At 64.2% G+C, this 56702-nt stretch carries 53 protein-coding genes (2 of these 53 only partly in view); 27 read left to right on the top strand and 26 right to left on the bottom strand.

The window, feature by feature from the left end; translation table 11 throughout:
- From FJ443_RS18670 to FJ443_RS18640, 7 genes are all read left to right on the top strand, one after another.
- Positions 1-1740, top strand: partial view of a phospholipase D-like domain-containing protein gene (locus FJ443_RS18670; RefSeq protein ID WP_140665301.1) — the 3' portion only. Its footprint begins 150 nt before the window's first position; 1740 of the gene's 1890 nt are visible here — the last part of the coding sequence; the start codon falls outside the window, past its left edge; the stop codon is at positions 1738-1740.
- A gap of 165 nt (positions 1741-1905) precedes the next feature.
- Positions 1906-3081, top strand: coding sequence for an MFS transporter (locus tag FJ443_RS18665; RefSeq protein ID WP_140665298.1), 1176 nt, complete (start codon positions 1906-1908; stop codon positions 3079-3081).
- Positions 3082-3175: 94 nt separating this feature from the next.
- Positions 3176-4336, top strand: a complete 1161-nt coding sequence (locus tag FJ443_RS18660) for an MFS transporter (RefSeq protein ID WP_140665295.1) — start codon at positions 3176-3178, stop codon at positions 4334-4336.
- A gap of 104 nt (positions 4337-4440) precedes the next feature.
- Positions 4441-6501, top strand: a complete 2061-nt coding sequence (locus FJ443_RS18655) for a prolyl oligopeptidase family protein (RefSeq protein ID WP_140665292.1) — start codon at positions 4441-4443, stop codon at positions 6499-6501.
- Between the two features lie 67 nt (positions 6502-6568).
- Complete coding sequence (locus tag FJ443_RS31420; protein WP_140495676.1) at positions 6569-6709, top strand: capsid protein; 141 nt, start codon at positions 6569-6571, stop codon at positions 6707-6709.
- A gap of 49 nt (positions 6710-6758) precedes the next feature.
- A complete protein-coding gene (locus tag FJ443_RS18645; protein WP_140665289.1) occupies positions 6759-8138 on the top strand; it encodes an aspartate aminotransferase family protein in 1380 nt (459 codons plus the stop codon).
- Positions 8139-8274: 136 nt separating this feature from the next.
- Positions 8275-8919, top strand: a complete 645-nt coding sequence (locus FJ443_RS18640) for a cytochrome c oxidase assembly factor Coa1 family protein (protein ID WP_140665286.1) — start codon at positions 8275-8277, stop codon at positions 8917-8919.
- A gap of 271 nt (positions 8920-9190) precedes the next feature.
- Here FJ443_RS18640 and mmsB read toward each other — a convergent pair whose 3' ends face one another.
- Positions 9191-10075 (bottom strand): 3-hydroxyisobutyrate dehydrogenase, encoded by an 885-nt coding sequence (mmsB, locus tag FJ443_RS18635; RefSeq protein WP_140665284.1) that lies wholly within the window; start codon positions 10073-10075, stop codon positions 9191-9193.
- A 26-nt stretch (positions 10076-10101) separates the two neighbouring features.
- The gene (locus FJ443_RS18630) at positions 10102-11268 is read right to left on the bottom strand and encodes an isobutyryl-CoA dehydrogenase (protein ID WP_140564135.1); all 1167 of its coding nucleotides are present in this window, start codon (positions 11266-11268) and stop codon (positions 10102-10104) included.
- 144 nt (positions 11269-11412) lie between these two features.
- On the opposite strand from FJ443_RS18630, the gene FJ443_RS18625 reads away from it, so the two are divergent.
- Together FJ443_RS18625 and FJ443_RS18620 are read left to right on the top strand one after the other, a co-directional pair.
- Positions 11413-12027, top strand: a complete 615-nt coding sequence (locus FJ443_RS18625; RefSeq protein ID WP_140495681.1) for a dimethylsulfonioproprionate lyase family protein — start codon at positions 11413-11415, stop codon at positions 12025-12027.
- A gap of 3 nt (positions 12028-12030) precedes the next feature.
- Positions 12031-13506: a cobyric acid synthase gene (locus FJ443_RS18620; RefSeq protein ID WP_140665281.1), complete on the top strand. Its 1476-nt coding sequence runs from the start codon at positions 12031-12033 to the stop codon at positions 13504-13506.
- Here FJ443_RS18620 and FJ443_RS18615 read toward each other — a convergent pair whose 3' ends face one another.
- From FJ443_RS18615 to FJ443_RS18605, 4 genes are all read right to left on the bottom strand, one after another.
- The gene (locus FJ443_RS18615; protein ID WP_140665279.1) at positions 13507-13923 is read right to left on the bottom strand and encodes a VOC family protein; all 417 of its coding nucleotides are present in this window, start codon (positions 13921-13923) and stop codon (positions 13507-13509) included. It abuts the gene before it with no gap.
- 85 nt (positions 13924-14008) lie between these two features.
- Positions 14009-14848 (bottom strand): AraC family transcriptional regulator, encoded by an 840-nt coding sequence (locus tag FJ443_RS18610; RefSeq protein WP_140559635.1) that lies wholly within the window; start codon positions 14846-14848, stop codon positions 14009-14011.
- Between the two features lie 84 nt (positions 14849-14932).
- A complete protein-coding gene (locus FJ443_RS31195) occupies positions 14933-15100 on the bottom strand; it encodes a hypothetical protein (RefSeq protein WP_181169595.1) in 168 nt (55 codons plus the stop codon).
- Between the two features lie 56 nt (positions 15101-15156).
- Entirely contained in the window at positions 15157-15942 is a 786-nt protein-coding gene (locus FJ443_RS18605; protein WP_140555067.1) for a TSUP family transporter, read from the bottom strand.
- 185 nt (positions 15943-16127) lie between these two features.
- Between FJ443_RS18605 and FJ443_RS18600 the strand changes: the two genes are divergently transcribed.
- On the top strand, positions 16128-16559 hold the full coding sequence (locus FJ443_RS18600) for a TerB family tellurite resistance protein (protein WP_140495687.1): 432 nt from the start codon (positions 16128-16130) through the stop codon (positions 16557-16559).
- 95 nt (positions 16560-16654) lie between these two features.
- Here the strand turns inward: FJ443_RS18600 and FJ443_RS18595 are convergent, their stop codons facing one another.
- The 5 genes from FJ443_RS18595 to FJ443_RS18570 all read right to left on the bottom strand — a co-directional run bounded on the left by FJ443_RS18595 (position 16655) and on the right by FJ443_RS18570 (position 23300).
- Complete coding sequence (locus FJ443_RS18595) at positions 16655-18277, bottom strand: ABC transporter ATP-binding protein (RefSeq protein WP_140665276.1); 1623 nt, start codon at positions 18275-18277, stop codon at positions 16655-16657.
- Positions 18274-19143, bottom strand: a complete 870-nt coding sequence (locus FJ443_RS18590; protein WP_140631120.1) for an ABC transporter permease — start codon at positions 19141-19143, stop codon at positions 18274-18276. Before FJ443_RS18590 ends, FJ443_RS18595 begins: the two co-directional genes overlap by 4 nt.
- On the bottom strand, positions 19140-20087 hold the full coding sequence (locus tag FJ443_RS18585) for an ABC transporter permease (RefSeq protein WP_140555073.1): 948 nt from the start codon (positions 20085-20087) through the stop codon (positions 19140-19142). Before FJ443_RS18585 ends, FJ443_RS18590 begins: the two co-directional genes overlap by 4 nt.
- 301 nt (positions 20088-20388) lie before the next feature.
- Positions 20389-21867: an ABC transporter substrate-binding protein gene (locus FJ443_RS18575; protein WP_140665273.1), complete on the bottom strand. Its 1479-nt coding sequence runs from the start codon at positions 21865-21867 to the stop codon at positions 20389-20391.
- Between the two features lie 158 nt (positions 21868-22025).
- A complete protein-coding gene (locus FJ443_RS18570) occupies positions 22026-23300 on the bottom strand; it encodes an acetylornithine deacetylase/succinyl-diaminopimelate desuccinylase family protein (RefSeq protein ID WP_140665270.1) in 1275 nt (424 codons plus the stop codon).
- A 217-nt stretch (positions 23301-23517) separates the two neighbouring features.
- Between FJ443_RS18570 and FJ443_RS18565 the strand changes: the two genes are divergently transcribed.
- Entirely contained in the window at positions 23518-23946 is a 429-nt protein-coding gene (locus FJ443_RS18565) for a L,D-transpeptidase (protein ID WP_140665267.1), read from the top strand.
- 46 nt (positions 23947-23992) lie between these two features.
- Here the strand turns inward: FJ443_RS18565 and FJ443_RS18560 are convergent, their stop codons facing one another.
- The 6 genes from FJ443_RS18560 to FJ443_RS18535 all read right to left on the bottom strand — a co-directional run bounded on the left by FJ443_RS18560 (position 23993) and on the right by FJ443_RS18535 (position 29691).
- Positions 23993-24961: a lipid A biosynthesis lauroyl acyltransferase gene (locus FJ443_RS18560; RefSeq protein WP_224705185.1), complete on the bottom strand. Its 969-nt coding sequence runs from the start codon at positions 24959-24961 to the stop codon at positions 23993-23995.
- A gap of 12 nt (positions 24962-24973) precedes the next feature.
- The gene (locus tag FJ443_RS18555) at positions 24974-26002 is read right to left on the bottom strand and encodes a zinc-binding dehydrogenase (protein ID WP_140521074.1); all 1029 of its coding nucleotides are present in this window, start codon (positions 26000-26002) and stop codon (positions 24974-24976) included.
- Positions 26003-26039: 37 nt separating this feature from the next.
- Positions 26040-27311 (bottom strand): beta-ketoacyl-ACP synthase, encoded by a 1272-nt coding sequence (locus FJ443_RS18550; protein ID WP_140495696.1) that lies wholly within the window; start codon positions 27309-27311, stop codon positions 26040-26042.
- A gap of 41 nt (positions 27312-27352) precedes the next feature.
- Positions 27353-28540: a beta-ketoacyl-ACP synthase gene (locus FJ443_RS18545; protein WP_140623294.1), complete on the bottom strand. Its 1188-nt coding sequence runs from the start codon at positions 28538-28540 to the stop codon at positions 27353-27355.
- Between the two features lie 17 nt (positions 28541-28557).
- On the bottom strand, positions 28558-28839 hold the full coding sequence (locus FJ443_RS18540) for an acyl carrier protein (RefSeq protein ID WP_010909964.1): 282 nt from the start codon (positions 28837-28839) through the stop codon (positions 28558-28560).
- 303 nt (positions 28840-29142) lie between these two features.
- Positions 29143-29691, bottom strand: coding sequence for a histidine phosphatase family protein (locus tag FJ443_RS18535; RefSeq protein WP_140517227.1), 549 nt, complete (start codon positions 29689-29691; stop codon positions 29143-29145).
- Between the two features lie 263 nt (positions 29692-29954).
- Between FJ443_RS18535 and FJ443_RS18530 the strand changes: the two genes are divergently transcribed.
- The 3 genes from FJ443_RS18530 (at position 29955) to FJ443_RS18520 (ending at position 33699) form a co-directional block, all read left to right on the top strand.
- Positions 29955-30905, top strand: coding sequence for an AEC family transporter (locus FJ443_RS18530; RefSeq protein ID WP_140521072.1), 951 nt, complete (start codon positions 29955-29957; stop codon positions 30903-30905).
- A 228-nt stretch (positions 30906-31133) separates the two neighbouring features.
- On the top strand, positions 31134-32591 hold the full coding sequence (locus FJ443_RS18525; protein ID WP_140517224.1) for an NAD-dependent succinate-semialdehyde dehydrogenase: 1458 nt from the start codon (positions 31134-31136) through the stop codon (positions 32589-32591).
- Positions 32592-32676: 85 nt separating this feature from the next.
- Complete coding sequence (locus tag FJ443_RS18520) at positions 32677-33699, top strand: aldose epimerase family protein (RefSeq protein ID WP_140665262.1); 1023 nt, start codon at positions 32677-32679, stop codon at positions 33697-33699.
- A 3-nt stretch (positions 33700-33702) separates the two neighbouring features.
- Here the strand turns inward: FJ443_RS18520 and FJ443_RS18515 are convergent, their stop codons facing one another.
- Positions 33703-34623, bottom strand: a complete 921-nt coding sequence (locus FJ443_RS18515; RefSeq protein ID WP_140495702.1) for a sugar kinase — start codon at positions 34621-34623, stop codon at positions 33703-33705.
- Positions 34624-34775: 152 nt separating this feature from the next.
- Here FJ443_RS18515 and FJ443_RS18510 point away from each other — a divergent pair, with 152 nt between their 5' ends.
- Entirely contained in the window at positions 34776-35225 is a 450-nt protein-coding gene (locus FJ443_RS18510; RefSeq protein WP_140665260.1) for a FixH family protein, read from the top strand.
- Between the two features lie 7 nt (positions 35226-35232).
- On the top strand, positions 35233-36432 hold the full coding sequence (locus FJ443_RS18505) for a cytochrome c peroxidase (RefSeq protein WP_140665257.1): 1200 nt from the start codon (positions 35233-35235) through the stop codon (positions 36430-36432).
- Between the two features lies 1 nt (position 36433).
- On the opposite strand, the gene FJ443_RS18500 is transcribed toward FJ443_RS18505, so the two are convergent.
- Positions 36434-36886, bottom strand: a complete 453-nt coding sequence (locus FJ443_RS18500) for an Lrp/AsnC ligand binding domain-containing protein (protein WP_140517216.1) — start codon at positions 36884-36886, stop codon at positions 36434-36436.
- 164 nt (positions 36887-37050) lie between these two features.
- On the opposite strand from FJ443_RS18500, the gene putA reads away from it, so the two are divergent.
- Complete coding sequence (gene putA, locus FJ443_RS18495) at positions 37051-40662, top strand: bifunctional proline dehydrogenase/L-glutamate gamma-semialdehyde dehydrogenase PutA (RefSeq protein WP_140665254.1); 3612 nt, start codon at positions 37051-37053, stop codon at positions 40660-40662.
- Between the two features lie 28 nt (positions 40663-40690).
- On the opposite strand, the gene FJ443_RS18490 is transcribed toward putA, so the two are convergent.
- The 3 genes from FJ443_RS18490 to FJ443_RS18480 all read right to left on the bottom strand — a co-directional run bounded on the left by FJ443_RS18490 (position 40691) and on the right by FJ443_RS18480 (position 43712).
- Complete coding sequence (locus FJ443_RS18490; protein ID WP_023763446.1) at positions 40691-41005, bottom strand: antibiotic biosynthesis monooxygenase; 315 nt, start codon at positions 41003-41005, stop codon at positions 40691-40693.
- A 71-nt stretch (positions 41006-41076) separates the two neighbouring features.
- Entirely contained in the window at positions 41077-41520 is a 444-nt protein-coding gene (locus FJ443_RS18485; protein ID WP_140495707.1) for a hypothetical protein, read from the bottom strand.
- Positions 41521-41522: 2 nt separating this feature from the next.
- Entirely contained in the window at positions 41523-43712 is a 2190-nt protein-coding gene (locus FJ443_RS18480; protein WP_140665252.1) for a TonB-dependent hemoglobin/transferrin/lactoferrin family receptor, read from the bottom strand.
- Positions 43713-43914: 202 nt separating this feature from the next.
- Here FJ443_RS18480 and hemP point away from each other — a divergent pair, with 202 nt between their 5' ends.
- Genes hemP through FJ443_RS18455 form a run of 5 tightly spaced genes read left to right on the top strand, consistent with a single transcriptional unit; the run spans position 43915 to position 48011 of the window.
- On the top strand, positions 43915-44121 hold the full coding sequence (gene hemP / locus FJ443_RS18475; RefSeq protein ID WP_140521065.1) for a hemin uptake protein HemP: 207 nt from the start codon (positions 43915-43917) through the stop codon (positions 44119-44121).
- Between the two features lie 18 nt (positions 44122-44139).
- A complete protein-coding gene (locus FJ443_RS18470; protein WP_140665249.1) occupies positions 44140-45201 on the top strand; it encodes a hemin-degrading factor in 1062 nt (353 codons plus the stop codon).
- 9 nt (positions 45202-45210) lie between these two features.
- Positions 45211-46107 carry a hemin ABC transporter substrate-binding protein gene (locus tag FJ443_RS18465; protein ID WP_140665322.1) on the top strand — a complete coding sequence of 299 codons (897 nt, stop codon included), beginning with the start codon at positions 45211-45213 and terminating at the stop codon, positions 46105-46107.
- A gap of 5 nt (positions 46108-46112) precedes the next feature.
- Positions 46113-47213 carry an iron ABC transporter permease gene (locus FJ443_RS18460; protein WP_140665247.1) on the top strand — a complete coding sequence of 367 codons (1101 nt, stop codon included), beginning with the start codon at positions 46113-46115 and terminating at the stop codon, positions 47211-47213.
- Between the two features lie 9 nt (positions 47214-47222).
- Positions 47223-48011 carry a heme ABC transporter ATP-binding protein gene (locus FJ443_RS18455; protein ID WP_140665244.1) on the top strand — a complete coding sequence of 263 codons (789 nt, stop codon included), beginning with the start codon at positions 47223-47225 and terminating at the stop codon, positions 48009-48011.
- Positions 48012-48107: 96 nt separating this feature from the next.
- On the opposite strand, the gene rirA is transcribed toward FJ443_RS18455, so the two are convergent.
- On the bottom strand, positions 48108-48569 hold the full coding sequence (rirA, locus tag FJ443_RS18450; RefSeq protein WP_140495713.1) for an iron-responsive transcriptional regulator RirA: 462 nt from the start codon (positions 48567-48569) through the stop codon (positions 48108-48110).
- A gap of 398 nt (positions 48570-48967) precedes the next feature.
- Here rirA and FJ443_RS18445 point away from each other — a divergent pair, with 398 nt between their 5' ends.
- The 3 genes from FJ443_RS18445 (at position 48968) to FJ443_RS18435 (ending at position 51506) form a co-directional block, all read left to right on the top strand.
- A complete protein-coding gene (locus tag FJ443_RS18445) occupies positions 48968-50263 on the top strand; it encodes a DUF445 domain-containing protein (protein WP_140631140.1) in 1296 nt (431 codons plus the stop codon).
- Positions 50264-50332: 69 nt separating this feature from the next.
- Positions 50333-50761 (top strand): phasin family protein, encoded by a 429-nt coding sequence (locus FJ443_RS18440; RefSeq protein ID WP_140495715.1) that lies wholly within the window; start codon positions 50333-50335, stop codon positions 50759-50761.
- Positions 50762-51008: 247 nt separating this feature from the next.
- Complete coding sequence (locus FJ443_RS18435; RefSeq protein WP_140495716.1) at positions 51009-51506, top strand: MaoC family dehydratase; 498 nt, start codon at positions 51009-51011, stop codon at positions 51504-51506.
- 35 nt (positions 51507-51541) lie between these two features.
- Here the strand turns inward: FJ443_RS18435 and FJ443_RS18430 are convergent, their stop codons facing one another.
- Positions 51542-52987, bottom strand: coding sequence for an MFS transporter (locus FJ443_RS18430; protein WP_140631145.1), 1446 nt, complete (start codon positions 52985-52987; stop codon positions 51542-51544).
- A gap of 136 nt (positions 52988-53123) precedes the next feature.
- Between FJ443_RS18430 and FJ443_RS18425 the strand changes: the two genes are divergently transcribed.
- Positions 53124-54014 (top strand): LysR family transcriptional regulator, encoded by an 891-nt coding sequence (locus tag FJ443_RS18425; protein ID WP_140495718.1) that lies wholly within the window; start codon positions 53124-53126, stop codon positions 54012-54014.
- A 23-nt stretch (positions 54015-54037) separates the two neighbouring features.
- On the opposite strand, the gene FJ443_RS18420 is transcribed toward FJ443_RS18425, so the two are convergent.
- Positions 54038-55438, bottom strand: a complete 1401-nt coding sequence (locus FJ443_RS18420) for a PLP-dependent aminotransferase family protein (protein ID WP_140665242.1) — start codon at positions 55436-55438, stop codon at positions 54038-54040.
- A gap of 108 nt (positions 55439-55546) precedes the next feature.
- On the opposite strand from FJ443_RS18420, the gene FJ443_RS18415 reads away from it, so the two are divergent.
- On the top strand, positions 55547-56446 hold the full coding sequence (locus FJ443_RS18415; protein ID WP_140555108.1) for a DMT family transporter: 900 nt from the start codon (positions 55547-55549) through the stop codon (positions 56444-56446).
- Here the strand turns inward: FJ443_RS18415 and FJ443_RS18410 are convergent.
- A protein-coding gene (locus tag FJ443_RS18410) for a zinc-dependent alcohol dehydrogenase family protein (protein ID WP_140517186.1) crosses the window boundary here: on the bottom strand, positions 56443-56702 show its end. The gene runs 781 nt beyond the window's last position; the window shows 260 of its 1041 coding nt (coding positions 782-1041); its start codon lies off the right edge, out of view; its stop codon occupies positions 56443-56445. The two genes, FJ443_RS18415 and FJ443_RS18410, sit on opposite strands and share 4 nt — an antisense overlap.

The raw sequence follows: 56702 nt of genomic DNA, 5'->3' as shown, positions 1-56702 counted from the left end.
GTGCCCTTCAAGGGACAGCGCAACAAGGATTGGATCCCCCAGGATACCGGCGTCTGGCCGGTGCAGAAGACATTCTGGCGCGATCTCACTGTCCGGCGGCGCCGCGACAGCCTGGATGTCAGGCCAGACGGCGAAATGATCGCCTACCGGGTGCGTCCGGTCGGCGATATGAAGGCCGGGCTCGATCCCGTGCCGGTGCGCCCGGAAAAGACCTATACCGGCCCAGCGCGGCCGCTGGGCTATCTCGGCCGGGGCGCGGTCAGTCCGCCGATCTTCCTCGGCCAGATGTTCGGCAAGGCGCGCGTCGCCTTCACGAATGGCGTGCTGTCGACGCAATGGATGTCGCGCGCGCTGGCCGAGGCCGGCATCAAGCTCGGGCAGCGCGACAAGATCAGGGCTGTGCTGCAGGACCCGACCAGCAAGATACGCGCCTACCTGCATGGCGACGTGCCTGATGTGCTGACCAGCCTGCTGAAGCGGGCCAAGGCCGAGGGCGGCACGGTCAGTCTTGCGCTCTACGAGCTTGGCGACGACGAACTGTGCGACGCAATCATTGCCGCCAAGGATGTCGTGGAGGTCATTCTTTCCAACTCGGGCAGGGATGACCAGACGAAGGCCTGGGACGCTGGCAACGCGCCTTACAGGAAGCGGCTGCACGACGCAGGCGTCGCGGTGACGGATCGCCTGTTCAACAACAACCATATCGGCCACAACAAGTTCGCCGTCTATCGCGATGCCCAGGGCAAGCCGCAATCGGTGATGACGGGCAGCACCAACTGGACCTCGACGGGCATTTGCGGGCAATCCAACAACGCCTTCATCCGCGACGACCCGGCGATGGCCGAGATATTCGACGCCTACTGGCAGCGCATGAAGGCCGACCTGTTCCCGCCGCCGGCCACGGAAAGCGCCGCCGGCCATGTCGCGCAGACGCAAGGCGTGCCGTTTCGCAGGGAAAACCACAGGCCAAACCCGCTCAACGGCGCCACGGCGGCGCTGGACGGCATGACGGTGTGGTTCTCGCCCAATGATCCCGAGCGCAACAAGAAGGACATCTCGGTGCGGCCGGTCGATCTCGAGGACCTCTTCGTCCGCATCAAGGCAGCCAAGCGCGCCGTGCTGTTCCTGGTGTTCAATCCTTCGCGGCTCGGCGACAATTCGATCGTCGACCAGGCGGTGGCGGCGGCAAGGGCCGATCCGAAGCTGATCGTGCAAGGGGCAATCAGCGATGAGACCGCCATGCCCAATTATGTCGCGCCGACCAAGGATCCGGTCACCCATAAATCAAACAGGGACGGCAAGTCGCCCTTCGTCTATCCGGAGAAGGTCTGGGAGGCGCCGAACGTTTCCATCGTGCGGGCGGCGAACCTGACCGGCGCCACGATCGCCCGCGATTTCCAGGCGGAGGTGCTGACCGTCGGCCATGCCATCGTGCACGACAAGATCGTCATCATCGATCCGATGGAGGACAACGCGACGGTCGTCACCGGCAGCCACAACCTCGGCTACAAGGCTTCCTACGAGAATGACGAGAACATGGTGATCGTCGAAGGCGACAAGACCTTCGCCGCGGCCTATGCCGTGCATATGCTCGACGTGTTCGACCACTACAAGTTCCGCGCCTGGCGCAGGACCATCGGCAAAGGCCCTTCGGATGACGATGGGCTGTCCATCGACGACAAGTGGCTGAAGCCTTACGCGCAAGGCAGGAAAGGCGCGATCGCACGGTATTTTCCATAGTGCTGCCGGCAGGTGCTGACGGCTTTTGACGCGAGCCTTCCGGTGCACGGCGCCGGCCGTTGGCGCAAGCGGATTTCGCTGTCCGGCCCTTCCTTTCCCGGGATCGAACCGGTAGCTGATGGCTTGCCGATCCGCAGGTCGGCGATTCACTCATGGAACGGCAGCATGGTCGCGACCGGCTCGAGCCAAGGCGAAGCGGCAACGCAGTGGGCAGCGCTCGCCGGCGTCACCGCGGCGCTGGCGATGTTCGGCGCCGCGCAAGGGCTGAGCTCGCCGCTGTTCACGCTGCTGATGCAGAAGCAAGGCATGTCGCCGGGCCTGATCGGCCTGTCGGCGGCGATGATGCCGGTTGGCTTGATCCTGTCTGCCTCGTTCGTGCCCGCCGCCGTGCGGCTGGTCGGCGCCCGCACGCTCGCCGTCGGCTGCTCGCTGATCGGTGCGCTGTGCTTCCTGGGCATCGGCTATCTGCAGGATTGGGTGGCGTGGTTCGTCCTCCGTTTCCTCATCGGCGTGGTCATCAACCCGCTCTATATCCTCGGGGAGGTGTGGGCGCTGTCGCTGGCGCCGCCGGCGCGACGCGGCCGGGTGATGGGCGTGTTCAACACGCTGATGGGGGCCGGCTACTCGGCCGGGCCTTTCACACTGACCCTGCTCGGCACGTCGGGCTGGGCTCCCTTCAGCGTCGGCATTGGTGGTTTCGTGCTCTGCGCCGTTATTCTGCGCCTTGTCTCCTCAAAGCTCCCCGGTTTCGAGGATGACGGCCAGCCAGCCGGCAGCTTTATCGGTTTTGCCCGGCTGGCGCCGGCGCTGCTGCTGGCGGTGCTGGTCTCGGCAGCGGTCCAGCAAAGCACCTATGCGCTGGTTCCGGTCTTCGGCGCCGGCTATGGCTTGCCGGAAGCCGTGCTCGCCGCTCTGGTGATGGCGTTATCCCTGGGCAATATCCTGCTGCAGATCCCGCTCGGCCTGCTCGCCGAACGCTTCGGCGGCCGCCCCATGATCCTGGCCTGTGCGGTGGCGACCACCGTTTGCGCGCTTCTGCTGCCGCTGCTGATCACGACGCCGCTGATCTGGGCGGTGCTGCTGGTGATGGGAGCGGTCGGCTATGGCGTCTACACGATGGCGTTGGTGGAACTCGGCAGCCGGTTCAAGGGCTCGCTGCTGGTCACCGGCAACGCCGCTTTCGCCTTGTTGTGGGGCGTTGGCGGCATTGTCGGTCCGCCCAGCGCCGGTCTGCTGATGCAGGCGATCGGGCCTTTGGGATTGCCGGCGGTGATCGTCGGCCTGGACGCGCTGCTGGTCGCCTTCGTGCTCTACAGATCGGCCAGCCGCAGAGGCTCCTGACAGGGTTTGGCCGGAACAAGCGTGGGTTCGGGCTTTGGGGCTTACGGCTATCGGGTCGAAACGCTAAGCCTGCAGCCGAGAGGCGATGTGGATCATGGACCGGGTGGAACCGAAGCGCGACGAGACGATGCAGTGGGCAGCGATCACCGGTGTGATCGCGACCGTGTCGGTGTTCGCCATCGCGCAGGGACTGTCCTATCCGCTCTTGAGCTTCATCCTGCAGCGGCAGGGCGTTTCGCCTGTCATGATCGGCCTGTCGGCGGCGATGACGCCGATTGGCTTCATCGTCTCGTCGCCGCTCATCCCGTCACTGGCGCGGCGGTTCGGGGCAGGGCGCACGGCGCTGACCTGCGCGGCGCTTTCGGCGGTCGTGCTGGCGCTGATCGGCTGGACACAGGATCTCTATCTCTGGTTTCCGCTGCGGTTCCTGATCGGCGCGGTGACCAATCCGCTCTATGTCTTAAGCGAAATCTGGGTGATCGCGCTGGCGCCGCCGGCCCGGCGCGGCCGCATCATGGGCGTCTATTCCACGATCATCTCGGCCGGCTTCGCCGCCGGGCCGCTTTGCCTGCTGGCCGTCGGTACGGAGGGCTGGCCGCCATTCCTGGTCGGCATTTCCGCTTTCATCTTCTGCGGCGGCTGCCTGGCCCTGGTGGTCGGGCGCCTGCCTAAGGTCGACGAAGCCGGGCATCGGCTTTCGGTGGTGGGCTTCATGCCGCTCGCCTGGCTGCTTTTGTCGGCAGTAATCGTGGCTGCCGGCTTCGAGCAGGCGGTGTTGGCGCTGTTGCCCGTCTACGGCACGCATTACGGCATCGCCGAGAACCGCATGTCGGCCCTGCTGTCGACGATGATCGCCGGCAACATCGCCATGCAGGTGCCGCTCGGCCTGCTGGCCGAGCGGCTGACGGCGCGCCTGGTGCGGTTCATCTGCCTGGTGCTGACGCTGCTCGGCTGTCTGCTGCTGCCGCTATTGATCGAAACGCCGCTGGTCTGGCCGATGATCTTCGTCTGGGGCGCGGTGTCCTACGGCATTTATACGATGGCGATCATCGAACTCGGCGAGCGTTTCAGCGGCTCGGCGCTAATTGCCGGCAATGCCGCTTTCTCCCTGATGTGGGGCGTCGGCGGCATCCTCGTCCCGCCGCTTGCGGGCGGCGTGATGGACGGGATCGGCGCGAGCGGCCTGCCGGTGACGCTCGGCGCGATCTGCCTGGCGCTGGCGGCTGCGACCGTCATCCGGCGACGGATCGTGTGACGGCCTGAAGCGATCTGCCGCGATGACGCGGCTTCAACACCTTGAATCCGGCGCCCTTTGACGCGATGTAGGCAGGGCCGCCCCCCGATTTCCCGGAGACCCCCATGACCATTTCGACGACAAAGCCTGGCTTGGCGACCGATGATCCCTTTCTTTGGCTGGAGGAAAGGACGAGCAAGGAGGCGCTCGACTGGGTACATCGCCAGAACGAAGTCACGGTGGCGCAATTGCAGGGCGATCCGTCCTACCAGGCGTCGTTCGAAACCGCGCTCGATCTGATGACCGCCGAGGACAACATAGCCGTCGGCTCCGCGCTCAACGGCTACGTCTATAATTTCTGGCAGGACAAGACCAATGTGTTGGGCCTGTGGCGCCGCACGACGGTGGCTTCCTACAAGACCGACAGACCGGACTGGGAAACCATCATCGACTTCGACCAGCTCGCGGCGAAGGAGGGAGTGAAATGGGTGTTCGGCGGCGCCAGCCGGCTCTACCCCGATTTCAACCGCTGCCTGGTTTCGATGTCGCCTGATGGCGGCGACGCCAGCGAGATGCGCGAATTCGACATCGCCGCCAAATCGTTCGTCGAGGACGGTTTTCGCGCGCCCGCTTCCAAGTCCGGCTTCGGCTGGCTCGACAAGGATACGGTGATCGTCTCGGCAGCCTTCGAAGAGGCCGACAAGACCGAATCCGGCTACCCGCGCGTCGTCAAATTGTGGACGCGCGGCACGGACCTTGAAGACGCGACGCCGATCTTCGAAGCGCAGAAGGAAGACCTCGCCGTCGGCGCCGGCCTGGAGTTCGATGGCGAGAAGCGGCATTTGTTTCTAACGCGGACGCTCAACTTCTTTGCATCGCACAGTTTCCTGCGTCTCCCGTCAGGTGAAAACAGACGCATTCCGTTGCCCGACGACGTTACCGACACGGCGCTTTTCAAGGACCAGATGGTGTTTGGCGTGCGTACGCCTTGGACGGCGCCGGATGGCACGTCCTGCCGGCCGGACGGGCTCTATTCGTTCGATTTCGCGCATTGGATCGAGACCGGCAGTTTCGGCGTCATCGAGACCTTGCTCGCGCCGGCGCATCGCGTGTCCATCGCCACTCTTGCCAGGACGCAGGACCGCCTGTTCATCAGCCTGATGGACAATGTGCGCGGCAAGGTTGTGGCCTGCGAACGCAGGGACGGCGCCTGGTCGCTGAAACCGGTCGCGTTGCCGGAAAACGGCACGGTAGGCATCAGCCATGCCGAACATTTCGGCGCCAGCGTCTCCTTCTCTTTCACCGATTTCCTGACGCCGAGTTCGATCATCTGGTCCGACGACAATGGCGAGACGCTCGCCACCGTGAAGTCGCAGCCGTCGCGGTTCGATGCTTCGCAGCTCGTCTCGGAACAGTTCGAGGCGCGCTCGAAGGACGGCACGATGATTCCCTATTTCGTCGTCAGGCGGCGTGACCAGAAGGGCCCGGTGCCGACGCTGCTCTACGGCTATGGCGGCTTCGAAGTGCCTTTGCTGCCTGGCTATGCCAGCGTGCGCGGCAGGCTGTGGCTGGAGAAGGGCAATGCCTATGTGCAGGCCTGCATCCGCGGCGGGGGCGAGTTCGGCCCGGCCTGGCACCAGGCAGCGCTCAAGGCCAACCGGCAGAACGCCTTCGACGATTTCGCGGCGGTCGCGCAGGATGTCGTCAGGCGCGGCATTGCGACAGCCGCCTCGCTCGGCATCCAGGGCGGCTCGAATGGCGGCCTGCTGACGGGCGTCTCGTTGACGCAGCATCCGGAGCTGTTCGGCGCCGTGATCATCGAGGTGCCGCTGCTCGACATGCTGCGCTACACCGAATTGCCGCCCGGCGCGTCGTGGATGGCCGAATATGGCGATCCGTCGAAGCCGGAAGATGCGACCTGGCTGGCCGCCTACTCGCCTTACCAGCATGTCGAGGCCGGTGCCTATCCGCCGGTGCTGCTCACCACCTCGACCGCCGACGACCGGGTGCATCCCGGCCATGCGCGCAAGATGGCCGCCCGCCTGCAGGAGGCCGGCCACGCCGGGACGCTCTTCTTCGAAGAGACCGAGGGCGGCCATGGCGGCCGCGGCGACCGCCGGCCGCAGGCGGCACAGGCCGCGATGAAGTACGTTTTCCTGCAGAGGACGCTGGGCGGGAAGGGCTGAACCGAAAGCCTTCGGACCGGAGCGAAGGGTGGTTCACCTCGAACCTTCTTTGCTCTAAGGTGCCTTCATGGCTCCCGTGGTGACATTGGCCGGCCTTTTCGGGGTTCGGGCATTTGGGGGCGCGGTGACGCCGTCGCTGCGCACGTTGCGCGCCGAGCTTTTGCGGCTTTGCGCCCGCATAGGCTATTCGCCACCCGCTATCCTCTGAAGAATCCGCCCCGGCGCAGCCGGATTGGTTCCAGAGGAAGATCAGATCCATGACCTATCAAAATTATTCGCTGAAGCAGCTTCAGCAGATCGACGCCGCGCATCATCTGCATCCGTTCACCGACCATAGGGAATTGCGCGAGGCCGGATCGCGCATCATCACCCACGCCAACGGTCCCTTCATCTACGATTCCGAAGGGACGGAACTGCTCGACGGCATGGCGGGGCTGTGGTGCGTCAATATCGGCTATGGCCGCGACGAGCTCGCCGAGGCTGCCTATGCGCAGATGAAGGAGCTGCCTTACTACAATTCCTTCTTCAAATGCTCGACGCCGACGCCTGTGCTTCTGTCGAAGAAGCTGGCGGAGATCGCGCCGAAGAATGTCAACCAGGTGTTCTATGGCTCGTCCGGCTCGGAAGCCAACGACACTGCGCTCAGGCTCGTGCGCCACTATTGGGTGCTCGAAGGCAAGCCGCAGAAGAACCGCGTCATCTCGCGCAAGATGGCCTATCACGGCTCGACCATCGCCGGCACGTCGCTCGGCGGCATGGACGCCATGCACAAGCAGCTCAACGGAGAGGTGCCCAACATCGTCCATGTGATGACGCCGTACGCCTATGAGCTGTCGCTGCCGGGCGAGAGCGATCATGATTTCGGCCTGCGCGCGGCAAAGGCGGTCGAGGACGCCATCCTCGAAGCCGGCGCCGACAAGGTCGCCGCCTTCATTGGCGAGCCGGTGATGGGAGCTGGCGGCGTGAAGATACCGCCGGCAAGCTATTGGCCCGAGGTACAGCGCATCTGCCGCAAATACGATGTGCTGCTGATGCTGGACGAGGTCATCACCGGCTATGGCCGCACGGGCGAATGGTTTGCCGCGCAGACGCTTGGCATCGAGGCCGACACCATCACCACCGCCAAGGCGCTGACGTCGGGCTACCAGCCGCTGTCGGCGCTGCTGGTCGGCGATCGCATTGCCTCGACGCTGATCGAGAAGGGCGGCGAGTTCAATCACGGTTATACCTATTCCGGCCACCCCGTGGCTTGCGCCGTGGCGCTAAAGAACCTGGAGATCATGGAGCGGGAGGGTCTGGTCGACCGCGTTAGGACCGACACCGGGCCCTATTTCGCCAAGGCGCTGCAAGAGCGCATCGCCGGGCACGAGCTGGTCGGCGAGGTGCGTTCGATCGGGCTGATGGGTGCGATCGAGATCGTCAAGGACAAGGCGACCAAGGAGCGGTTCCTGCCGGCTGGAAGTGCCGCGGTGACCGTGCGCGAGCATGCGATCGCCAACGGCATGATGCTGCGCGCCACCGGCGACACGATGATCCTGTCGCCGCCGCTGATCTGGACCCGCGACACGATTGATATGGCCTGCGAGCGTATCGGCAAGGCGCTCGACCTGGCGCAAGCGGATCTGCGCAAACGGTAAAAGAAATGGCCGGGCGTTCGTGATCGAGACGCCCGGCCGTCGATGACCCAATGCCGATACCAGGCGCACCGAGGGTTCCGGTCGCCGGCGCTATCGGTTACAACCCGCCAAGGCAGTTTTGCCGACGGGGGACGCGATGGCCGGACAACCGCTCAACCAGCCCGCCGAAATCCCGGCTGAGCTCGATCGCTGGAATTGGGGCGCCTTCTTCCTCAACTGGATCTGGGGCATCGGCAACTCCACCTTCATCGCCCTGCTGGCGCTGATCCCGATCGTCAACATCGTCATGATCTTCGTGCTCGGCGCGCGCGGCAGCCGCTGGGCATGGCGGAACCGGGCGTGGCGCGATGCCGAGCAGTTCCGCAGAACGCAGCGCAACTGGGCGATCGCCGGTCTTGCCGTCTGGGTGCTCAGTATCGGGGGCTGCGCGACGATGGTCGGCGGCATCCCTTTCATGATCAAAGGCAGTGACGCCTATCACATGACCATGGAGGTCGTTCGCGCCGATACCCGGGTGAAAGCCGCTATCGGCGACGACGTGACCGCCAATTTCTGGGTCGGCGGCCATCTCAACGTCAACGCAGATGGGACGGGTGACGCGCAGTTCAGCATTCCCATCCACGGCGCCAAGGGAAAGGGCACGGTGTTTTCGCATCTTGTTCGCAATGCAGGCACGTGGAGCACGCACCTGCTCGTGGTCCGGGTCGAGGGCGCCGATGCGCCGATCGTGCTGACCAATGAAGATCACGTGCCGATCCCGAACGCGGCAATCGGAATATGAGGGATGTCGGATCCTGGAACGCAAAAACCGCGCCCCACCGGGAACGCGGCTTTGCCAGATACGCTTGGCGTTTCGCTACGCAAACACTTGGCGAAACTTACGGGCTCCGGTACGCGAGACCTGATCCGGAGCGCCGGGCGGACGCGATATCCGCCTCGCAGTCCGTTTTATAGGGACATCGTTACCGCGGAGTTATCGAGAGCTTAAGCAAACCTAAATTTTGCGGTTCTCCGGCGAGGCGTACGAAAGAAAAACGAGCTTTATCAATTGCTTATTGATTGGCGCCGCGCAGAAAATTTATGATCCCGGAAAAATCGGCGCCGGCATTCCCTTGCGCGTTGAACAGGCCGTAGAGCTGTGTCGCTTCGGCGCCAAGCGGTGTCACCGCGCCCGCGGCTTGCGCGGCTTCCTGCGACAGCTTCAAATCCTTCAGCATGAGCGCGGCGGCGAAGCCGGGCTTGTAGTCGCGGTTGGCGGGCGAGGTCGGCACCGGGCCGGGCACCGGGCAATAGGTGGTCAGCGACCAGCACTGGCCTGAAGAGGTCGAGGCAACGTCGAACAGGGCCTGGTGCGCCAGGCCGAGCTTTTCGGCCAGCACGAAGGCCTCGGCGACGCCGATCATCGAAATGCCGAGAATCATGTTGTTGCAGATCTTGGCCGCCTGGCCGGCGCCGTCGCCGCCGCAATGGACGATGCGCCCGGCCATGGGCTTCAGGATCGGCTCGGCGGCGGCGAAGGCGTCGTCCGAGCCGCCGGCCATGAAAGTCAGCGTGCCGGCGGCGGCACCGCCGGTGCCGCCCGAGACCGGCGCATCAACCGACAGCAGGCCGTGCTTTGCGGCGATGGCATGCGCCTTGCGCGCCGATTCGACGTCGATGGTCGAGGAATCGATGAAAAGCGCGCCCTTCTTTGCCTTGGACGCGATCTCTTCGTAGACCGACAGGACATGCTTGCCGGCGGGCAGCATGGTAATGACAACATCCGCATCTTTCACTGCGGTCAAGGCATTGGCCATGATCGTAACGCCATGTTCTTTGGCGACGGTGAGGTTTTCGGACATTAGGTCGTAGCCGTGCACGGCATACCCCGCTTTGACCAGGTTCGCCGCCATTGGATTGCCCATATTCCCAAGGCCGATGAAGGCGATTGTGGTCATTGTGTCTCTCCCGGAGTTTGCACGCTTCAGCGACCGATCAACGCGCGGGCGATGATGACGCGCATGATCTCGTTGGTGCCTTCGAGGATCTGATGCACACGCAGGTCGCGCACCAGTTTCTCGATGCCGTAATCGTGCAGGTAACCGTAGCCGCCGAGCAGCTGCAGCGCATCGTTGGCGACGTTGAAACCGGTGTCGGTGACGAAGCGCTTGGCCATTGCCGACCATTTCGAGGCATCCGGTGCCTTGCGGTCGAGCTTGGAAGCGGCGGCATAAAGAAAGATGCGCGCCGCCTGCAACTCGGTTTCCATATCGGCCAGCCGGAACTGCAGCGCCTGGAACTGGTTGATCCTGGAGCCGAATGCCTTGCGCTCGGCCGTGTAGGACAGCGCCTTGTCGAGCGCCGACTGGGCCCCGCCAACCGAACAGGCGGCAATGTTCAGCCGGCCGCCATCGAGTCCGGCCATGGCGATGCCGAAGCCGGCGCCTTCGCCTGACAAAAGGTTTTCGGCCGGCACCTTGCAATCCTCGAAAATGACCTGGCGGGTCGACTGCATATGCCAGCCCATCTTGTGCTCATTGGCGCCGAAGGAGAGTCCCGGCGCATCTTTCGGCACGACGATGGTGGAAATGCCTTTCGGTCCCTCGGCGCCGGTGCGCACCATGACGGCATAGATATCGCTGTCGCCGGCGCCGGAGATGAACTGCTTGGCGCCGTTCAGCACGTAGTCGCCGCCGCTCTTCACCGCCCGCGTCTTCAGGGCAGCGGCGTCCGAGCCGGAACCCGGCTCGGTCAGGCAATAGCTCGCCAGCCATTCCATGGAGGTGAGCTTCGGCAGGAAGCGCTGGCGCTGGCCGTCGTCGCCGAAACGATCGATCATCGAGGCCACCATATTGTGGATCGAGATGAAGGAGGAAAAGGCCGGGTCGGCGTGGGACAGCGCTTCGAAGATCAGCACGGCGTCGAGCCGGCCGAGCGCGGAGCCGCCGACATCGTCCCTGACATAGATGCCGCCGAGGCCCAGCGGGCCAGTCTCGCGGATCACGTCGGCGGGGAAATGCTTGTTGCGGTCCCAGTCTAGCGCATTCGGCGCGACGCGATCGGCGGCGAAGGCCTGAGCCATTTCCTGGATGGCGCGCTGGTCCTCGTTGAGTTCGAACTGGCTGGTGCTCGCATCGACCGCGGCGTCCATGGCGTGCTCCCTATATACTGGCCAGCTGGCTCGCTGGCCTGTCGTTTTTGGCTTTGCGCGCGCACCAATCTAGACCAATGATGCCGCCGCGCAACCCGAGCCGCCGCGGAGCGGCTGTGCGTCAATGCATGTCCGGAGCAAGATGTGACGACAAAATTCGATGAGCTGCTAGAGCGGTTCCACGCCTATCTCGCTTCCGTGGGTGACTTCCTGGTGCAGGATGCGGTGGCGCGCATAGGGTGGGATATGCCCGCCCGCGAGCTTGAACCGCACTCACTCGGCTGCCTGCGCCATCTCGATCGTGCCGCCGAATTGACACCGGCGCGGACCAAGCAGCTGGTGCAATTTCTGGCGCAGGAGCGCGGCGAATTGCGCTGGGGCCAGACCTACGGCGAGTCGGATTTCGGCAAGGCGTTCATCGACAATTATGGCTGGCTCGAAGTATTCGGCACCCGCGGCCACTTCGCCAACGACGAGGTCGCCGCCGGCGTGCTGATCCTTGGGCCTGATATCGTCTATCCCGACCACCATCATGTCGCCGAGGAGATCTATATCCCGCTGACCGGCGGCACCGAGTGGCGCATGGGCGAGGACAGCTTTCACAAGCGAGAGGCCGGCGAGGTCGTGTACCACGCTTCCAAGGTCAATCACGCCATGCGCACCGGCAAGGAGCCGTTGCTGGCGCTCTATATCTGGCGCGGCGGGCCGCTGGCGCAGAAATCCACGATCACCGGGACCGTGACGCAGGGCAGGGGCTGAGCCATGGCTAAAGCCATTATGCTGCAAGGCACGGGTTCGGATGTCGGCAAGACCGTGCTGGTCGCCGGGCTGTGCCGCGCCGCGAAAAAGCGTGGGCTGAAGGTGCGTCCGTTCAAGCCGCAGAACATGTCGAACAATGCCGCTGTCGCCGATATTCCCGGCGACAACAGGGCTGGCGGCGGCGAGATCGGCCGCGCGCAATGGCTGCAGGCGATCGCCTGCGGCGTGCCGCCATCGGTTCACATGAACCCCGTGCTGCTCAAGCCGCAGACCGATGTCGGTGCGCAGGTCATCGTGCAAGGCAAGGTGTTCGGCGAGGCGCGGGCGCGCGACTACCAGGCGCTGAAGGGCCGGCTGATGGACGCGGTGCTGGACTCCTGGGGCAAGGTCGGCGAGGGCGCCGATCTCGTCATCGTCGAGGGCGCGGGCTCACCGGCCGAGATCAATCTCAGAAGCCGCGACATCGCCAATATGGGCTTTGCGACGCGTGCCGACGTGCCTGTCGTGCTGGTCGGCGACATCGACCGCGGCGGCGTCATCGCCTCGGTCGCGGGCACGCATCTGATCCTGCCGGAGGAAGACCGGCGCATGATCGTCGGCTACCTCATCAACAAGTTCCGCGGCGACGTCTCGCTGTTCGACGACGGCATCAAGGCGATCGAAGGGTTCACCGGCTGGCGCTGCTTCGGCGTCGTGCCGTGGCTGAAGGCGGCAGCGCGGCTGCCCTCGGAGGATTCGGTGGTGCTGGAACGGCTTGCCTCCGGGGAGGCGCGCGCGCTGAAGGTGGCAGTGCCGATGCTTGGCCGCATCGCCAATTTCGACGATCTCGACCCGCTCAAGGCCGAGCCGCAGGTGGAAGTGGTGTTCGTGCCGCCCGGAAAGCCGTTGCCGCAGGATGCGGGACTGGTGGTCATTCCCGGCTCGAAGTCGACGATCGGGGATCTGCTGAAATTTCGCGAAAATGGCTGGGACCGTGATCTTCTCGCCCATCGCAGGCGCGGCGGCCATGTCGTCGGCATTTGCGGCGGCTTCCAGATGCTTGGCCGCATCGTGCGCGATCCCGACGGCATCGAAGGCAGCGTCACCGAAGCGGAAGGGCTTGGCCTGCTCGACATCGAAACAGTGATGGAACCGGAAAAGACGGTGCGCAACGTCAGCGCCCGCTCGGTGCCGTTCGACCTGCCGCTCGAAGGCTACGAGATCCATCTCGGCCGCACCACCGGCCCGGACATGCTGCGGCCGGCCGCAATCATCAATGGCGCCGAGGACGGTGCGGTCTCGGCGGATGGCAAGGTGGTCGGAACCTATATGCACGGGCTGTTTGGCGCCGACGCCTTTCGAGGGAGGTTCCTCGAAAGCCTCGGCGTCAAGGGCGGCGGCATCGACTATCGCGCCGAGGTCGAGAGGGCTCTCGACGAGGTCGCGGCCCAGTTGGAGAGCCATCTTGACTGCGACGCGATCTTTTCGCTGGCGCGGTAGCTAGCTGCTCTTTTCTCCCGCCTTCGGCCAATAGGTGCCGAAGGACCAGACATTGCCCTCCGGGTCGCGGCAGATGAACTCGCGACTGCCATAGTCGCGGTCGGTCAATTCCTGGAGGATCGTGGCGCCTGCCTTCTTCGCCTTGGCGTAGGCGGCGTCTGCGTCGTCGACGGTGATGTAGATTGACTTGCCGCCGCCTGTGCCGGGTTCGCCAACCATTTTGCCGTAGTCGTCGTCGCGCGCGCTGCCGAGCATGATCATCGAGGAGCCGAAGACCAGTTCGGCATGGTGCACGACATCGCCTTCGCCGTAGCGAGCACGGATGCTGAAGCCGAAGGCATCGCACAGCCAGTCGATCATTTTTGCGGCGTTCCTGTAACGCAAGGCGGGGTAGAGGCGGGGGGCTTCAGCGGGCATGGCAACTTCCTTCATTCGAGCTCATCGATGAACCCAGTCTGAGCGACAGCCGTTCCGGCGTCTTGAAGAAATGTTGCCCGGGACTTCAGGCCTGTGCCGAACCCTCGATCGCGGTCGGTGTCTCGCCGGCAAGGTCGCGGAACTCACGCACCAGATGCGCCTGGTCGGCATAGCCGCAATCGGCCGCGATGTCGGCCCAATCGCAGGCTTGCTGCCTCGACAGGCCAAGCGCGCGGTTGAAGCGGACGATGCGCGACAGCGTTTTCGGGCCGATGCCGGTCGCGTCCGCGAATTTCCCCGCCAGATGCTTGCGGCTCCAGCCCAGCCTGTCGGCCAGTGACGAGACGCGCACGCGGCCGCCGGAGGCGAGGATCCTGTCATAGGCCCAGGCAACCCCGGCCTGCGTTTCCGGCGCATCGGCCAGCCGGGCGGCGACGAACATCTCGACAAGGGCAAAACGTTTGCTCCAGTCCGCCGCGTTGCCAAGCCGCTCGCGCAAGGCGACGCCTTCGATGCCGAGCACATCGTCCAGGCTGACCATGCGGTCGGTCAACCCGCTCATCGGCTGGCCAAAGAATCGGCGTGCGCCAAGCGGGGTGAAATTGACCTGGACGCAGCAGGCGCCGCCGAAGGATTCGATCATCACGGGTCCGGCATAGAGGCCGGCGGCGAAACTGGCGAAGCGATCATTGTCGCCGGGCGGCTTGCCAAGGCCGATGGCGAAAGGTTCGGCGAAGCTGATGACCAGAGGCACGGTAAGGGAGGCATATTCGACATTGCGGTAATGGCCGGGCGCCGTTTCGCGATAACCGCAAATGTCTGACACAATGCCCGCGAGGGCAGGGCTGGGAAGGCGCCGCCGCATCTCGAACCGCCCGGGGACTGACCGGTCCTGTTCCTCCTGACATGGCATCTCGATTGGCATCGACAGGACTCTAGCAGAGCCCGGACCCGAATCAAAAGCGCCCGGCTTTTGGCCGGGCGCTCCGAATTGCCTGAGATTTGAATGTCAGGCGCCGCGCATCAGGCAGCCGCCGGCACGCACGAGGTAAGCAATGGGCACGGTCCACACCGACGCGAGTGGATGAACGAAAGAGGCCGAGGGCGGCGAGAATGCCGATGAGGCGATGACAAGGGAGATGATGAAAACAATCTCGGTAGGTGCGCTGAGATTCATGTGCGGGTCCTCTCCTCGACATGATTCGAACAGCGGCATTCCATCAGGCGCGCGGGTCACACACCAATCAGGACGCGCAGCGGGTTCGCCGGGTCGGCCAGGAGCTTCGCCGCCAGAGCGACGCAGACGATGACAAGCAGCGGCTTGATCAGCCTGGCGCCGATGCGCATGGCCAGGCTGGCGCCGAGGCGGGCGCCGAGGAACTGGGCGACGCCCATCATCAGGCCGATCTTCCAGGAGATGACGCCGACCGCGGCGAAGACGACGAAGCCGCCGATGTTGGAGGCGAAGTTGAGCAGCTTGGTGTGGGCCGTCGCCTTGAGTACGCCGTAGCCGGCCAGCGCGACGAAGGCCAGCATGTAGAAGGACCCGGCACCCGGCCCGAACAGGCCGTCGTAAAAGCCGATGGCCGGCACCAGCGTTATCCCGAACAGGAAGGGCGTCATACGTTCGGCGCGGTCAACGTCGGTCATGTTGGGCTTCAGGGCGAAATAGAGCGCGATGGCGATCAGCACCAGCGGCAGAAGCGCCCGCAGCAGATCGCCGGGCACGATCGTTGCCAGCAAGGCGCCGACGGCACCGCCGGCAAGCGCCAGCAGCGCAGAAGGCAGTTGCCGGCGAAGGTCGACATGGCCTTTCGCGGCATAGTGGATGGTCGCAGATCCCGAGCCGAACATGCCCTGCAGCTTGTTGGTTCCCAGCGCCTCGACCGGCGAGAAGCCGGCCAGCAGCAGTGCGGGAATAGTGATCAGCCCACCGCCGCCGGCAATCGAGTCGACAAAGCCCGCGGCAAAACCAGCGAAGGCGAGCATGGCGACGGATTCTAAGGTGAGGTCGATCATCAGGGAGAAATCAAGCCAGAGATGCTCCGGCTTCGATCACGAACACCCCGTTTGCGCAAGACCGATTTCACGCTACTTCTATCCAAGCGCGTCGCGCCTGGATTTCGCGTTGTGCTGTCATTATCCCAAAACCGCTGCGCTTTTTTGGGCTACATGGATTAGAGGAATCGGCAAAGGGGCTCCCGATGGCATTCGAACTGCTCGACCAGATACGCTCGATCTTCGATGGAGACCCCGGGGTGCGCAAGGTGGCGGACGACCCCGTGTTGTCGGCGGAACTTCTGATGCTGTTCCGCATGATCCTGGCTGACGGAACGGTCAGCGAGAGCGAGATGGTTGCCTTCCGGCGCATCTGCAAGGATGCCTTCGGCATTCCGGAAACCAGCATCGACGCCGTCATCGAATATCTCAACGAATTCGGCTACGAAACCAATGGCTCACAGGCCATCGCGCTGTTCCGCGACCTCGATGTCGAGCGGCGCAAGCAACTGGCGCAGCATATGGCCGAGATCGCCAAGGCGGACGCGCAATTGGCCGAGACCGAGGTGCGCCTGCTGCGCCGCACGCTCGACCTGCTCGACATCAGCCCGGTCGACGTGGTGAAATCTGAGCAGTAGGTTGATGGGATCCCAGCCGGGCCGGCTGTCTACGGCAGCCTCCGGCATTTGCGGCCTTTCACTCACACGGCGGATTCGCTTCGCGAACCGATCGCTCACCCCTGCTCCTGCATACGGCGTGCAATTGCCCTGTGCAGGTCCGGCGCTGCGGCGACAAGCGTCTTGGCCGCCTCGGATTGCGGGTGATCCAGCACCTCGCTCGTCCGGCCACGCTCGACGATCTGGCCGTCATGCATGACCAGCACTTCGTCCGTTATGGCGCGGGCGACGGTGAGGTCGTGGGTGATGAAGAGATAGGCGATGCCGAGTTTCTGGTTGAGCTCGGCGAACAGGTCGAGGATCTGAGCGCGGATCGAAACATCGAGCGCCGAAACCGGCTCGTCGGCGACGACCAGTTTTGGGCGGGTGATGATGGCGCGGGCGATCGACAGGCGCTGGCGCTGGCCGCCGGAAAATTCGTGCGGATACTTTTCCATGTCGTGCTGGTCGAGGCCGACCTCGTGCAGCGCCTGCGCCACCATCTCGCGGCGCTCGGCACGCCCCGGTTTCCTGTCCAGCACGTGCAGCGGCTCGGCGACCAGTTTCTCGACCGTCTGGCGCGGATCGAACGAGCCATAGGGGTCCTGGAATACCACCTGCATGTCGCGCCGCGCCGGCTTCAGGTCCGCCTCGCTCTTGCCGGTGAGGGGCTCGCCGCGAAAGCGGATGGTCCCCGAACTCGGCCGGTCCAGCGCCAGGATCATGCGCGCCAAGGTAGACTTGCCGCAGCCGGAGCGGCCGACCAGCGCCACCGATTGGCCCGGCGCCATCGACAGCGACACGCCGTCGACGGCGCGGATATCAGGCGCGCGCCGGAACAGCGAGGTGCGCCGGCCTGGATAGTCGCGCGTCACGCCCTCCACCTCGAGCAAGGGCCGGGCTGCCGAGGCGCCATGCGGCCGGGCGCGGGCCGGCACGTGCATCGAGGCCAGCGCCAACTGGCGGGTATAGGGGTGGAGCTGTTCAGAGAGCGTGCGGGCCGTATCGCCGGCTTCCATGACTTCGCCCCGACGAAGAATGGTGATGCGATCCGCCATCTCGGTGACCACGGCGAGGTCATGCGAGATCAGGAGCAGGCCCATGCCGCTCTCCGCGACAAGGTCGCGCAAGAGGGTGAGGATTTGTGCCTGCAGCACCACGTCGAGCGCCGTGGTCGGCTCGTCGGCGATCAGCAGCTTCGGCTTCAGCGCGCAGGCCATGGCAATGACGACGCGCTGGCGCTGGCCGCCGGACAGTTCGTGCGGATAGCGCGACAGCGGGAATTTTGCCGACGGCAAGCCAACCCGGTCGAGCGTTTTTCGCGCCCGCTCTTCCGCCTCGGCGCGGCTCGCCTTGGCATGCCAGCGTATACCTTCGGCGACCTGCTCGCCGATGGTCTTGAGCGGGTTCAGCGCGGTCATCGGCTCCTGGAACACCATGCCGATATCGTCGCCGCGCAGGGCGCACATCTGATCCTCGCTTGCCGCGAGGATGTCGATGCCGTCGAAGGTGATGCGCCCGCTGGCACGCGCGGCATATGGCAAGAGCCGCATGACGCTCAGAGCCGTCATCGATTTGCCGGAGCCGGATTCGCCGACCAGCCCCATTACCTCGCCGGGCGCGATGGAGAACTCGATGCTCCGGAGGATCGGCGTGTCGCCGATCGCCAGCGACAGATTGTCGATTTCCAGCAGGCTCATCGTTGCCGCCGCGATTTCGGATCGAGGATGTCGGCGATGCCGTCGCCCAAAAGGTTCAGCCCAAGCACGGTGATCACGATCGCCATGCCGGGAAAGATCGCCATCCAGGGCGCCACCACCATGCGGGTCTGGGCGTCGAACAGCATGCGGCCCCAGCTCGGCATTGGCGGTTGGGCGCCAAGGCCCAGATAGGAAAGCCCGGCCTCGGCCAATATGCCGAGCGCGAACTGGATAGTGCCTTGCACCAGGAGCAAGGTGGCGATGTTGGGGAGCACATGTTCGATGGTGATCAGCGCCTTGCCCTTGCCCGCGGCGCGGGCGGCGAGGATGAATTCGCGCGGCCAGATCGCCAAGGCGCCGGCTCGGGCGACGCGGGCAAAAACCGGGATGTTGAAGATGCCGATGGCGATGATGGCATTGATGGCGCCGGGGCCGAAGATGGCGGTGATCATGATGGCCGACAAAAGCGCAGGGAAGGCGAAGACGAGATCGTTGATGCGCATCAAGGCCTCGTCGACGAGGCCGCCGCGCGCCGCGGCGAAAGCACCGAGCGGCACGCCGACGCCCATGCCGATGCCGACCGCGACCAGCGCCACCGCGATCGAATTGCGGGCGCCGACCATGATCATCGACAGGATGTCGCGGCCGAAATGGTCGGTGCCGAACCAGTGCGCCCAGGACGGCGCCAGCGTCTTGTCGGATATCACCAGCCGGGTCACGTCATAGGGCGTCCAGAGATAGGAGAGGATCGCCACCGCCGCCACAAACAATGTGACGACGAAGCCGGCAAGAAACGAGCGGTTGCCGAACGCCTTGACGAGGATGCCGCCCAGCGTCTCTTCGGGGATGTCCGGATGCAACATCATTGCCGGCTTCGGAGGCGCGGATCGACGACGGCATAAGAGAGGTCGACGACGAGGTTGACGGCGATGACCGCGGCGACCAGCAGCATGACGACGCTTTCCACGACGATCAGGTCGCGCTGGGTGATCGCCTGGAACACCAGCCGGCCGAGGCCGGGCAGGTAGAAGACGTTCTCGATGATGATGGTGCCGGCGAGCAGGAAGGCGAATTGCAGGCCCAGAATGGTCAGCACCGGGATCATGGCGTTGCGCAGTGCGTGCCGCCACAGGACCGCGCGATAGGGCAGGCCCTTGGCGCGGGCGGTGCGGATATAGTCCTCGTTCAGCACCTCGATCAGTGCCGAACGGGTGACGCGTGCCAGGATCGCGGCCTGCGGCAGTGCGAGCGCCACAGCCGGCAGCAGCAGTGATTTCAGCGCCGGCCAGGCACCGGCCCCCCAACCGGGAAAGCCGCCGGCCGGAACCAGCCGCAGCCAGACCGCGAAGAGATAGATCAGCATCAGCGCGAACCAGAAATTGGGAATGGCGACGCCGAGCTGCGCGGCGCCCATCGCCGCTGTGTCACCCATCCGCCCGCGATGGTTCGCTGAAAACAGGCCGACCGGGATGGCGATGAGGGTGGATAGGGCGAGCGCAATCAGCGCCAGCGGCAGTGAGACGACGAGACGCTCGCGCACGAGGTCGATGACCGGCACCGAATAGGTGTAGGAGCGGCCGAAATCCAGGCAGAGCAGGCCGCCGGCCCAGTGCAGGTAGCGCCAGGGCAAGGGCGCGTCGAGGCCCATCTGGTTGCGCAGCAGCTCAACCTGGTCGGCGCTGGCATTCATGCCCAGCATCAGCCGCGCCGGGTCGCCGGGCAGGATCTCCAGCACCGCGAAGACGACCATGGAGGCCAGCGCCAACGTGGCGGCGGCGATCGCGAGACGCCTGAGGAGGTAGGCGGTCATCGCTTGATCGGCCAACAGTCGAAATCGGCGCTGCCCCTCATCTGCCTGCCGGCATCTTCTCCCCGTATAGAGACGGGGAGAAGGACGCCTTCGCAAAGGATTTCGCCAATCTTCAGCGTTGCAGAAAGGGTGCCGAGGTTGCGGCCAGCCCCCTTCTCCCCGTCACTATACGGGGAGAAGTGCCCGGCAGGGCGATGAGGGGCGGCGCAAACCTGAAGCGATCGTCCTGCGGCTCGGGTCAGGCAGCCCGGCAGGGCAGAGGGGGGTGCGGAGCGCAAGCGTCGCCTCTTGGCCAACGGCTTCACTCGTTCCACTTCACCTTGGTGAGATCATTGGACTGGATCGGCGCGTTTTCCCACAGGCCCTGCAGCTTGGCGTCCCAGACGCCGACCTTGGGCAGTTCGTAGAGGAAGCCGACCACGGCGTCGTCGGCCAAGATCTTCTGTGCCTGCCCCAGCAATTCCTTGCGCTTGGCTTCATCGGAGGTGACGTCCAGATCGGCGATCACCTTGTCGAAGGCCGGATTGTCGTAATTGAAGTAATAATCCTTACGCGCATAGATACCGATGTCGTTGGGCTCGGTATGGGAGACGATGGTCAGGTCGTAGTCCTTCTTGGTGAACACCTGGTCCAGCCACTGCGCCCATTCGACCGGGATGATCTCGAGGTTGATGCCGACGTCACGGAGCTGCGAGGCGATGATCTCGCCGCCGAGCCTGGCATAGGTGGGAGGCGGAAGCTTCAGCGTCGCCTTGAAGCCATTCTCCAGGCCTGCTTCCTTCAAGAGTTCCTTGGCCTTGGCGACATCGTGCGGATAGCGGCCGGTGAGGTCGACGTAGTCCTTGTTGGCCGGCGACATATGCGAGCCGATCGGCAGGCCGAGGCCGGCCGAGGCACCGTCGATGATCGCCTTGCGATCGAGCGCGTAGGAGATCGCCTGCCTGACCAGCAATTTGTCGAAGGGCGGCTTCTTGTTGTTGATCGACAGGATGGTTTCGCCTTCGGTCGAACCGATCACCACCTTGAAACGCGGATCGTCCTTGACCTGCGCGAGACTGTCGGGATCGAAGAATGGGAACGCCTGGATATCGCCGGAAAGCAATGCCGGTACGCTAGCAGCGGCATCGGGCACGATGCGGAATTCGACCTTGTCGAGGTAAGCCGGCGTGCCCCAATAGCTGTCGGATTTCACCAGTTTGATCGAGGATCCCTTGGCCCAGCTCTGGAATTTGAACGGGCCGGTTCCGACCGGCTTTTCCTTGTTGGCGTCAGCGGATTTCGGCGAGACGATGACAGCATCGCCCCAGCCCATATTGTAGAGGAAGGACCCCTGCGGATTCTTCAACGTCACCTTGACCGTTGCCGGGTCGACCACGTCGACCGTATCGATGGCCGCAAACAAGGCTTTTTGCGCGTTGACCGAATTGTCGGCGCGGGCACGGTCGAGCGAGAATTTCACGTCGTCGGCGCTGAAGCCGGCGCCATCGTGGAATTTCACGCCGGTGTGCAGCTTGAAGGTGTAGGTCTTGCCGTCGTCGGAGATGGTCCAGCTTTCAGCCAAATCCGGCAGGACCTCGCCATTTGGCCCGATGCGGGTCAAGCCTTCGAACACGTTGGCGTAGAGAACCTCGTCGATTGCCGCGGCCGCGCCGGCGGTCGGATCGAGATGTGGCGGTTCGAGCGGGATGCCGATGACCAGATCGGTTCGCGCCGCCAGCGCGGGAGTGCCGGCGATCAGCGCCAGGACGGCCGCGGCTAGGATGGTTTTCCACAATTTCATCGTGCTACTCCCCGTGTGGTCAAACATGCGCTCAAACCGGGCGAATAGAAGCGTGATTTCGCACGGGAGTAAATTGCGTTTCGTGCCGCGCGGCGGCGTAGCCGGGAATGTTTTTCTCCGGACGGCCGCGTCGACCGTTGGCTCTTGCCCGTGCGGCGCTATCGGGCGCCGCGCAGCAGCACGTTGAGCCCGAACGCCATCACCTTGGCCGATTCCACCATATCCGAGATGCCGACCCATTCGTCAGGCCGGTGGGCGAGATCGAGAATGCCCGGGCCATAGGCGATGCAATCATAGACATGGCCGATGCGGGCAATGTGCTTCTGGTCGTAGGTGCCCGGTGAAATGACGTAGTCGGGCTCGCGATCGAAGATCGCGTGGACGCCTTGCGCGATTGCCTTGACGACCGGAGCGTCGCGTTCGGTCATCAGCGGCAGCACCTCCATCAGGTCACGGATCTCGTAGTCGAACTTTTGCCGATCGCGCTTCAGCCGCTCGAGAATGCCGGTCACCTCGCCCTTGACCGTGGCGAGATCCTCTTCGAGCAGGAAGCGGCGGTCGATGGTCAGCCGGCAGGAATCGGGCACGTTGGGCGAGGGCAGGCCGGGCCGGAAATCCTCGGTCTGGCCGCCATGGACGGAGTTGATGTTCATGGTGGAACGCTTCGCCCCTTCGGGCACGACCGGCATGCGCGTCATTTTGCGGTCGAGCGCGGGGAACAATTCGTCCTCGAAGGCCTGCAGCACGGCGCCCATATGGCGCACCGCATTGTCGCCGAGGAACGGCATCGAGCCATGCGCGATCTCGCCCTTGGTCTCGATCTCGGCCCACCAGACGCCGCGATGGCCAAGGCAGATGCGGTCCTTGTTCAGCGGTTCGGGAATGATGACGTGGTCGACCCTGGGTTTCGAGAAATAGCCGAGCCTCGCCAGATGCGCGACACCGCCGAAGCCGCCGGATTCCTCGTCGACCGTGCCTGATATCTCGATAGCACCGGGAAAATCGGGAAATACCTCCATGAAGGCTTCGGCCGCGATGATCGAGGAAGCCAGGCCGCCCTTCATGTCGCAGGCGCCGCGGCCGTAGACCTTGCCGTCCCTGACGATGCCGGCGAAGGGATCGACGGTCCAGCCGTCGCCGGCCTCGACGACATCGATATGCGAGTTGAAATGGACGCAGGCGCCAGGCGAGCGCCCATCGAAGCGAGCGACGACGTTGACGCGCGGGTAGCGGTCGGTGTCGCCGGGCGTGCCCTCGGCACGGATGAACTCGGTTTCGAAGCCGCTCTTCTTCAGCCGCGCGGCAAGAAATTCGGCGCATGGCCGGTACGCTTCGCCGGGCGGGTTGATGGTGGGAAAGCGGATCAGCTCGGCGGTCAGCGCGACGAGATCGTCACGCCGGTCATCGATCGCTTGGAAGAGTCGCTCGTTCATGGCCCGAGTTGAGCAGCGATCGGCGTCGTTTTGCAAGTCCGCTGGCAATTAGGCCGTTGCGGCGTGTCGTTACGGCAACTCTTGCGGGAATTCGTTCAAATTCGCTGCTTTGGATTGGCGAATTGGTCAAGGGTATATGTTATGCCGTTCACCTGTCATTAAAGAGATGAAAAACGACGTGAAGGCAGGCAAGGGGCAATCAAAGGGGTTTGATCGCATGAAAAAGACAGTTCTCATGGCAGCAGCACTTGTCACGATGCTGTTCGGTGCTTCGGTGCAGAGCTGGGCAGCCAGCCTCATTGCAAATATAGACGTGTCGTCGCAGACGATGACGGTCAGGTACGGCCAGGAGGTCTACCGGTGGAGCGTGTCCACGGCTCGGTCCGGCTACTTCACGCCGCGCGGCACCTACCGGCCGCAGCGAACGGCCCGGATGTGGTATTCGCGCAAATACGACATGTCGCCGATGCCTTATTCCGTGTTCTTCCACGGCGGCTATGCCATCCACGGAACGGGCGCGGTGAGGCAGCTCGGCCGACCGGCGTCGCATGGCTGCGTGCGGCTGCATACGGCCAATGCGGCGGCTTTCTACTCGATGGTGCGAGAAGTCGGCTTCGGCAACACGCGCATCGTCGTGAGGAACTGACTGCTAAGCCGGCCACTGTGTCGGAGGCGCATCGGACGGCTCCAGACTACGCGCTTCGGGTCTTTGCCTTGCGTCGCTTGCGGCTGATGTCCCATCTCTTGTGGAACCACATCCACTGGCCGGGATCCTCGCGCACCCAGCGCTCGACCACGTCGTTGAGAAGCTGGGTGGTGGCGCGCACGTCGACACTGCCATCGGCGGTGCGGGGCAATGTCAGCTTCTCTTCTATCTCGAGCCTGAAGCGATTGCCCGGCAGCCTGACGCAGCGCGCCGGGTAGACGTCGCAATCATAATGACGGGCAAGTGTGCCGAGCACGCGATTGCTCTGGCAGGGGCGGCCGAAGAATGTCGTTTCCAGGCCGCCCGTGAACTTCTGGTCGACAAGGACCCCGATATTGCCGCCGTTTTCCAATACCGAGGCGAGCGCGAACGAGGCGCCCGCCATCGAGGGCAGCAACGATCCCATGGTCGCGCGGCGCGTCGAGAGGATGTAGTCAGCCAGGTACGGATTGTTGGGCGGGCGAAACAGCGCGGTGATATTCATGCCGAAAGTAGCCGCCGCCACCGGCAGCAATTCAAAATTGCCGAGATGTCCGGTGAAGACGATGTGCGGCTTCTTTTCGGCCGCGATCTCGACGAAATGGTCTACTCCCCTGACCTCGACACGGCCGGGACTGGTGGCGGCTGGATCGTAGTCGAACAAGGCGTCGAGAAAGATGTATTCGGCGGCCAGACGCGCCATGTTGCCCCACATGTCGGAGGCGATGGCCTGGATCTCGGCTTCGCTCTTGTGCGGATAGGCCTTGCGCAGATTGTCGACGGCCACATGATGGCGTCCGACCCATGGACCGATGCGGCGGGCGACGCGGTCGGCGAAATTCAGCGCGCTGTCGGGCGGCAGCAGGCGCAGCACCGAGATGATGATCATCGCAATGCGCGCGACCAGCCAGTGCTCGAACCGGCGCAATTGCCGGCCGTAGCGGAACATCAGGTCGCGGCGAAGCTTCTTCAACACAGAAGTCAGGGCCTAGACGACGCGTAGGATGATCTTGCCAAAGACGTCGCGGCCTTCCATGCGCTTCAGCGCGGCGTCGATGTCGTCGAAGCCGACTTCGGTATCGATGACGGGTGCGACCTGTCCCGCCGCCATCTTCTGCATGGCGTTGGCCATGTTCTCCATGCGGCAGCCGAAGGAGCCGAGCAGCTTCAACTGCTGCTGGAAGAGCTGCATCAGATTGACCTGCGCCGACACGCCGGACGTCGAGCCGCAGGTGACGAGTCGGCCACCGCGCTTCAGGCACAGCATCGAGCCGGCAAAGGTGTCGGCGCCGACATGTTCGAAGACGACGTCGACGCCCTTCTTCTTGGTCAGCTTGCGCACGACGCCCTCGAACCGGTCGTCACGGTAGTTGATGACATGATCGGCGCCGAGCGCCTTGGCCTTGTCTATCTTGTCGTTCGAGCCGACCGTGGTGATGACCGTGCAGCCCATCCGCTTCGCCAGTTGGATGGCGGCCGAGCCGATGCCGGATCCGCCGGCGTGGACAAGGATCGTCTCGCCGGGCTCGAGCCTGGCATTGTCGAACAGCATGTGTTCGACGGTGCCGAAAGTGACGGGGGCGACAGCCGCGCCGATCTCGCTCACGCCTGGAGGGACGGGGACCAGCAGGCGCGCCGGCAGGTTGATCTTCTCCTGCGCGAAGCCGTCGAGGTGGAAGCCATGAACGCCCGAGACGTGTTCGCAAAGATTGTCGCGGCCTTCGCGGCAGGCACGGCAAAGGCCGCAGGTGCGCGCGCCGTAGATCGAGACCAACTGTCCCGGCAGCAGGCCGGAAACGCCGGGACCGACGGTCTCGACCTCGCCGGAGGCTTCCGCGCCGACGACCAGCGGCAGCTTGCGCTTGGCGAAAGCCATGCCGCGCCAGCCCCAGACGTCAATGTGGTTCAGCGCCACTGCCTTGATGCGCAGCGTCACCTCGCCGAGCGCGGGCGGCGGCGGGGGCGGCAGGTCCACCGTTTCAAGACGGCGGTCCTCGATAAGTTGCAGTGCGCGCATGGAGCCTGTCGGTTCTGTTCTAGCGGAAGTGGCTCGCTTAGACCGGTTCCCGCGCCATGACAAGGCAAGTGTTCTGGCCGCCAAAGCCGAAGGAGTTCGAAAGCACGGTGCCAACCTGCGCATTGCGCTTCTTGTTGGGCACGACATCGAGCACGATCGCCGGATCGGGATTGTCGTAGTTGATGGTCGGCGGAATGACGCCTTCGCGCATGGTCATCAGGGAAAATGCCGCTTCCACCGCGCCGGCGGCGGACAGCGTATGGCCGATCATCGACTTGTTGGACGAGATCGGCATCGAGCCGATCCGCTCGCCGAACACCGTCGACAGCGACAGGTGCTCCATCTTGTCATTTTCCGGCGTCGAGGTGCCGTGCGCGTTGACATAGTCGATCTCGTCCTCGCCCAGGCCGGCATCGGCGAGGGCGGCGCGCACCGCCGCGATCGCCGGCGAACCATCCGGCTTGGAGCGGGTGCGGTGGAAATCGTCCGCCTTTTCGCCGCAGCCGCGCAGAATGCCCAGAACGCTCGCTCCACGGGCGAGCGCTGCCTCCAGCGATTCCAGCACCAGAGCGCCGGAACCTTCGGCCAGCACGAAGCCGTCGCGGTCCTTGGAGAAGGGCTTGGAAGCCTTTTCCGGGATGTCGTTGTGGGTCGAAAGCGCCGACAGCAGCGAAAAACGGATCAGCGCCTCGGCGGTCGCCGAGCCGTCCGCGCCGATCGACAGCGCCCGGTCGCATTCGCCTCTGCGGATTGCCTCGACCCCAAGCTGGATGGCCGTGGCGCCGGAGGCGCAAGCGGTCGACAGCGTGATCGGCAGGCCGCGCGTGCCGAAACGGTCGGCGAGCCGGTCGGCGATCGACCCGAACTGCGTGGTCTCGAAAGTATCGAGCTCCTTCAGGCCGCGCGCCACCCGAAGCAGCCTTTCGGCACCGGCGTCGTGCTTGTCGGAATTATAGAGCGCGAACCGCTCATGCCAGTCGAGTTCGACTGGCGGCGAGGCCAGAAACAGCGGTCCGCCGAAGTCGCTGGAATTGAGGCCGGCTTCGGCAACGGCTTCCTGCGCGGCCGTCTCCGCCAGTTCGTATGTGAGGGGGCTGGCGCCCTTCGAGCTCGACGCAAGGAAATCGACCATGCCGGAAATGCGGGTGTTGAGGTGGTCGACAGGGAAGCGGGTGATCGGGTGGATGCCCGATCTGCCCGAGGTCAGCGCCGTCCAGTTGTCTGATTTGCCGGCTCCAAGGGAAGTAACCACGCCGATGCCTGTGACGGCAACGATCGGCCTGCCCATGTGATCTCTGAGATTGGCCATCCGGAAGCCCTAACCTTTGTCGTTGTATGTGGCTGGCCGCTCTATGCGGCGTTGACCAGCGCCATGCCCTCGAATTGGTGGTAGCCGATCGCCGTTGCAAGGACGCTTCTTGGAATGCCTTCGAACGGTTTCTCGGCAGCGGCATCGAAAACGGGGTAGGCGGCCTTACGGTCGACGGCGAGCGCCGCCAGCGCCACGGCGAAGGGAAACTGCGCTTCCTTCATGTGGCCGGTCAGCGTCGCGAAGCCACGCGCCGCGATCGCGGGATTGGCGTCGAATGCCGACTTCTCGGCGGAGGTAGCCGCGTGAGCGCCTGAGGCGCCAGACATGGTCAGCAAGCCGCCATTCGGCACGGCGGTCTTCTTGAGCAGCGCGGCGATCTCGGAATCGAGCTCGCCCTGCCGCCGCCTGGCACGGCCGGAGACGACCGGGCCGAGCTCGGCATAGATCTTGCGCCCCCGGCTTGCCGCGTGTTCGCGCTGCTCCAGCACCAGGAAAGCGCCGCCGGATCCCGACACCACGCCGCCACCTTCGGCGCCTTGCCGCTGCCAGACGGGCTTCCAGGCGCCGCGATGCAGGTAGCCGGCAAGCTCATAGCCGAGCAACATATCGGAATGTTCGGTCTGGAAAGCGCCGCCCACCAGTATATGCGTCGACTGGCCGGAACGAATGCGCGCGGCAGCCGTCTCGACGGCGGCTACGCCGGCGCCTTCCTCGCCCATGAAGGTCCTGGACGATCCCGTCACCTTGTGGACGATGGAGATGTTGCCGGCGAGCAGATTGGAAAGCTGTGCCAGGAACAGGGTGGGGCGCAGTTCGGTGGTGAGCTTCTCGTTGAGCAGCACGTCACGGTCGTTGCGGCTTTCTGAGGCGGCCAGGATGGCGGCATCGACCGCTTCGTCGCGCTCGCCGCCGCCGGCGGCCACGACCATGTCCATGGTCGTGCAGAGCTCGTCATTGCCCTTGATGCCGGCATCGTCCAGCGCAAGACCCGCGGCATAGGTGCCGAGCCTTTGCCAGGTTTCCATCTGGCGCTGGTCGCCGCGCTTGGCGATCTGCAGGTTCCAGTCGATCTCCGGCAGCGGATGGACGGTGTAGGGCGCGAAACGCTCGGCTTCGAGCACCGGCTTCTGACCCGGCTGAGTGAGCTTGCGCCAGTGTTCATCGGGGCCTTCTCCCAACGAGGAGACAAGGCCAATGCCGGTGATGACGACGTCGCGGGGGCTCATGGATGATCGGGTACGGATCAGGCGGTCTTGGCGGCGACCAGTGCGTCGATCTTGGCGCACAGGTTCTTCATGACAAAGTAATCGTCCGTCGAGGCCTTGCCGTCATTGACTTCCTGGGTCCACTTTTCCAGCGGCACCTTGATGCCGAATTCCTTGTCGATGGCGAAGACGATGTCGAGGAAATCGAGGCTGTCGATGCCGAGATCGTCGATCGTGTGGCTCTCGGGCGTGATGGTGTCGATATCGATCTCGCTGGTGTCGGCAATGATCTTGGCGACTTTGTCGAACGTGGTGGACAAGGGCTTTTCCTTCGGTTGCGGGCGGAATCTGTCCGCATCTTGTTTGGGCGCTGTCTAATCGGTTTTTCCCGGCAGGAAAAGGCCTGATACGCCGGGCGCAGATGGGTAGCGTGCCCAAGAAACGCAAGACGGGCCGCCGGTCAACCCGGCGGCCCCTCCATGGCTGGCGACCGCGGATGATGTTGGCCTCATTGTCGCGGCCCTAGCGCGGCATCTTTTTTGGGTGGTATTTTGGCAACATTACCTCTGTCGCAAGTCCTCATCGACGCGTGGCTGCTCGCGGATGCGCCGGTCGGCCCCGATTTAGAACGTAACCCGGCCGAGCACACGCAGACCGTCGCCCTGCGGCTCGACGACAACGGCTTCGCCCTCGCGCGGCGAGACGCCGGTCAACGCAGCGATATTTTCCAGATGAGTGACCATGACCAGGTTGTCAGAGCCGGAATAGGCGCGGATTTCCTTCATGATCGCGGCGATCTGGGCCGCCTTTTGCGCCGCGTCGCCCTTCAGCAGGTCGAGCGGCGCGAAAGGCTCCGGCTCGGTCTCGAAGGCGATGCGCGCGGTGTCGAGGCAGCGGCAATAGCGGCTGGACAGCACGCGCTCGATCGGCGCGGCGCGGGCGGCAAGCAAGGCGCCGATCTTGCTCGACTGCTGCTTGCCGCGTGCGGACAGATTGACCTGGGTGGCGCAGCTGTCGATATCAAAATTGGCGGGATCGGTGGTGCCGGTGACCATGGCATGGCGCAAAAGCACGACATGGCCGCCATCGCGCAGCAGCGCCCAGCCGGCATCCGTCGCATGCGCTGCAGCCGGAACGCCAAACAGGAACAACGCCAAGGCAAATCGGATCATCGTAATCCTTCCAGAAGCCGGGTACCGGCCACCCGCATATAGGGATCGGAAAGCAGGTACAAAGACAAGCGAAAGGCCTGCGGTCTCCGCGGTCTCACTTCTCCTTCGTCATCCGCTGCTTCACCAGATCGGTCTTCCGGTCGTGAGCGGGATGGGAAAAGTCCAGCCGCCTTCGGCGATGCCCCGCTTGGCAGAACAAATTCGGGGTCGAAGAAATTCGGGCGCGATTGCACCGCGACCTTGGCTCGCCTATCCCTGGAAAAATGTCTCCGCTTACCGAAACCGTCCTTTTCGTCTTCAGCCTCGTGGCGCTCGGCTACCTCGCCGGGTTCACCGGTTATATGAAGCCGGCGAGCGGCGAGGGGATATCCGATTTCGCGGTCAGCGTTGCGATGCCGCTGCTGTTGTTCCAGACGATGGTGAATGCCGATTTCCACGGGGTGGCACCGTGGTCGCTATGGGGGGCCTATTTCGCGGCGGTGGCAATCACCTGGGCCGCCGGCCATGTCGTTACCACGCGGATATTCGGACGCGACGCACGCGCGGGTGTCGTCGGCGGGGTGTCGTCGGCCTATTCCAATGTTGTCCTGCTCGGCGCGCCGTTCATTCTCGGCATATTCGGGCGGGATGGATTCGAGGTGCTGTCGCTCCTGGTTTCCGTGCATCTGCCTGTCATGATGATGGCTTCGATCGTGCTGTTCGAGATGTTCGGCCGCGGCGGCGGCGAGCATGTGCACCCCGTGCGCGTCGTCCGCAATTTCCTGAGGCGGCTGTTCATCAATCCGCTGATCATCGGCATTCTTTTGGGTCTCGCATGGCGCTTCAGCGGCATCCCGCTGCCCGAACTGGTCATGCGGCTGGTGGACGCGCTGGCCGGCACCGCCGGGCCGGTGGCGCTGTTCGCCATGGGGCTCAGCCTGCGCCGCTTCGGCATATCAGGCAATGTCCGCCCGGCGCTGGCGCTATCAACACTGAAGCTGTTCCTGATGCCGGCGCTGGTTCTGATCTTCGTCTGGTTGCTCGGCCTGCCGCCCTTGACCGCCAAGGTAGCGGTCGTGGTGGCGGCGCTCCCATCCGGCATCAATTCCTATCTCATTGCCGTGCAGTTCAACACAGGCCAGGCGCTGGCGTCGAACCAGATGACCATCGCGACCGCGAGCGCGGTCGTTACCACTGCTTTCTGGCTGGCGGTGAGCGTGCACGTGTTCGGCTGACATGAATAAGACCGGGGTCTGAGCCGCTCGGCGTGAATCCGGTTTGACGCGATGTCTCAGCGGTGAAATCAAACCTCGGCTCTCGCCTTGCACTGGCATAACCCCTATATGCCATCTTGCGATTGCTTGCGGGGCTTTCCCTAGGTTAAGAGCAATGGCCCCAGCGCACGGTGCGCTAATCGAAGACATCCAGATAGCGGCCCGTGAGCGCCGAACGGAGGCTAGACCATGCTTCAGAAAACCAGCCATTTCATGCGCCAGGCCAATCTTATCAACGGCGAATGGGTGCAGGCCGACAGCGGCCAGACGGTCGACGTCACCAATCCGGCAACCGGCCTCAAGATCGGCACCGTGCCGAAAGCGGGCAAGGTCGAGACCCGCCGCGCCATCGAAGCCGCCGACGAAGCTTTCAAGACCTGGCGCAAGACGACCGCGCTCGAGCGCTCGAAGCTGCTGCGCAAGCTGCACGATGCCATGATGGACAATCAGGACGTTCTGGCGGAGCTCCTGACCATTGAACAGGGCAAGTCGCTGTTCGAATCGAAGGGCGAGATCGGCTCGGCCGCCTCCTACATCCTGTGGTTCGCCGAGGAGGGCCGCCGCACCTATGGTGATGTCGTGCCGTCGCCGTGGGCGGACCGCCGCATCCTGGTGACCAAGGAACCGGTCGGCGTCATCGCCGCCATCACGCCGTGGAATTTCCCGTCCTCGATGCTGGCCCGCAAGCTCGGCCCGGCACTCGCCGCGGGTTGCACCGCCGTGGTCAAGCCCGCCTCGCAGACGCCTTACTCCGGTCTCGCCTGGGGCGCGCTGGCCGAGGAAGTCGGCTTCCCCAAGGGCGTAATCAACATCCTGACCGGTGCGGCCGGCGAAATTGGCGATGAGATCTGCGCCAATCCGCTGGTCAAGAAGATCACTTTTACCGGCTCGACCGAGGTCGGCAAGATCCTGATCCAGAAGTCGTCCGTCACCGTGAAGAAGGTGTCGATGGAGCTCGGCGGCAATGCGCCGTTCATCGTCTTCGACGACGCCGACATCGACCGCGCCGTCGCCGGTGCGATCACGGCCAAGTACCGCAATTCGGGCCAGACCTGCGTCTGTACGAACCGCTTCCTTGTCCAGGCCGGCGTCTATGACCGGTTCGTCGAGAAGCTGGCTGCCGCCAGCGACAAGCTGAAGGTCGGCTCCGGCCTGGAGGAGGGCGTGCAGCAGGGGCCGCTGATCGACGAGAAGGCGGTCGAGAAGGTCGAGGAACTGATCGCCGATGCGACTTCGAAGGGCGGCAAGGTCGTCGCTGGCGGCAAGCGCCATGCGCTCGGCGGCTCGTTCTTCCAGCCGACCGTCATCGCCGATGCGACGCCCAAGATGCGCTTCATGAAGGAAGAGATATTCGGGCCGGTGGCGCCCGTCTTCAGGTTCGAGACCGAGGAAGAAGCGATTGCGCTTGCCAATGACACCGAATTCGGCCTCGCCTGCTATTTCTACACCGGCGATCTCGGCCGCGCCTTCCGCGTCATGGAAGGGCTGAAATATGGCATGGTCGGCGTCAATGAAGGCCTGATCACCACGCCGGAAGCACCGTTCGGCGGCGTCAAGGAGTCCGGGCTCGGCAAGGAAGGCGGACATCAGGGTATCGAGGATTACCTCGACACCAAATATGTCTGCATCGGCGGCCTCGGCCTCTGATAGACTGTCGCCGGGACAGGCAGGCCTATGATCTGCCTGCCCCGGCTACGAAACGGGCCGTCTGGATCAACTGACGTTTGCGGGCATGGCAATGAAGGACGGCGAGGTTTTCGGCACCACCCAGGCGGGCGACCCGATTCGCCGCTTCACCATCAGAGGCGGCGGACTTAGCGCCAATATCCTTGGGCTCGGCGCGATCATCCAGGACCTGCGCCTGGCCGGCCACGATGCGCCTCTCGTGCTCGGCTATGATAATCTATCATCCTATGAAACCGACACGGCTTTCTTCGGCGCGGTCGTCGGCCGCTATGCCAACCGCATCCGCGACGGCCGCTTCACCATCGCCTGCAAGCGCTACCAGACCGAGCGCAATTTTCTCGACAAGCACACGCTGCATGGAGGCTCGCAAGGCTTTTTCCATCGGCCGTGGACGGTTTCGCTGCACGGGCGGGACTTCGTCACGCTGACGCTGCACGATCCCGACGGCACGATGGGCTTTCCCGGGGCACTCGACGTCACCTGCACCTACCGGCTGAAGATCCCCGGTACGCTCAGCGTCGAGATATCAGCGACGTGCGAGGAGCCGACGCTGTGCAATCTCACGCAGCATTCCTACTTCAACCTCGATGATGGCGGGACGGGCGACATCCTCGATCACCGGATGATGCTCAATGCCGGCGCCTATCTGCCGGTGGATGGCGAAATGATTCCGACGGGCACGGTGAAGCCTGTCGACGGCACGCCCTTCGATTTCCGCCAGGCGCGGCCGCTGCGCATGGCGACCGAAGGCGAGCAGCTTGCCTACGACCAGAATTTCTGCCTCGCCTCGGCGCGTGGGCCGCTCAAGCAGGCGGCGTGGGTGCAAGGAGCGAGCTCCGGCGTCGAGATGGAACTGTGGACCACGGAGCCCGGCGTCCAGCTCTATACCGGCCAGTATGTGACGCCGCGCACGGGGCTGGAAGGGCGAAACCACAAAGCTTTCTGTGGTTTTTGCCTGGAGCCGCAAATATGGCCGGACGCACCGAACCGGCCCTATTTCCCGCAGGCGACACTGTGGCCGGGTGCGATCTACCATCACGTGACGGAATATCGGTTCCGGCTGCCCTGACCCTCAATCCGTTTCGAATGCCGCACGCAACGTCTCGAATGGCGCCAATGCGCCGCGAACCTGCACCACGCTGGCCGCGACACGGTGCGCGCGCTTTGTAGCCTCCGCAGGGGTGTGTCCGGCGAGACGCGCGGCGAGATAGCCGCCGTTGAAGGAATCGCCCGCGCCCGTGGTGTCGACGGGCGTGGCCACATGGATCGCCTGAACGTCCCGCAGCGTCCCGTTCTCGACGATCAGCGCCGGCTGTTCACCGTTCTTGACCACGACTTCGCCGACCAGTTGCCCGAGCCGCCCAGCCGTTGCCTGTGGCGCTTCATCGCCGAACAGCATCTGCTCGTCCGGGAAAGTCGGCAATGCGATGTCGGTGACGGCGAGCGCCTCCAGGATCGCGGCTTGCGCCTCCTCGCGATCGCGCCACAGCCGTGGCCGGTAGTTGGGATCGAAGGCGATCAGCGACCCCGCGGATCGCGCCTCGGCCACGGCCGATAGCAACGTGGCGCGCGCAGCGGAGTCCAGAATTCCCAAAGTGATTCCGGAAAAGTAGACAAGCGCCTGCTTTTCAAGGCTTTTTGCCAACGCAGCCGGATTGGAGGCAAGCTGCCTGGCAGCTGCATCGCCGCGCCAATAGGTGAAGGAGCGTTCCGCGCCGGTCAGCGTGATGGCATAGAGGCCGGGCCGCGCCCCCGGGATAACAGGGCTTTCGCCAATGCCGATGCCATTGTCCGCGAAGAAGCCGATCTGGTCTTGCGAGAAAGGATCGTCTCCGAAAGCCGAGACGTAGGTCGCTGGCCTTCCACTCAGCGCATGCAGGGCCCACAGCGTGTTGAACGTATCGCCGGCAAATCCCATGCGCCAGTTCGAACCCGTTTGGCCCGAAAGCTCGATCATGCATTCGCCGATCGAGGCGACACCTTTGCCGATCATGATCCATTCCCCTGTTACGATGCTGCTGTAGCTTTTTGGAGAGTAGAGCGCCATGCTTGGCAAGGGCGGTTTTTTCCGTCACCTGCGATTCCAACAGGTTTGGCGGGATGCGATCGGTGCGGCAAAACGTTATCCCCTGAAGAGGAACCGGCTTGGCTTCGATATGGCGTTATCTTTTGGCGGGTCTTGGTCTGGCAGCCTTGCTGGCTGGCATCCTGGCAGTGGTCTATCTGACCGTACCGCGAACCGCGCAGATTGCCGGCCCGGATATCTCCCGAACCAAAAAGACCGAGAACGGATTGTTCATGGCGAGCTTCGCGCCGGAACGCGGCGTCGTCCGTCAAGGCGAACTGGAAGCCTGGCTGTTGACGTTGAAGACGATAGCCGGGACGCCGGTGGAAGGGGCCGCGATCGCGGTATCGGGAGGCATGCCGCAGCACCGCCACGGCCTGCCGACCAGCCCGCAAGCGACGGACTATCTCGGCGACGGGCGCTATCGCATCGAAGGCGTGAAATTCACCATGAGCGGCTGGTGGCAGCTGCATTTTGCCATCTCCGCGACGGCTGGGTCGGATACGGTCGTCTTCAACGTCGTGCTGTGAGCCGCAGATGAGGCGTCTTGCGCGCTTTTTCGTCTTGATGGCGATGGCCGTTCTTGCCGGCTGCGGCAAGCCGGACTTTTCCGATGCCGAGAAGAAGACCATCGCCTCGCTGGCGCTGTCGAGGCTGCCGGCGCTGAAACCCGACACCACCAACCGGTTCGCCGATGTCCCGGCCGCCGCTGCCCTTGGCTCGACGCTGTTCTTCGACGCCAGCATGAGCCGCGACGGCACGGTGTCCTGCTCGACCTGCCACAAGATCGACCGGCAGTTTCAGGACGGCCTGCCGCAGGCGGTTGGCGTCGGCCGCACGAACCGGCGTACCATGCCGCTCGCCGGCATCGCACGCGATCCCTGGTTTTTCTGGGACGGACGGCGCGACAGCCTGTGGGCGCAGGCGCTGACGCCGCTGGAGAACCCGCTGGAGCAGGCGGGAAACCGTGCCGCCTATGCGCATTACATCAAGGCGCGCTTCGGCGACCGCTATGAGCGCATCTTCGGCCCGCTGCCCGATCTGTCCGACATACCAGCCAATGCCAGTCCGCTCGGCAGCGATGCCGAGAAGGCTGCATGGAGCGCCATGAGCGACCAGCAGCGTGACGCGATAAACGGGGTGTTCGCCAACATCGGCAAGGCAATCGCTGCCTTCGAACGCTCGATCGAGCCGCCGCAGGCCCGCTTCGACCGGTTCGCGCTGGACCTGGCGACCGGCGCCGAGCCGAAAGGCGACGCCGCCTTTTCCCGGGAGGAAATCCTCGGCCTGAAACTGTTCATCGGCAAGGCCAATTGCGTGACCTGCCACAATGGGCCGCGCTTCACCGACAATGGGTTCCACAACACCGGCGTGCCGCCGGTCAACGGGCTGCCGCCGGATCGCGGCCGCGTCGACGCGGTACGCCAAGTTCAAGCCGACCCGTTCAACTGCTTCGGCGCCTATCGCGATGGCGATGTCGGCGCCTGCGGCGAATTGCGGTTCATGGTCAAGGACGCGCCGGAATTGGTGCGCGCCTACAAGACGCCTTCGCTTCGCGGCGCGGCGACGCGGCCGCCCTACATGCACGCCGGTCAGTTTGCGTCGCTCGACGAAGTGGTGGCGCATTATGCCAAGGCTGCCCCCAGTGTGGAGGGGACATCCGAAATTCATCCGCTGGCGCTGTCGGACCGCGAGCGCGCGGCGCTGGTGGCGTTTTTGAAGACCTTGGCGGAATGAACTATCGATCCTTCACAGTCTCCATCGCCACGAAGGTCGAGGTCTGGGCGACATGGGGCAGGGCGGAGATGCGCTCGCCCAGCACGCGGCGATAGGCGGCGATGTCGCGGGTGCGGACCTTCAGCAGATAATCGAAGCTCGACGCCATCATGTGGCACTGTTCGATCTCCGGAACGGCTTGGACAGAGCGGTTGAAAGCGTCCAGCGCGGCGGACCGGGTGTCGGACAGTTTCACCTGGACGAAGGCGACATGGCCTTCGCCCATGCGCTCGCGATCGATAATCGCCTGGTAGCCTCTGATATAGCCGTCCTTCTCCAGCCGCTTCACCCGCGCCTGCACCGGCGTCTTGGACAGGCCGACCTTGGCGGCGAGCTCCGACATGGAAAGCCTGCCGTCGCTTGCCAGCGCCGACAGGATGTTCCTGTCGATGCGGTCCAATTGGTCTTCCCTCATCGAAAATGCAGCCTTCTTCGGGTAGTTTGCGGTGATATGATAGATCGATCGAACTGCAATGTCGATTTCTTCAGACCGCCTGAAAATCGGGACTTGTGCTAGCTTGCGCCATTCGGTCCGGTGACCGCCGGCCCGCTCCCTTGTGCTTGCCAGTAGGACCCGCCATGCCAGCGCTCGACGCCATCCGCCAGCAAATCCGCGCCAACTATCTGCCCGACGAGGATCAGGCCGTGAAGCGGCTGGCCGAGGCGAGCGGCCTCTCGGCGGAGGATCGCCGGGCGATTTCGGCTCGTGCCGCCGATCTGGTGCGGGCAGTGCGCGGCTCGTCCGATCCACGGCTGATGGAGGTTTTCCTCTCCGCCTATGGCCTTTCCACCAAGGAGGGCGTGGCGCTGATGTGCCTGGCCGAAGCACTGCTGCGCGTGCCCGATACCGAGACGATGGACGACCTGATCGCCGACAAGATCGCGCCGCACGACTGGTCGGCGCATTCGGGCGGCTCGAGCTCCATCTTCGTCAATGCATCGACCTGGGCGCTGATGCTGACCGGCCGCGTGCTCGATGAAGGCGAGGGCGGCATCGAAGGCACGCTGCGCGCCATGGTGCGCCGGCTCGGCGAGCCCGTCATCCGCAAGGCGGTGGCGGCGGCTATGCGCGAGATGGGCGAGCAGTTCGTGCTCGGCCGCACCATCGCCGAAGCGGTGAAGCGCGGCCGGCCGATGACGCAGAAGGGTTATCTCTATTCCTTCGACATGCTGGGCGAGGCGGCCCGCACCGAGGCCGATGCGCTGCGCTACCACAAGGCGTATGCCGATGCCATCTCGTCACTCGATGCCGGTTCAAACGGGCCTGATATCCGCCACAACCACGGCATCTCGGTGAAGCTCTCGGCGCTGCATCCGCGCTACGAGGAAGCGCAGAAGGAAGAGATGCTGCCTGTCATGGCCGAGCGGCTCCTTTCGCTGGCGCTCGCGGCGCGCCATTCGCGCATGGGCCTCAATATCGATGCCGAGGAGGCCGATCGCCTCGACCTCTCGCTCGACGTCATCGAGCGCGTGCTTGCCGAGCCGGAGCTTGCAGGCTGGAACGGCTTTGGCGTCGTCGTCCAGGCCTATGGTCCGCGCGCTGCCTTCGTCATCGACTGGCTCTATGCGCTTGCCACGAAATACGATCGCACCATCATGGTGCGGCTGGTCAAGGGTGCCTATTGGGATACCGAGATCAAGCGGGCGCAGACGCTGGGGCTCGCCGGCTACCCCGTCTTCACCCGCAAGGTCAACACCGACGTTTCTTATCTCGCTTGCGCGAGAAAGCTTTTGTCGATGACCGATCGCATCTATCCGCAATTCGCCACCCACAATGCCCACACTGTCGCCGCCATCCTGTCGATGACGAAGAACCGTGAGAGCTTCGAGTTCCAGCGCCTGCACGGGATGGGCGAGGCGTTGCACGAGACGGTGCGCAAGGCCGAAGGCACGCGCTGCCGCATCTACGCGCCTGTCGGCGCGCATTCCGACCTGCTCGCCTATCTGGTGCGCCGGCTGCTGGAGAACGGCGCCAATTCATCTTTCGTCCACCAGCTTACCGACGAGGATGTCGAGCCCGAAGACATCGCGCGCGACCCGCTAGAAGCGGTCGAGAGCCAAGGCCCCGCCGCCAATCCCGCGATCCCTCGGCCTGCCGTCATCTTCGGTGCAAGCCGCCGCAACTCGAAAGGGTTCGACATCACCGATCCGGTGACGTTGGCAGCGATCGACAAGGAGAGGACAGCTTTCGCGGGTCCCGGGCGTTGGCACGCCAAGCCGATCACGCGCGCGGCCGGCTATGGCGAGCAACGCCCGGTCGTCAATCCCGCCAGGCCTTCGGAAGTGGTGGGCACGGTCAGCGAAGCCACCGCCAAGCAGGCGGCAATCGCGGTGCGCATCGCCGTCGAAGCGCAGCCAGCCTGGGCAAAGCGTCCGGTTGCCGAGCGCGCGGCCATCCTCAATCGCGCCGCCGATCTCTACGAGGCCAATGCCGTCGAATTCTTCGCGCTGGCCACGCGCGAGGCCGGCAAATCGCTGGCGGACGGCGTCGCCGAAGTGCGCGAAGCCGTGGATTTCCTGCGCTACTACGCCACCGAGGCGAGCAATGCCGAGGCGGGCACCGAGGCGCGCGGCGTCATTGTCTGCATCTCGCCGTGGAATTTCCCCCTCGCCATCTTCACGGGCCAGATCGCCGCAGCGCTCGTCACCGGCAATTCGGTAATTGCAAAGCCCGCAGAACAGACGCCGCTGATCGCTTTCCGAGCGGTCGAAATGCTGCGCGAGGCCGGCGTGCCGGAAGACGTCATCCAGCTTCTGCCGGGCGACGGCCCCTCGGTTGGCGGGCCACTGACATCAGATCCGCGCATTGCCGGCGTCTGCTTCACCGGCTCCACCGACGTCGCCAAGCTGATCGAGAAGCAACTGGCCGAGACAGCCGCGCCCGATGCCATGCTGATCGCCGAGACGGGCGGGCTGAATGCCATGATCGTCGATTCCACCGCGCTGCCCGAGCAGGCGGTGCGCGATATCCTCGCCTCCGCCTTCCAGAGTGCGGGCCAGCGCTGTTCGGCGCTGCGCGTCCTCTATGTGCAGAAGGATGTCGAGAAGAAGATGCTGGAGATGCTGAAGGGCGCCATGGAGGCGCTCAAGGTCGGCGATCCCTGGGCTATCTCGACGGATGTCGGTCCCGTCATCGACGACGAGGCGCAGGGTTCGATCCGCGATTACTGCACGACGATGGGTTTGCAGGGACGGCTGATCGCCAAGCTCGAAGCACCCAGGGATGGCCGCTTCGTCGCGCCGCATGTGTTTCGGGTCAAGGGTATCGAGGAGATGGAGCGCGAAGTGTTCGGGCCGGTGCTCCATGTCGCCAGTTTCGACGCCGATGAGATCGATGCGGTGATCGCCGCCATCAACCGCAAGGGCTACGGCCTGACGTTCGGTCTGCACACCCGCATCGAGGGTCGCGTGCAGCATTTCGTCGACGGGATCCATGCCGGCAACATCTATGTCAACCGCAACCAGATCGGCGCGGTCGTCGGCTCGCAGCCGTTCGGCGGCGAGGGGCTGTCCGGCACCGGGCCCAAAGCCGGCGGACCGCATTATCTCCGGCGCTTTCGCAAGGGACCGGAGGCAGGCACGCCTGTTGGCGACGGCCACAACGTGACGGCGACCGAACTCGCCGACAATCTGCCCGATCCCGCGCTTGGCGGCTGGTCGACGCGGCCGGACCGCATCGCCATCCTGCGCAAGCACCTGCGAGGCAAAGGTGCCGCGGCGATCGGTGCCGCCGCCGCAATCGATTTCGGCCAGGTCGACCTGCCCGGGCCGACCGGCGAGGCCAATACACTGTCATTGGCGCCGCGCGGCCGGGTGCTGTGCTTGGGACCGGACGGCGACACGCTGCTTGCGCAGACGATCCAGGCGCTCGCCGCCGGCAACGCGGTGCTGGCGGTGGCGCCAGGCGCGCCGGCGGCGCTTTCGGCGCTGACCGGCAAGGGCCTGCCGCTGGCGGCGATCGACGGCCGCCCCGATCCGGTTGAGGCGCGTTCGTTACGCGTCGACGTCGTCGCCTTCTCGGGGACGCCGGAGGCGGCGCGCATCGTGCGCAAGGTGATCGCCGAACGCTCAGGGCCGATCGTGCCGCTGGTCAGCGAAGTGCTCAACCCCGCGGCCTATGCGCATGAGCGGGCCGTCTGCGTCGACACGACCGCGGCGGGCGGCAATGCCAGCCTGCTTGCTGCCGCTTAAGGACGCCTTTCCGGCGGGCGAGGTCGTTTCAGGCGCCCTCGACGACCGAAAAACCCTCGAACTGGGGATGGCCGAGATAGTGGACCTTCGTCGTGCCGACATTCCTGTGGGCCGCGCGAAAATTCTCCGACTTGGTCCAGGCGACGAAATCGTCGTGGCTTGCCCAGACCGTGTGTGAGGCAAACAGCGTATAGCCTTCGGTCTCGTTGACTGGGCCGCGCAGCAGATGGAACTCCCGGAAGCCCTTCATTTCCGCAAGGCTGGAATCACGGTTTTTCCACACGGCCTCGAAATCGGCTTCCGAGCCGTTCTGCACCTTGAAGCGGTTCATGGCGATGTACATGGAGTTCCTTTCGATTTCCTGGACTTAGACGGGTGGTGCCGCAGGATGCCGCGTGCGGCCCCACGCCGTGCTCAGACCCCGAAGGCGATGCCGGTCTTGGCATCTGTCTTGAGTTTTCGCATGCAGGTGTTCGGCTCGACGCCGGTGCCGACGCATTCGGTCGCGCTGTTGATCAGCACGCGGCTGACCTTGGCGCAGTTGGTGCCAGCGAGATCGAAGCGCGTCACCTTGGTCTTGCCGGCCGGCAGGTCCTTGAAGTCGAGCACGGTCAGGCGGTCGACGACGCCGGCGTCGTTGAACAGCGCGATCTCGAACGCCGCCCTGGAAAGGTCGGCGCCGAGATTGTTGGTGACCACGAAGGTCAGGCGGCAGCCCTTTTCAGACGGTTGCGCGCCATTGAGTTCGAGGGAGAGAGCAGGCGCCGGCGCGGACTCTTGTGCCCACGCCGGAACCGCTGCAAGCGACATCGCCAGCGCCGAGGTCAGCAGACGAAGGGATGCCGTCAAGTTCGTCATCATCATCCTCCAAATCGCATCGTTGCCGCCAGCTTCAGCGTTATGCCCGGTTCATAGACCGCGACCGTGGTGCTGCCGTTCAACGGATTGGCGTATTTGACATCGAACAGATTGTCGGCGCGGAAATCAACCTTCAGATTGTCGGTCGCCTGGTAGCTGGCGAAAGCGTTGACCAGCGTATAGTCCTCGGCGATCAGGTTACCCTTGGGCTTGCCATTGTACTGCACCTCGCCGCCGACAGTGAGTTTGTCCTCGAGGAAGCGCAGGCCGAGCTGCACGGTGACCTGCGCGGACGGTATCGTGGCAAGGTCCGCCCGATCGCCTTCGTAGGATATGGTGTGACCATTGATGATGGAGGCGGAAAGTCCGGCGTAGCCCCATGCTGCATCATAAACGCCTTCCATCTCGAAGCCGTTGATCTTTGCCTTGGCGAAGTTCTGGTACTGGAAGCAGATCGGAATGCCCGGCCCGAAGGGGCAGCCGCTGGTCGGATCGAAGGCCGACAGCGTAACGCCGTCAATATAATCGTCGACGTCGTTGTTGAAATAGGCTGCCTTCAGCCGAAACGCGTCGCCGGATTCCAGAATGTCGTTCTGCTTGTAATTGACACCGAATTCGACGGTCTTGCCGGTTTCGGGCTTCAAATTGGGATTGGGCAGGAACGGGAAGCTGACGCCCGCCGGATGGTTGCCGCTGATCATGGTTTCGGTCAGCGAAGGCGACCGGTAGCCCTCCGCGTAGGTGCCGTAGAATTGCAGGCCGGCAAGGCCGGCGCTTTCGAAAGGCGAGACGCCGACGGTGATGCGCGGCGACAGGCGGTCGCCCGACGTTTCGTGCGTGTCGTTCTCGAGGCTGTAATTGTCATAGCGCAGCCCGGCAATGACTTCGAGCCAATCCCAGCTGAGCTTGTCCTGGACGTAGGCGCCAGAAACGTTGCGCTTGCCGGAAGGCGTGTAGAAGCTGTCACCGCCTGCCGTGCCGCCAGTCTCGACGTCGTCATTCACCCAGTCGCCGCCATAGGTCAGTTCATGCGCGAGGCCGCCTGTCTCGAATCGCGACGTGTTCCAAATGTCGATGGCGGCGGTGCCGACATCGAAGGTCGACGTCGAACCTGCCGGCAACGTCACGGGAAGGCCGGTGACGGGATCGAAGCGGTTTTGCGGAACAAGGCCGGTCAGGTCGAGATTGGTCTTGTTGTAGGAGGTGTTGACGTGGAGGTCGAGCCAGCTCCTGTCTTCGTCCGTGATATTGTAGCGAGCGGTGAAGGTGTTCGACTTCAGGTCGACGTCATTGACCGGCATGCCGCCGCTGGTCTCGTTCCAGCCGTCGCTCGAACCGACCCAGCCGAGCTTCAGTTCGCTATTGTCGCTCGGGCGGATTGTGGTCTTTAGCAACCCGCTCAATACGTCGAAGCCGGTGCCCTTGACGGTGTCGCCGTCGCCATCCTTGTAGTCGTCATAATTGCGGTAGACGATGTTGCCCAGCGCATCCAAATTGTCGTTAAAGCGATAGGCGCCGGATGCGCTGGTGGTCCAGCCCTTGCCGTTGCTCTCGTAGCGCCCGGTGACGGAACCAGCCCATGTCTCGTCCGGCTTAAGGAAGTCCTGGGCGTCCTTGGTGTCGAAGAAGACCACGCCGCCGATCGCGCCCGAGCCATAGGTGTTGGCGACCGGCCCGCGGATCACGTCGACGGATTTGATAAGCTCGGGGTCGACGTAGAAGGTCGATTGGGTGCCATGGTCGGAACGTTGGAAGTTCTGCCGCGCGCCGTCGACGATAACCGCGACGCGACCGAAATCCTGCAGGCCGCGGATATTGACGCTGGTGCTGACGCGCCTGGCATCGGCCTGCGCCGCGACGCCGGGCACGCCGAACAGCATTTCGTTCGGCGTCGTCGCCATGCGGCGGTCGAGCTGTTCCTGGTCGACATGGCTGGCCGAGGCCAGCGATTGGATGGCCGTTTCTCCGGTGCGGCTGATGACCAGAACCTTGTCGAGCAGCGTTGCGCCCGCTGGCGCCGGCTTTTCCTGCTCAGCCTGCTTCGATTGATCGGCCTGCTCTCCCGCCGCCTGTGCTGATTGCTGAGCGTTGGCAGGTGGCACGAACAAGGCAATCGCCGCCACGCCCGCCAGCAAAGCCGCTGCACCGTTCGGCCCCGACCAGCCGCGCCGTTCCCAAATCGCTAACCCCATGTGCCCCAACTCCAAAGTTTCCAGGTTCGATGCGGGCTGGCCTGGGGCTGGCTGGCATTTGTGATCGTATTCGCGTCTTAAATCTTGACTCATTTAATCCGGTATTGCACTGACTAGTAAACATGATTATTCAAGTCAAGAATGAATCGGATTACGCAAAACGCCTAGCCAGACGCCCGGCACAGGAAAGGGACCGATCCACATGAACACGCACAATCCCAACGACTTCCGCTATCGCGTCCGCCGTTCCGACGATGCCTCCGCCCGTTTCGACGGCGTTCCGCTGGCGGTGCGGACGCTGTCGAGCAACACGCTGTTCCAAGGTGAGCACGAGATCGGCATCGAGCATCACGGCGCGCTCTACCGGCTCAAGATCACCCGTCAGGGCAAGCTCATCCTCAACAAGTAAGCGTAAGGCAGCAGGACAATGGACCAGCGCATAAAACCCACCCCGCACGAAATCCGGCGGGCGCGGACGGACAATCCGAAAACGCGCGAGCGCGATCTGGCCGCACAGCTTGGCATTTCGGAGGCCGAGTTGGTCGCTGCGCATTGCGGCGACGGTGTCGTTCGCGTCGAGCCACGCGTCAACGATCTTCTGACCGGCCTCGAAGCCGTCGGCGAGGTGATGGCGCTCACCCGCAACGAAAGCGCCGTGCATGAAAAGATCGGCGCCTACGACAAGGTCGTCACCGGCAATCACAATGCCATGGTGCTGGGCGAGAACATCGACCTGCGCATTTTCCCGAAAATATGGGCGCACGGCTTTGCCGTGGAAAAACGCGACGGCGACGACATCCGCCGCAGCCTGCAATTCTTCGACGCGGCGGGCGAGGCGGTGCACAAGGTGCATTTGCGGCCGGGGTCAAACCTCTATGCCTATCAGAAACTGGTCGCTTCGCTGGAATCGCCGAACCAGGAGCCACTGGTCGCCATTTCGGGGCTAGCCGCCGAGAACGAAGGCGAGGCGATGACAACGACCGCGAATCTCGACGATCTGCGCGATCGTTGGAGCCGGCTGACCGACGTGCATCAGTTCTTCGGCATGCTGAAGACGTTGAAGCTCAGCCGCCGCCAGGCGGTGCGCATGGTGGGCCAGGACTATGCATGGCTGCTCGACAATCATGCGGTGAGAGCCATGTTCAATCGTGCCGCCGAGGGCGAGATGCCGATCATGTGCTTTGTGGGAAACCGTGGCTGTATCCAAATCCATTCCGGTCCGGTCAAGTCGATCAAGCCAATGGGGCCATGGATCAATGTGCTGGACGAGACCTTCCATCTGCACCTGCGCACCGACCACATTCATGAGGTCTGGGCCGTGCGCAAGCCGACCAAGGACGGCCATGTTACGTCGCTGGAGGTCTACGACGCCGGCGGCAACATGATCATCCAGTTCTTCGGCAAGCGCCATGAAGGAGAGGGTGAGCGCGACGACTGGCGCTTCCTGGCCGAGAACCTGCCGCGCATTCCAAGCCCGACCGCAGCCTGAGAAACGATGATGGGTCTTCTCACCGGATTGACGGTTGTGCGCGGATCGATGCTCGGTCTTTCCCTTGCCTTCGGCGCACCGCAGCCGGCCAACGCCGGCGACGGTGTCTCCGTCTTCGCCGATCCCACCAGGATCGCGTCCATCGGCGGCTCGATCACCGAGATCGTCTATGCGCTCGGCGAGGAAAAGCATCTTGTGGCGCGCGATTCCACCAGCCGCTATCCGAAAGCAGCTCTCGACCTGCCAGATGTCGGCTACATGCGCCAGCTGTCGCCGGAGGGTGTGCTGTCGGTCAACCCTTCGGGCATGCTGGCGCTGCACGGCAGCGGCCCCAAGGAGGCGCTCGACGTGCTGAAGAAGACGAGCATCCCCTTCATCGAAGTGCCTGACCGGTACGACCGTGAAGGCATCCTCGAAAAGGTCCGCGTGGTCGGCAAGGCGCTCGGCGCCGACGCCAAGGCCGAAGCGCTGGCCAGGGAGATCGATGCCAAGCTGCAGGCGGCGGAAAAGCAGACGGCCTCGATCAAGAAGCGCAAGCGCGTGCTGTTCGTGCTGTCGATGCAGGGCGGCAAGATCATGGCGGCCGGCAGCGATACCGCGGCCAACGGCATCATCAAGCTGGCCGGCGGCGTCAACGCGATCGAAGGCTTCTCCGGCTACAAGCAACTGTCAGACGAGGCTGTTGTCACCGCCAGGCCGGACGCGATCCTGATGATGAGCAATGCCGGGCCGCCGGTATCGGACGATGAACTGTTCGGCAACGCGTCGATCGCCTCGACGCCGGCCGGAACCGCGCGCAAGCTGATCCGCATCGACGGCGGCTATCTGCTCGGCTTCGGACCACGCACGGCCGACGCCGTCCACGACCTCGCCGCCGCGCTCTATGGCACGCAGATTACGGACTGAGCGGCATGGTCGACCAGTCGATCGCCGGGCCGGCGGAGAGGAAGATGGCCAGCGACGGTGACCGTTCCGGGCGCGCCCGTCTGGTCATCGCGCTCGCCTGCGTCGTGCTTGCGGCAGCGGTATTGCTGTCGCTGACCTCCGGCGCCTCGGATGCCTCCGCCGTCAAGGTCGTCGGCGACTGGCTGTTCGGCGCAGCGCCTGGCGACGTGGCGATGAGCGCGCGAGATCGCCTCATCGTCTATGACATAAGGCTGCCGCGCGTCGTGCTCGGCGTGCTGATCGGGGCCGCGCTCGCGGTCTCCGGCGCGGTCATGCAGGGGCTGTTCCGCAATCCGCTTGCCGACCCCGGCCTTATCGGTGTTTCGGCGGGCTCCAGCCTCGGCGCGGTGGCCGTCATCGTGCTCGGCACGACCGTGCTGTCGCCGGTGACCGCCTCGTTCGGCGCGCTGACCCTTCCTCTGGCGGCCTTCGGCGGTGGTTTGTCGGTGACGTTGCTGCTCTACAAGGTCGCGACGCGGCAGGGCCGCACATCCGTCGTCACCATGCTGCTTGCCGGCCTGGCGCTGGCCGCACTTGCCATGGCGCTGACCGGTATCCTGGTCTTCATGGCCGACGACCGGCAACTGCGCGACCTGACCTTCTGGCAACTCGGCTCGCTGGCCGGTGCGACATGGCAGAAGATCGGCTCTGTCGGCCCGGTCATCGTGCTTTCGCTGGCGGCGATGCCGTTCCTGGCTCGCGGCCTCAATGCGCTGGCGCTGGGCGAGGCGACCGCCGGCCATCTCGGCATCCCGGTGCAACGGCTTAAGTACACGGCCATCGTCGGCGTCTCGGCGGCGGTCGGCGCCTCCGTCGCCGTCAGCGGCGGCATCGGTTTCATCGGCATCGTGGTGCCGCATCTGCTGCGCCTGCTGATCGGCCCCGACAATCGCTATCTGCTGCCTGCCTCGGCGCTGCTCGGCGCCTCGCTGCTGCTTTTGGCCGACGCGGTCGCGCGCACCATCGTGGCGCCCGCCGAACTGCCGATCGGCATCGTCACGGCGATCGCCGGAGCGCCGTTCTTCCTCTGGATCCTGCTGCGCAAGCGCGGCGTCATCGACCTGTAGGGGTGTTTCATGATCGAAGCGCGCGATGTTTCGGTGGCGATCGGCAGGAAAGGCATTGTCGCCGGCGTCGATTTCGAGGTCAGGCCGGGTGAGATTTCGGCCATTGTCGGCCCCAATGGGTCGGGCAAGACGACCTTTCTCAAGGCGCTGTCGGGGGAACTCGCGCATACCGGCCGGATTGCCATCAACGGCCGCGAGCTCTCGACGATAACGCCAGTCGAGGCGGCGACGCTGCGCGCGGTGCTGCCGCAGGCGACGACCTTGTCGTTTCCCTTTACCGTGCGCGAGATTGTCAGGCTCGGCCTTGTCGGAGGCCGCTCGGGTGTGCTGCCGGGCGAGGACGAACGCCTGCCGGAACGGGCGCTGGCGCGTGTCGACCTCGACGGTTTCGCCGGCCGCTTCTATCAGGAGCTTTCCGGCGGCGAGCAGCAGCGCGTTCAACTCGCCCGCGTGCTGTGCCAAATCTGGGCACCGGTGCTCGACGGCAAGCCGCGCTATCTGTTCCTGGACGAGCCGGTGTCCAGCCTCGACATCAAGCACCAGCTGATCATCATGAACATCGCCCGCGACTTCGCCAGAAGGGGCGGCGGCGTGGTTGCCATCCTGCACGACCTCAACCTGACGGCGATGTATGCCGACCGGATTTTCGTCATGCACCGCGGCCGGCTTGCCGCCACCGGTTCGCCGCGGGATGTGCTGAGCGACGATCTGATCGAAAGGGTGTTCGGTTGCCGCTTGAGGGTCGGAGTCCTGCCCGCCGGCAATATGCCGTTCGTGCTGCCTCAATCAGTGGCCTAGATTCTGGCAGCGGCCTAGATTCTGGCAGCGGCCTAGATTTTGGCTGCGGTCTAGATTCGGGACGTTCGCCGCAGGTCCAGCCTGCGGCGAACCGGATCAGGCCGCCGGTGCGCGGCGCTCTAGCAGGTCAATGCCGAGCAGGTTGCGCACGTTCGGACGCGCCGCCACGAGATCGGCGATCGTGTAGCGGGCAAGCACCGCGAAGAAGGCGTTGAGCGCCTCGCGCAATGCGGAATTCAACGCGCAACTGTCGACCAGAGGGCATTCCGCGGCATCGTTCTCGAAGCACTCGGCCATGGCGAAGCTTTCCTCCGTCACGCGCACGACGTCGAACAGATTGATCGATTCCGCGGCACGGCCAAGCCTGACGCCGCCATTGCGGCCACGCACCGTCTCGACAAGGCCATTCTCAACCAGTGGCTGGAGGATCTTGAACAGGAAAAGCTCCGACACCGAATAGGCGGCGGCGATCTCGGGGATGCGGCTCAGCCGATCGGTATTGGCCGCGCAATACATCAGGATGCGCATGGCGTAATTGGTCTGGCGGGTAAGCCGCATCTTGTCCTCACAAAGCGCCGGCGAGCTGCGATCACGCCAGATTTTGAACTTTGCTGGTGGGGCTTTGCTCCGAGCTTTCGGATTCGCCACACTGGCCTCGGCGGAATATGGCCTATACCTTGGAATAATTCCAGACTAGCTTCGCATAATAGCTGAATATTCCCGTCAACTTTGTGTGCGCAAGGCGGCAAGACGCGGGCCGAATCGGCTGTGACGCGCATTTTCTCGGGCGAAACACCAGAGCGGTCCAGTGATCGGCAGAATGGCCGACCGCCCTAACTCTTTGTTTTCACGCAATTCCCTGGGGAAAGCGCTAGGCGCTTTTCCAGAGAACAGCGTTACACACCTTTCCTGGAATGCTCTAAATAGATCAGAGATCGACGAGGAGCGGCTCTGACATGTCACAATCAGCCACGGCCCTGGCTTCCGGCGGATATGATGCCGACGCGCATGCCAAGATTGTAATGCTGCGGCGGACCAAATTCGTCGCCACGGCGGCACTTGCGCTTTGCGTCGCCGTGTTCGCCCTGGCCAAGTCCTTCGAGAGCACCTATCCCTGGCTCGGCTTCGTCGCCGCTTTTGCCGAGGCGGCGACCATTGGCGGCCTGGCCGACTGGTATGCGGTGGTCGCGCTGTTCAAGCGGCCTCTCGGTCTGCCGATCCCGCACACCGCGATCATTCCCGAGAACCAGAACCGTATCGCCGATAATCTCGGCCGTTTCATCGAAGCCAATTTCCTTGCCCCCGAGCCGGTGCGCGAAAAGTTGGCCGAGGTCGATTTCTCGGCGCTCGTAGCCGACTGGCTGGCCGATTCCGAACGTGCCGCGGGCCTGTCGCGTTTCGTCGTGCGCCTGGTTCCGCAGACGCTTGCCGCCGTCGAGCAATCGGGGCTGCGCGGCTTCGTCACCAGCCGGATGCTGGAGCAGATCGAAAAAGTGCCGCTGGCGCCGTTGGCGGCCGAATTGCTCTCGGCCCTGACCGACGATCGCCGTCACCAGAGGCTGTTCGATGAGTTCATCAAGGTGATCGGCCAGTTCCTCAACGATGAACAGGCGCTGACGACCATGCGCGAAAAGATCCGCGAGGAACTGCCGTCGCTGTTCAACCTGTTCAGGGCCGACGCCTATCTCCTGAAGAAGATCGTCGCCTCGGCCGGTTCGCTGCTCGACGAGGTGAGAGCCGATCCCGAGCACCCGATGCGCGCAGAATTCGATCGTTTCGCACAGGGCTTCGTCGAGCGGCTGAGAACGTCGAAGCAATATGCAAGGCGCGCCGAGAAGCTGAAGCGCGATTTCCTCGCCAGGCCGGAAGTCAAGGCGCTGGCCGGCGACATATGGGAAAGCCTCAGCCTGTTCATCGAGCAGGATGCCAAGGCGCCGCGATCGATCATCCGCGCGCATCTTGCCAACATGTTCGTCGAGGTCGGCCGGCATCTGGCCGGAGACGCCAAGATCAGGGCCGACATGAACCAGGGATTCGTGGTGGCGCTGTCCTCTTTCGTCGAGAGCCAGAAGAGCGGCGTATCGAAATTCATCGCCGACCAGGTCAAGCGCTGGGACCTGGCGCAGCTGACGCGGTTGGTCGAGATGAATATCGGCCGGGACCTGCAATATATCCGCTTCAACGGCATGATCATTGGCGGTCTGGCTGGCATCGCGCTTTACACAGCTGAGCGGCTGTTTCTCGTCAATTGACGGGCGCACGCCATGCCCTATTCTCATGGACGGGCATCAGCAGTCGCGGCAACAGGGGAGCAGATGAGCATGGCCAAACAACCGGATTCCGATTCCTTCACGGACATGTTCGGCCGGTTCGGCCGTGACCTGAAACTGCCCAATGTCGATGTCGAGGCGATCCTCGCGCACCACCGCAAGAACCTTGAAGCGCTGGAGAAATCGGCGCGGGCAAGTGCCGCCGGCGCGTCGTCGCTGTTCTCCAGGCAACGCGAGATGCTGCAGGACACGCTGCGCGAAATTGCCGACATGACGCAAGGCTACAGAGCGCCCGGCACGCCGCAGGACCTGATGGCCAAACAGACTGAGTTCGCCAGGAAATCCTTCGAGACTACGTTGAAGAATGCCAGCGAAGTGGCCGAGCTGGTCAGGAAATCCGGCACCGAATCGGTCGACATCCTGCGCATGCGCATCAAAGAGGCGATGGAGGAAATCCGCGCCGGCTACGAGAAGAAGTAGCTTGCGTGACAAAGACCGGTTGCCTGCCAACCCTGCGCCAGGCGAAGTTTGTTCGGATGCTCTTTCATCGGCCGCTATGCCTTTACACCATGGGTACCCTCAAATGCCAAGGCCGGGCGAACACGGCTTGACGTAGAGTGATGCCAGGATTCGCATCGATCCCAAGGGGACCGAATCATGCAGGGCGAATTGACAGAGGCCGCCGGTTCGTGGTGCGGAAGCGTTGGAAGCTATCGGGAAAACAGGAATGACCGAAATACGGCCTAAGACGCCGCCGACCTACGAGCAGTTGAGGACGATGTCCGGGCAGGAGCTTGGCGTCTCGGAATGGACGACAGTCGACCAGAACCGTATCAACCAGTTCGCCGAATGCACCGGCGATCATCAATGGATCCATGTCGACCCCGAACGGGCGCGGCGGCAAAGCCCGTTCCGCACGACGATCGCCCATGGCTATCTGACGCTGTCGATCATCGGCGCGCTGGCGCTCGGCATGGGAATCGTGCCCGAGAACACGCAGGCCGCCTTCAACTACGGCTTCGACAAGGTGCGTTTCCTGGCGCCGGTCAAGGTGGGCGCACGCATCCGGCTGCGCACCACGCTGCTGTCCATGGAGGACAGGGGGCCGGGCCAATACCTGATGAAGGCCGCCAACACCGTCGAGATCGAGGGCGAGGAAAAGCCGGCGCTGACGGCCGAGACGCTGGTCATGCTCTATGAGCGCCGCAAGCGGGCAGGGGCCTGAGCGGCATTCGCCCAAGCCCCCTGAATTGATCTTCGTCAGGCATTCTCCGCCCGCCGGCTCGGCAAAAGGCTGAGCGCCAGCGCCGCCACCGCCAGTGCCGTTGCCGTCTGGAAGGTCACCTGCATTCCGCTGGCCGCCGCCGCTGACGTCAGCATGCCTTGGCCGCCGGCTTCACGTCCTCCGGCCGATGCGGCGGCGAATAGGGCGCCCATCACGGAGGCGCCCGTGATGAGGCCAAGGTTGCGCGACAGATTGAGCAGGCCGGAGATGACGCCGCGTTGACCGCCGCCGACGCTGCTCATGACGGCGGCGTTGTTCGCTGTCTGGAACAGGGCATAGCCGAAGCAGGTCACGGTGATGGGGACGACATAGCTGACGATGCCGAGTGTCGTTATCGCCAGGGACAGGAGGAACGTGCCCGTGGCAAGGCCGAGCAGGCCCGCGACCATCATCCTTTTGGCTCCGAAGCGATCGGCAAGGCGTCCGGCAAGCAACGCCGACAGCGCCGAAACCAGCGGGCCTGTCGAGAGCACCAGTCCGGCGTTTGCCGCGTCCAGTCCGAGCCCGCGCGAGAGATAGAACGGCGCAACCACCAAGGTCGCCATCATCACCGTGGCGACGATCAGGTTCATGGCCAGGCTGGTGCTCAGCGAGAGATCGCGGAAGGCGGAAAGCTCGACCAATGGGTTTTTCGCCATCCTTTGCGCCGTGGCGAACAGGAAGATGCCGATGCCAGCCGCGACCAGCAGGCCGATGTTGATGGGGCCGAAACTGCCTCTACCCAGTGTCATCGCCAATGCGTAAGCCGCCAATGCCAGGGCCAGCAGGCCCGTGCCCAAACCATCGAAGCTGGCTTGGCCGGTCCGCACCGTCCGGTTGCCGGCAGGCAAAGCACGCCAGGCCATTGCAAAGGTCAGGATGCCGAGCGGCACGTTGACCAGGAAAATCGAACGCCAGCCGAGAGCGGCGATCAGCAGGCCGCCCATGGAGGGGCCGAGCGTGGTGCCGATGGCAGACATGGCGCCGAGCAGGCCCATGGCGCTGCCGGTCCTGGCCTTGCTCACCGTCTCGGCGACAGCGGCCAATGTCAGCGCCATCATCAGCGCCGCGCCAAGCCCTTGCACCGCCCGCGCCGCGATCAGCAGCCACAAAGCGGGCGAGAGGCCGCAGAGCACCGACGCCGATGTGAACAGCGCGATGCCGAAAAGCAGCAGCGGCCGCCGGCCGAGCATGTCGGCGAGGCGCCCGGCACCGACGATCAGGATGGTGATGGCGAGCAGATAGGCAATCACGACCCATTGCACCTGTTGGAACGAGGCATCGAATGCCTGCATCAGCGAGGGAAGGCCGACGCTGGCGATGCTGGTGCCGAGCGACGACAGCAGCGTGGCCAGCGACAGGCTCGCCAGCGCCCATCCAGCCGATGGGATTTTCTGTGCGACCGATGCGTGCTCGTTGCGATGTTGCTCAGTGACTGCCACGGCGATCTCCCTTTGTCGGCTTCAGGTCGAAGCTTCGAAGATCTAATCGTTTGCAGGATGTGGCGGAACGCGCAGCATTTGCATTCTATTCGTGCGTTGCACGCCACATCAGCGGATTTCGTGCTAGGATCGAACCATGTCGCCGCCCGATCTCAACCTGCTCGTCGCCCTCGATGTCCTGCTGGACGAAGGCAGCGTGGCGCGTGCGGCGACGCGATTACGGCTCAGCCCCTCGGCGATGAGCCGCACGCTGGCGCGCCTGCGCGCGGCGACGGGAGATCCGCTGCTGGTGCGGGCCGGTCGCGGTCTGGTTCCAACGCCACGCGCGCAGGAACTGCGCCAGCAGGTCGGTCGTGTGGTTCAGGATGCGGAAACGCTGCTGCGCCCGGCGAGGCTGCTTGATCTGCCGGGCCTGGAGAGGACCTTCACGCTGCGCACCAATGAAAGCTTCGTCGAGGAGTTCGGGCCGCGCCTGATCGCCCGCATCCAGGCCGATGCGCCGGGCGTGCGGCTGCGTTTCGCGCCGAAGTCGGACAAGGACATGGCGTCACTGCGCGAAGCGGCGATCGACCTGGAAGTAGGTGTGGCCGGCGAGACCGGGCCGGAGGTGCGCATCCAGGCGCTTTTTCGCGACCGTTTCGTCTGCGCGGTGCGCAGCGGCCATCCGCTGGGCCAGGGCGCGATGACGCCGGAACGCTATGCGGCCGGCCGCCACATCAATGTTTCGCGGCGGGGCCGCGAAAGGGGGCCGATCGACCAGGCCTTGAGCCGGCTCGGATTGCAACGAATGGTCGTGTGCATGGCTTCCGGTTTTTCGGCCGCGCTCGCGATGGCGCGCGCCTCGGAGCTGATCGCCAGCGTGCCCGAGCGGCATACGCAAGGCGCGCGCGCCGGCATGCAGACTTTTTCCCTGCCGGTCGACATTCCGGCGGTCACCATTTCCATGCTCTGGCATCCGCGGCTCGATGCCGATCCGGCGCAGCGCTGGCTGCGGAGTTGTGTGCGCGACATTTGCGTGAAGTCCTGATCGCGCAAGCCGCGCCGCAGCCGTCAGCGCGGCATGGCTGCCTCTAGCACCTTGAAAATCCGCTCGTCTTCGCATTGCGCAACGTTGAAGCGCAGGAATCGGCTGGCTGATTGCGACAGGCTGAACGCGTTCCCGGGCGCCAGCACGACATTGGCCGCAAGCGCGCGGCGGGCAACCTCGGCTGCGTCCACTGCATCCGGCAGGCTGCACCAGAGGAACAGACCGGCGGGCTGCTCGATCCAGGGCGTGATCCCGATCGCCTTCAGCCGAGCGCCTGTCTCGATCATGGCGCGTGAGAGCCGGGCGCGCAGCAGGTCCATGTGCTTGCGATAGCTGCCATCCCTGAGCAGGGTCAGCACCAATTCGGCCGCGAGCCGCCCGCCGCCGAAGGTGGTGGCGATCTTGAGGTCGGCCAGCCCTTCCATCCAGTCACGGGGCGCGGCGATGAACCCGCAGCGTATCGAGGCCGAAAGCGTCTTGGAGAAACTACCGATATGGACGACACGCTCGAGACCGTCGAAAGCCGCGAGCCTTGGGGCAGGAGCGTGTTCGAAGTCGGCGAAGATGTCGTCCTCGACGATGGTCAGGTCCGATTGATCGGCGAGCTTGAGCAGCCGGTGCGCGGTGACCGGCGACAGGATCGCGCCGGTCGGGTTGTGGATGGCGGAGTTGGTGATGTAGAGGCGCGGCCGATGCTCGGCCAGCGCCTGCGCGAACAAGTCGATATCCGGTCCCGATGGCGTATAGGGGACGCTGACGACCTTGGCCTGATGGGCACGCAACAGTGCGTGGAAATTGAAATAGCAGGGATCGTCGACCAGCACTGTATCGCCGGGTTCGAGCAGGAACCGGCACAGGAGGTCGATGGCCTGCGTGCCCGATTCCGTCAGCATGATCTGTTCGGGGGAAGCCTCGATGCCATGCGTGGCCATGCGCCGCGCCAGCAATTGGCGCAGCGGCGGCAGCCCGAGCGGCGTGCCGTAGTCGGCAAGGGCCACATCATCGGCGCGCGCCACGTTGCGCAGCGCGCGACGTAGCGCTGCCTGAGGCATCCACGAGGCGGGCAGCCAGCCGCAGCCGGGCTTCAGCATCTCATCGCCCGCTTCCAGCGACTGCCGCGAAACCCAGAGCGGATCGACGGCGCGATCGAGTCGGGGGCCGATCTCGGCCAGCGACAGCGGCGCCAGCGATCCGGCGGCATAGAAGCCGGAGCCTGGCCGGGAACGGATCGCGCCTTCCGCCGCCAGTCGCTCATAGGCCTCGACCACTGTCGATTTGGAAACCTGCATGGATTTGGCGAAGGCGCGGATCGAGGGCAATCGGGCGCCGGGCGTGAGGCTGCGCGCGGCAATTCGCTGGCGGATGGTGGACATGACGCCTTCGACAAGGGTTCCGCTGTTGTCGAATCTCGCTGATACGTTCATCTGTACCTTCCGGCAAACCATTACAGTTTTGTTGAATTGTACTGCATTGTCTCTGGTGACGCCATGGGTATGGGCCCGATAGAGGGCGCAACGGATGGAGTGCCTGCAATGGACAAGACGACGAGCGGCTGGGTGAGCGGATTCATCGGCGTGTTGATTTTCAGCGGCTCCTTGCCGGCAACGCGCGTGGCGGTGATGGATCTCGATCCGACATTCCTGACGTCGGCGCGCGCGGTGATAGCAGCTTTGCTTGGCCTCGCGCTGCTGCTCGTCTTCCGCGAGAAGCGCCCGGAGCGTCATGACCTGATGTCGCTTGTCATCGTCGCGTTGGGTGTGGTGGTCGGCTTTCCCTTGCTGACAGCCTTGGCGCTGAAGCATGTCACCTCTGCTCATTCCATCATCTTCGTCGGCCTGCTGCCGCTGGCGACCGCGATCTTCGGCGTGCTGCGCGGGGGCGAGAGGCCGAGACCGGCCTTCTGGCTGTTCTCATGCCTCGGCAGCGCGCTGGTGGGCGGGTTTGCCCTTGCGCAAGGCGTGACGGCCTCGCCGGTTGGCGATGCACTGATGCTCGCCGCAATCGTCGTTTGCGGCCTGGGCTACGCAGAAGGCGCCGCGCTGTCGCGCAGGCTGGGCGGTTGGCAGGTGATCTGCTGGGCGCTGGTGCTGTCACTGCCGGTCATGCTGGTGGTGACCCTGGTCACCTTGCCACCGTCCTTCGCCACGGTCGGGACCAATGCATGGATCGGGCTTGCCTATGTCTCGCTGTTCAGCATGCTGATCGGCTTCGTGTTCTGGTATCGCGGCCTCGCGCAAGGCGGCATCGCCGCCGTGGGGCAGTTGCAACTGCTGCAGCCCTTCTTTGGCCTCGCCCTGGCGGCGTCCCTGCTGCATGAACAGGTCAGCCCCCTGATGGTCGTCATCACGCTCGGCGTGGTGCTGTGCGTATTCGGCGCCAAAAAGTTTGCCAGGCGGGATTTGCCACGGCCCGCAACCGGCGCCGCTGGCTAAAACTTCGTCACCACACCGATGCCGATGCCTTCGAAGCCGCCCATCGCCATCAGTGCAGCCGGCGCTTCCTCAAGGCTGATCTTCTTGCCGACCAGAAGCTCGGGTTTCAGCTTGCCGGTGCGGATCATCTCCATCATCGCGGGGTAGCGGTAGGCCTGCATGCCGTGGCTGCCGAGGATTTCGAGCTCGAACGCGATCACCTTGTCCATCGGAACCTGCGGGCGGGCGTGATCGCCCAGCATCAGGCCGACCTGCA

Source organism: Mesorhizobium sp. B2-6-1, from assembly GCF_006440475.1.
GTDB lineage: Bacteria > Pseudomonadota > Alphaproteobacteria > Rhizobiales > Rhizobiaceae > Mesorhizobium.
The sequence above is the reverse complement of the archived record's forward strand: the minus strand, read 5'-3'. Positions and strand labels throughout refer to the sequence as shown.

Coding starts and splice junctions, on each gene's coding strand:
- FJ443_RS18665 (WP_140665298.1), top strand. CDS start 1,906: ATGGTCGCGACCGGCTCGAGCCAAGGCGAAGCGGCAACGCAGTGGGCA.
- FJ443_RS18660 (WP_140665295.1), top strand. CDS start 3,176: ATGGACCGGGTGGAACCGAAGCGCGACGAGACGATGCAGTGGGCAGCG.
- FJ443_RS18655 (WP_140665292.1), top strand. CDS start 4,441: ATGACCATTTCGACGACAAAGCCTGGCTTGGCGACCGATGATCCCTTT.
- FJ443_RS31420 (WP_140495676.1), top strand. CDS start 6,569: ATGGCTCCCGTGGTGACATTGGCCGGCCTTTTCGGGGTTCGGGCATTT.
- FJ443_RS18645 (WP_140665289.1), top strand. CDS start 6,759: ATGACCTATCAAAATTATTCGCTGAAGCAGCTTCAGCAGATCGACGCC.
- FJ443_RS18640 (WP_140665286.1), top strand. CDS start 8,275: ATGGCCGGACAACCGCTCAACCAGCCCGCCGAAATCCCGGCTGAGCTC.
- mmsB (WP_140665284.1), bottom strand. CDS start 10,075: ATGACCACAATCGCCTTCATCGGCCTTGGGAATATGGGCAATCCAATG.
- FJ443_RS18630 (WP_140564135.1), bottom strand. CDS start 11,268: ATGGACGCCGCGGTCGATGCGAGCACCAGCCAGTTCGAACTCAACGAG.
- FJ443_RS18620 (WP_140665281.1), top strand. CDS start 12,031: ATGGCTAAAGCCATTATGCTGCAAGGCACGGGTTCGGATGTCGGCAAG.
- FJ443_RS18615 (WP_140665279.1), bottom strand. CDS start 13,923: ATGCCCGCTGAAGCCCCCCGCCTCTACCCCGCCTTGCGTTACAGGAAC.
- FJ443_RS18610 (WP_140559635.1), bottom strand. CDS start 14,848: ATGCCAATCGAGATGCCATGTCAGGAGGAACAGGACCGGTCAGTCCCC.
- FJ443_RS31195 (WP_181169595.1), bottom strand. CDS start 15,100: ATGAATCTCAGCGCACCTACCGAGATTGTTTTCATCATCTCCCTTGTC.
- FJ443_RS18605 (WP_140555067.1), bottom strand. CDS start 15,942: ATGATCGACCTCACCTTAGAATCCGTCGCCATGCTCGCCTTCGCTGGT.
- FJ443_RS18600 (WP_140495687.1), top strand. CDS start 16,128: ATGGCATTCGAACTGCTCGACCAGATACGCTCGATCTTCGATGGAGAC.
- FJ443_RS18595 (WP_140665276.1), bottom strand. CDS start 18,277: ATGAGCCTGCTGGAAATCGACAATCTGTCGCTGGCGATCGGCGACACG.
- FJ443_RS18590 (WP_140631120.1), bottom strand. CDS start 19,143: ATGATGTTGCATCCGGACATCCCCGAAGAGACGCTGGGCGGCATCCTC.
- FJ443_RS18585 (WP_140555073.1), bottom strand. CDS start 20,087: ATGACCGCCTACCTCCTCAGGCGTCTCGCGATCGCCGCCGCCACGTTG.
- FJ443_RS18575 (WP_140665273.1), bottom strand. CDS start 21,867: ATGAAATTGTGGAAAACCATCCTAGCCGCGGCCGTCCTGGCGCTGATC.
- FJ443_RS18570 (WP_140665270.1), bottom strand. CDS start 23,300: ATGAACGAGCGACTCTTCCAAGCGATCGATGACCGGCGTGACGATCTC.
- FJ443_RS18565 (WP_140665267.1), top strand. CDS start 23,518: ATGAAAAAGACAGTTCTCATGGCAGCAGCACTTGTCACGATGCTGTTC.
- FJ443_RS18555 (WP_140521074.1), bottom strand. CDS start 26,002: ATGCGCGCACTGCAACTTATCGAGGACCGCCGTCTTGAAACGGTGGAC.
- FJ443_RS18550 (WP_140495696.1), bottom strand. CDS start 27,311: ATGGCCAATCTCAGAGATCACATGGGCAGGCCGATCGTTGCCGTCACA.
- FJ443_RS18545 (WP_140623294.1), bottom strand. CDS start 28,540: ATGAGCCCCCGCGACGTCGTCATCACCGGCATTGGCCTTGTCTCCTCG.
- FJ443_RS18535 (WP_140517227.1), bottom strand. CDS start 29,691: ATGATCCGATTTGCCTTGGCGTTGTTCCTGTTTGGCGTTCCGGCTGCA.
- FJ443_RS18530 (WP_140521072.1), top strand. CDS start 29,955: ATGTCTCCGCTTACCGAAACCGTCCTTTTCGTCTTCAGCCTCGTGGCG.
- FJ443_RS18525 (WP_140517224.1), top strand. CDS start 31,134: ATGCTTCAGAAAACCAGCCATTTCATGCGCCAGGCCAATCTTATCAAC.
- FJ443_RS18520 (WP_140665262.1), top strand. CDS start 32,677: ATGGCAATGAAGGACGGCGAGGTTTTCGGCACCACCCAGGCGGGCGAC.
- FJ443_RS18515 (WP_140495702.1), bottom strand. CDS start 34,623: ATGATCGGCAAAGGTGTCGCCTCGATCGGCGAATGCATGATCGAGCTT.
- FJ443_RS18505 (WP_140665257.1), top strand. CDS start 35,233: ATGAGGCGTCTTGCGCGCTTTTTCGTCTTGATGGCGATGGCCGTTCTT.
- FJ443_RS18500 (WP_140517216.1), bottom strand. CDS start 36,886: ATGAGGGAAGACCAATTGGACCGCATCGACAGGAACATCCTGTCGGCG.
- putA (WP_140665254.1), top strand. CDS start 37,051: ATGCCAGCGCTCGACGCCATCCGCCAGCAAATCCGCGCCAACTATCTG.
- FJ443_RS18490 (WP_023763446.1), bottom strand. CDS start 41,005: ATGTACATCGCCATGAACCGCTTCAAGGTGCAGAACGGCTCGGAAGCC.
- FJ443_RS18485 (WP_140495707.1), bottom strand. CDS start 41,520: ATGACGAACTTGACGGCATCCCTTCGTCTGCTGACCTCGGCGCTGGCG.
- FJ443_RS18480 (WP_140665252.1), bottom strand. CDS start 43,712: ATGGGGTTAGCGATTTGGGAACGGCGCGGCTGGTCGGGGCCGAACGGT.
- hemP (WP_140521065.1), top strand. CDS start 43,915: ATGAACACGCACAATCCCAACGACTTCCGCTATCGCGTCCGCCGTTCC.
- FJ443_RS18470 (WP_140665249.1), top strand. CDS start 44,140: ATGGACCAGCGCATAAAACCCACCCCGCACGAAATCCGGCGGGCGCGG.
- FJ443_RS18465 (WP_140665322.1), top strand. CDS start 45,211: ATGGGTCTTCTCACCGGATTGACGGTTGTGCGCGGATCGATGCTCGGT.
- FJ443_RS18460 (WP_140665247.1), top strand. CDS start 46,113: ATGGTCGACCAGTCGATCGCCGGGCCGGCGGAGAGGAAGATGGCCAGC.
- FJ443_RS18455 (WP_140665244.1), top strand. CDS start 47,223: ATGATCGAAGCGCGCGATGTTTCGGTGGCGATCGGCAGGAAAGGCATT.
- rirA (WP_140495713.1), bottom strand. CDS start 48,569: ATGCGGCTTACCCGCCAGACCAATTACGCCATGCGCATCCTGATGTAT.
- FJ443_RS18445 (WP_140631140.1), top strand. CDS start 48,968: ATGTCACAATCAGCCACGGCCCTGGCTTCCGGCGGATATGATGCCGAC.
- FJ443_RS18440 (WP_140495715.1), top strand. CDS start 50,333: ATGGCCAAACAACCGGATTCCGATTCCTTCACGGACATGTTCGGCCGG.
- FJ443_RS18435 (WP_140495716.1), top strand. CDS start 51,009: ATGACCGAAATACGGCCTAAGACGCCGCCGACCTACGAGCAGTTGAGG.
- FJ443_RS18425 (WP_140495718.1), top strand. CDS start 53,124: ATGTCGCCGCCCGATCTCAACCTGCTCGTCGCCCTCGATGTCCTGCTG.
- FJ443_RS18420 (WP_140665242.1), bottom strand. CDS start 55,438: ATGAACGTATCAGCGAGATTCGACAACAGCGGAACCCTTGTCGAAGGC.
- FJ443_RS18415 (WP_140555108.1), top strand. CDS start 55,547: ATGGACAAGACGACGAGCGGCTGGGTGAGCGGATTCATCGGCGTGTTG.